Origin of the sequence: Ramlibacter cellulosilyticus (assembly GCF_014297465.1) — a bacterium.
In the GTDB taxonomy this organism is placed as follows: Bacteria; Pseudomonadota; Gammaproteobacteria; order Burkholderiales; family Burkholderiaceae_C; genus Ramlibacter; species Ramlibacter cellulosilyticus.
In genome coordinates this window covers 276593-319722 of record NZ_JACORT010000007.1, presented here as the reverse complement: position 1 = coordinate 319722, position 43130 = coordinate 276593, and the positions used below count along the sequence as shown (strand labels likewise).

Annotated in this window: 39 protein-coding genes and 1 riboswitch (1 of these 40 cut by a window edge); of the genes, 20 read left to right on the top strand and 19 right to left on the bottom strand. The window is 69.2% G+C overall.

Features of this window, described 5'->3' with window-relative positions; translation table 11 throughout:
* Nucleotides 1-237: 237 nt before the first annotated feature.
* Both H8N03_RS17640 and H8N03_RS17635 read right to left on the bottom strand, forming a co-directional pair.
* Nucleotides 238-1338, bottom strand: a complete 1101-nt coding sequence (locus H8N03_RS17640; RefSeq protein WP_187077513.1) for an ABC transporter substrate-binding protein — start codon at nt 1336-1338, stop codon at nt 238-240.
* 103 nt (nt 1339-1441) lie between these two features.
* A complete protein-coding gene (locus H8N03_RS17635; protein WP_187077512.1) occupies nt 1442-1750 on the bottom strand; it encodes a hypothetical protein in 309 nt (102 codons plus the stop codon).
* Nucleotides 1751-1922: 172 nt separating this feature from the next.
* On the opposite strand from H8N03_RS17635, the gene uvrA reads away from it, so the two are divergent.
* Nucleotides 1923-7757, top strand: a complete 5835-nt coding sequence (gene uvrA / locus H8N03_RS17630) for an excinuclease ABC subunit UvrA (RefSeq protein ID WP_187077511.1) — start codon at nt 1923-1925, stop codon at nt 7755-7757.
* Between the two features lie 149 nt (nt 7758-7906).
* Here the strand turns inward: uvrA and H8N03_RS17625 are convergent, their stop codons facing one another.
* Complete coding sequence (locus tag H8N03_RS17625) at nt 7907-8470, bottom strand: outer membrane beta-barrel protein (RefSeq protein ID WP_187077510.1); 564 nt, start codon at nt 8468-8470, stop codon at nt 7907-7909.
* Between the two features lie 178 nt (nt 8471-8648).
* Complete coding sequence (locus H8N03_RS17620) at nt 8649-9209, bottom strand: outer membrane beta-barrel protein (protein WP_187077509.1); 561 nt, start codon at nt 9207-9209, stop codon at nt 8649-8651.
* A gap of 129 nt (nt 9210-9338) precedes the next feature.
* Here H8N03_RS17620 and H8N03_RS17615 point away from each other — a divergent pair, with 129 nt between their 5' ends.
* The 4 genes from H8N03_RS17615 to H8N03_RS17600 all read left to right on the top strand — a co-directional run bounded on the left by H8N03_RS17615 (nt 9339) and on the right by H8N03_RS17600 (nt 13114).
* A complete protein-coding gene (locus tag H8N03_RS17615; protein WP_187077508.1) occupies nt 9339-10385 on the top strand; it encodes a histone deacetylase family protein in 1047 nt (348 codons plus the stop codon).
* 102 nt (nt 10386-10487) lie between these two features.
* Nucleotides 10488-11450 (top strand): Bug family tripartite tricarboxylate transporter substrate binding protein, encoded by a 963-nt coding sequence (locus H8N03_RS17610; RefSeq protein WP_187077507.1) that lies wholly within the window; start codon nt 10488-10490, stop codon nt 11448-11450.
* Nucleotides 11451-11537: 87 nt separating this feature from the next.
* Nucleotides 11538-12305, top strand: coding sequence for a gamma-glutamyl-gamma-aminobutyrate hydrolase family protein (locus H8N03_RS17605; RefSeq protein ID WP_187077506.1), 768 nt, complete (start codon nt 11538-11540; stop codon nt 12303-12305).
* Complete coding sequence (locus H8N03_RS17600) at nt 12305-13114, top strand: gamma-glutamyl-gamma-aminobutyrate hydrolase family protein (protein ID WP_187077505.1); 810 nt, start codon at nt 12305-12307, stop codon at nt 13112-13114. The genes H8N03_RS17605 and H8N03_RS17600 overlap by 1 nt, the downstream gene beginning before the upstream one ends.
* A 96-nt stretch (nt 13115-13210) precedes the next feature.
* Here H8N03_RS17600 and H8N03_RS17595 read toward each other — a convergent pair whose 3' ends face one another.
* The 3 genes from H8N03_RS17595 to H8N03_RS17585 are packed head-to-tail and all read right to left on the bottom strand — an operon-like array spanning nt 13211 to nt 16948.
* Entirely contained in the window at nt 13211-14014 is an 804-nt protein-coding gene (locus tag H8N03_RS17595; protein WP_187077504.1) for an HAD-IIB family hydrolase, read from the bottom strand.
* An 11-nt stretch (nt 14015-14025) separates the two neighbouring features.
* On the bottom strand, nt 14026-15249 hold the full coding sequence (locus tag H8N03_RS17590; protein ID WP_187077503.1) for a S41 family peptidase: 1224 nt from the start codon (nt 15247-15249) through the stop codon (nt 14026-14028).
* 58 nt (nt 15250-15307) lie between these two features.
* Complete coding sequence (locus tag H8N03_RS17585) at nt 15308-16948, bottom strand: peptide chain release factor 3 (protein ID WP_255428265.1); 1641 nt, start codon at nt 16946-16948, stop codon at nt 15308-15310.
* 142 nt (nt 16949-17090) lie between these two features.
* Here H8N03_RS17585 and H8N03_RS17580 point away from each other — a divergent pair, with 142 nt between their 5' ends.
* The 3 genes from H8N03_RS17580 (at nt 17091) to H8N03_RS17570 (ending at nt 22923) form a co-directional block, all read left to right on the top strand.
* A complete protein-coding gene (locus H8N03_RS17580) occupies nt 17091-20489 on the top strand; it encodes an NACHT domain-containing protein (RefSeq protein WP_187077501.1) in 3399 nt (1132 codons plus the stop codon).
* A 34-nt stretch (nt 20490-20523) separates the two neighbouring features.
* Entirely contained in the window at nt 20524-21744 is a 1221-nt protein-coding gene (gene ligD / locus H8N03_RS17575) for a non-homologous end-joining DNA ligase (RefSeq protein ID WP_187077500.1), read from the top strand.
* Between the two features lie 198 nt (nt 21745-21942).
* Nucleotides 21943-22923: a tripartite tricarboxylate transporter substrate binding protein gene (locus tag H8N03_RS17570; RefSeq protein ID WP_187077499.1), complete on the top strand. Its 981-nt coding sequence runs from the start codon at nt 21943-21945 to the stop codon at nt 22921-22923.
* 3 nt (nt 22924-22926) lie between these two features.
* Here H8N03_RS17570 and H8N03_RS17565 read toward each other — a convergent pair whose 3' ends face one another.
* The gene (locus H8N03_RS17565; RefSeq protein ID WP_187077498.1) at nt 22927-23874 is read right to left on the bottom strand and encodes an alpha/beta hydrolase; all 948 of its coding nucleotides are present in this window, start codon (nt 23872-23874) and stop codon (nt 22927-22929) included.
* A gap of 102 nt (nt 23875-23976) precedes the next feature.
* On the opposite strand from H8N03_RS17565, the gene H8N03_RS17560 reads away from it, so the two are divergent.
* Nucleotides 23977-24549 (top strand): DNA-3-methyladenine glycosylase I, encoded by a 573-nt coding sequence (locus H8N03_RS17560; protein ID WP_187077497.1) that lies wholly within the window; start codon nt 23977-23979, stop codon nt 24547-24549.
* Between the two features lie 106 nt (nt 24550-24655).
* Here H8N03_RS17560 and H8N03_RS17555 read toward each other — a convergent pair whose 3' ends face one another.
* From H8N03_RS17555 to pqqA, 6 genes are all read right to left on the bottom strand, one after another.
* Entirely contained in the window at nt 24656-25729 is a 1074-nt protein-coding gene (locus H8N03_RS17555) for an ATP-dependent DNA ligase (protein ID WP_187077496.1), read from the bottom strand.
* Nucleotides 25730-25774: 45 nt separating this feature from the next.
* On the bottom strand, nt 25775-26917 hold the full coding sequence (gene pqqE, locus H8N03_RS17550; RefSeq protein ID WP_354005139.1) for a pyrroloquinoline quinone biosynthesis protein PqqE: 1143 nt from the start codon (nt 26915-26917) through the stop codon (nt 25775-25777).
* Nucleotides 26914-27168, bottom strand: a complete 255-nt coding sequence (gene pqqD / locus H8N03_RS17545; protein WP_187077495.1) for a pyrroloquinoline quinone biosynthesis peptide chaperone PqqD — start codon at nt 27166-27168, stop codon at nt 26914-26916. The genes pqqE and pqqD overlap by 4 nt, the downstream gene beginning before the upstream one ends.
* Nucleotides 27165-27863, bottom strand: a complete 699-nt coding sequence (gene pqqC, locus H8N03_RS17540) for a pyrroloquinoline-quinone synthase PqqC (RefSeq protein WP_187077494.1) — start codon at nt 27861-27863, stop codon at nt 27165-27167. Before pqqC ends, pqqD begins: the two co-directional genes overlap by 4 nt.
* Before the next feature lie 64 nt (nt 27864-27927).
* Nucleotides 27928-28848, bottom strand: a complete 921-nt coding sequence (pqqB, locus tag H8N03_RS17535; protein WP_187077493.1) for a pyrroloquinoline quinone biosynthesis protein PqqB — start codon at nt 28846-28848, stop codon at nt 27928-27930.
* A gap of 57 nt (nt 28849-28905) precedes the next feature.
* Entirely contained in the window at nt 28906-28980 is a 75-nt protein-coding gene (gene pqqA / locus H8N03_RS26645) for a pyrroloquinoline quinone precursor peptide PqqA (RefSeq protein ID WP_187077530.1), read from the bottom strand.
* A 159-nt stretch (nt 28981-29139) separates the two neighbouring features.
* On the opposite strand from pqqA, the gene H8N03_RS17525 reads away from it, so the two are divergent.
* The 6 genes from H8N03_RS17525 to metF all read left to right on the top strand — a co-directional run bounded on the left by H8N03_RS17525 (nt 29140) and on the right by metF (nt 35250).
* The gene (locus H8N03_RS17525; RefSeq protein ID WP_187077492.1) at nt 29140-30099 is read left to right on the top strand and encodes an alpha/beta fold hydrolase; all 960 of its coding nucleotides are present in this window, start codon (nt 29140-29142) and stop codon (nt 30097-30099) included.
* Entirely contained in the window at nt 30096-31439 is a 1344-nt protein-coding gene (locus tag H8N03_RS17520; RefSeq protein WP_187077491.1) for an ATP-binding protein, read from the top strand. The genes H8N03_RS17525 and H8N03_RS17520 overlap by 4 nt, the downstream gene beginning before the upstream one ends.
* Nucleotides 31436-32071, top strand: a complete 636-nt coding sequence (locus H8N03_RS17515; RefSeq protein ID WP_187077490.1) for a response regulator — start codon at nt 31436-31438, stop codon at nt 32069-32071. The genes H8N03_RS17520 and H8N03_RS17515 overlap by 4 nt, the downstream gene beginning before the upstream one ends.
* A gap of 32 nt (nt 32072-32103) precedes the next feature.
* Nucleotides 32104-32174: riboswitch (S-adenosyl-L-homocysteine riboswitch) on the top strand.
* A gap of 60 nt (nt 32175-32234) precedes the next feature.
* Nucleotides 32235-33671, top strand: a complete 1437-nt coding sequence (gene ahcY / locus H8N03_RS17510; RefSeq protein WP_187077489.1) for an adenosylhomocysteinase — start codon at nt 32235-32237, stop codon at nt 33669-33671.
* 11 nt (nt 33672-33682) lie between these two features.
* Nucleotides 33683-34426 (top strand): TlyA family RNA methyltransferase, encoded by a 744-nt coding sequence (locus H8N03_RS17505; RefSeq protein ID WP_187077488.1) that lies wholly within the window; start codon nt 33683-33685, stop codon nt 34424-34426.
* Nucleotides 34423-35250: a methylenetetrahydrofolate reductase [NAD(P)H] gene (metF, locus tag H8N03_RS17500; protein ID WP_187077487.1), complete on the top strand. Its 828-nt coding sequence runs from the start codon at nt 34423-34425 to the stop codon at nt 35248-35250. The genes H8N03_RS17505 and metF overlap by 4 nt, the downstream gene beginning before the upstream one ends.
* A gap of 102 nt (nt 35251-35352) precedes the next feature.
* Here metF and H8N03_RS17495 read toward each other — a convergent pair whose 3' ends face one another.
* The 3 genes from H8N03_RS17495 to H8N03_RS17485 all read right to left on the bottom strand — a co-directional run bounded on the left by H8N03_RS17495 (nt 35353) and on the right by H8N03_RS17485 (nt 37929).
* On the bottom strand, nt 35353-35946 hold the full coding sequence (locus H8N03_RS17495) for an ATP-dependent Clp protease proteolytic subunit (RefSeq protein WP_187077486.1): 594 nt from the start codon (nt 35944-35946) through the stop codon (nt 35353-35355).
* A gap of 44 nt (nt 35947-35990) precedes the next feature.
* Complete coding sequence (locus H8N03_RS17490) at nt 35991-36881, bottom strand: fructosamine kinase family protein (protein ID WP_255428264.1); 891 nt, start codon at nt 36879-36881, stop codon at nt 35991-35993.
* A 160-nt stretch (nt 36882-37041) separates the two neighbouring features.
* Complete coding sequence (locus H8N03_RS17485) at nt 37042-37929, bottom strand: 23S rRNA (adenine(2030)-N(6))-methyltransferase RlmJ (RefSeq protein WP_187077485.1); 888 nt, start codon at nt 37927-37929, stop codon at nt 37042-37044.
* A gap of 280 nt (nt 37930-38209) precedes the next feature.
* On the opposite strand from H8N03_RS17485, the gene rplM reads away from it, so the two are divergent.
* From rplM to erpA, 5 genes are all read left to right on the top strand, one after another.
* On the top strand, nt 38210-38641 hold the full coding sequence (gene rplM / locus H8N03_RS17480) for a 50S ribosomal protein L13 (protein WP_187077484.1): 432 nt from the start codon (nt 38210-38212) through the stop codon (nt 38639-38641).
* 2 nt (nt 38642-38643) lie between these two features.
* A complete protein-coding gene (gene rpsI, locus H8N03_RS17475; protein ID WP_187077483.1) occupies nt 38644-39036 on the top strand; it encodes a 30S ribosomal protein S9 in 393 nt (130 codons plus the stop codon).
* Between the two features lie 147 nt (nt 39037-39183).
* Entirely contained in the window at nt 39184-39888 is a 705-nt protein-coding gene (locus H8N03_RS17470; protein ID WP_187077482.1) for a DUF6776 family protein, read from the top strand.
* A gap of 40 nt (nt 39889-39928) precedes the next feature.
* Entirely contained in the window at nt 39929-40336 is a 408-nt protein-coding gene (locus H8N03_RS17465) for a bactofilin family protein (protein ID WP_187077481.1), read from the top strand.
* Nucleotides 40337-40394: 58 nt separating this feature from the next.
* Nucleotides 40395-40760, top strand: coding sequence for an iron-sulfur cluster insertion protein ErpA (gene erpA, locus H8N03_RS17460; protein ID WP_187077480.1), 366 nt, complete (start codon nt 40395-40397; stop codon nt 40758-40760).
* A 74-nt stretch (nt 40761-40834) separates the two neighbouring features.
* On the opposite strand, the gene H8N03_RS17455 is transcribed toward erpA, so the two are convergent.
* Entirely contained in the window at nt 40835-41929 is a 1095-nt protein-coding gene (locus tag H8N03_RS17455) for an anhydro-N-acetylmuramic acid kinase (RefSeq protein WP_187077479.1), read from the bottom strand.
* Between the two features lie 28 nt (nt 41930-41957).
* Nucleotides 41958-43130: the 3' portion of a M23 family metallopeptidase gene (locus H8N03_RS17450; RefSeq protein WP_187077478.1), read on the bottom strand. The gene runs 183 nt beyond the window's last position; the window shows 1173 of its 1356 coding nt (coding positions 184-1356); the start codon falls outside the window, past its right edge; the stop codon is at nt 41958-41960.

Below are 43130 nucleotides of genomic sequence, written 5' to 3'. Positions count from 1 at the left end.
TTCCACCGACGCCACATTTCCGCGGCGTGCTCCGGCGCGAGTCCTCGATCCTTCTTTGCTGTCATTCCGGTCCTCTCTCTCTCAACATCCATGATGTTGCATTGACCGGTTGAGACCGCCGGGGCCCAGGGCTTCCAGAAGTGAAAAAGCGGCCGTTGGCCGCTTTCTCTGGGGAGCCCTGGGTTCCCGCCTTCGCGGGAATGACGAAAGAGGGGCGCGGGAATGACCGGAACGCGGTCAGCGCTTGAACTTCCCGTCCTGCCCGATGATCGACAGATCCGCGAAGTCCAGGCCGGTGTGGTCGTCTGGCGCGTAGCTGACTTCCAGGCCGCCGATGTCGAAGTTGCGCATGTTTTCCAGCGCGGCCTGCAGCTTGGCGCGGTTCGGGTTCGGGCCGGCGCGGCGGAGGCCTTCGACGAGGACCTTGGCGGCGGCGTAGCCTTCCAGCATGGCCGGGGTCAGTTCGGTGTTCTTCTGCTTCGCGAGCGCCATCGCTTCCTTGATGAAGCCGTAGGCGTACGAACGCTCGTACGGGAACACCTGCGTCACGACCACCCCGCGCGCGTTCTCGCCCAGGCTCTTCACGAAGCCGCTCGACGCGTTGTTGGACAGCGTGACCACCTGCGCCGCCGACTTGGCGGCGCGCAGCGCCTTCACGCCGTCGGCCACCGCGTTGCCCGACGCGATCCACACGATCGCCTGGGCTTCCTTGCTCGTGACCTCGGGGATGATCGCCGTGAAATCCGGCTTGAGGCGGTCGGCCTTGATCACCGCCAGCGGCTGGAACCCCGCCTTCTGGAAGCCCTTCTGCGCACCCTCCAGGCCGTCCTTGCCGAACGAATCGTCGGCATAGATCACCGCGATGCGCGTGACGCCCATGGTCTGCAGGTGCGTCACCGCCTTCTCGGCCTCGCGCTGGTAGGTCGCGCGCACGTTGAACACGTGCTTGCGCACCGGGTTGTGCAGCGACATGGCGCCCGTGGACGGCGCGATCAGCGGCACGCCGTGCTGTTCCAGCAGCGGGATCATGCCTTCGCTGTGCGGGGTGCCGCGCACGAGGAAGAGGGCCGTGACGTTCTTTTCCTCGACCAGCACCTTCGCGTTGGCGACGGCGAGCTTGGGATCGAACTTGTCGTCCATGGACAGCAGTTCGATCTTCTGGCCGTTCACGCCGCCCTTGGCGTTGATGGAATCGATCCAGAGCTTGGCGCCGTCGGTGGTTTCCTTCACCCCCGCGGCGACGATGCCGGTGATGCCGGCCGTCTGGCCGATGACGATCTGGGACAGCGCCCAGGCAGGCGCGAGCGCGGCAAGCGCCGCGACGACGATTCTCTTCACGACAGTCTCCTCGGAGGGGGGGGCGTGCTCGACGGCACGTTCGGCGCCAGTGTAGGTGCCTACTCAGCCTTGAGGAAAGGTGTTAGCCCGTACGTTGAAAGGGTTAAGCGGGGCCGACGAGGCGTGCCGGCAACACCTGCCGGAAGGCCGGCACCAGGCCCTGGATCCGTTCGATGGCCTGCGCCTGGCAATGCTGGCTGGCGATCACCTGGAAGACCGCATCCCGCAGCAGCCAGAGCTCCTGCGGGCGTTCGGCCATGTGCAGGCGCCAGCGCACCCGGTCGACCTCGAAACCCTGGCAGTCGTCGAGGACGGCGAGCAGCTGCTCGCGAATGCTCTCCACCCCGGCGGGAGGCGCGCGGAACTGCCATTCGAAGGGGTTGCTGTGGAGCCAGCTGGACCAGGCGGCCATGGGGGAAAGGCGTCGGGGCAGGAGGGACTTCCACGATAGGAGGCCGACCAATGCTGAGCTTGTAGGACGAAACCGATGCCCGTCGTAGGACAGGGATATGGCCCAGCCGGGCGGCACGGCAGTGCACCCCTCCCTAGAATGTTCGGCCTTGTCTCCGGAAGGCCCTCTCTCCATGTCCCAAGGCACGATCCGCATCCGCGGCGCCCGACAGCACAACCTCAAGAATCTCGACATCGACCTGCGCACGGGCGAACTGACCGTCGTGACGGGTCCGAGCGGCTCCGGCAAGTCCAGCCTGGTCTTCGACACGCTCTACGCCGAAGGCCAGCGCCGCTACGTCGAGACTTTCTCCGCCTATGCGCGCCAGTTCCTGGAGCGCATGGACAAGCCCGCCGTCGACCGCGTCGAAGGCGTGCCGCCGGCGATCGCCATCGACCAGACCAACCCGGTGCGGTCGTCGCGCTCCACGGTCGGCACGATGACGGAGCTGAACGACCACCTGAAGCTGCTGTTCGCGCGCGCGGCGCAGCTGTTCGACAAGCAGACGGCGCTGCAGGTGCGGCACGACACGCCCGAGACCATCTACGAGCAGCTGATGGAACGCACGAAGGCCGGCGACCCGCGCCTGGTCGTCACGTTCCCGGTCGAACTTCCCGGCGGCACGACCGCCGAGGAAGTGGAACAGTGGCTCGCAGCGAGCGGCTTCACGCGCGTGCAGGCGGAGCGTGAAGTTTCCACGGTGACGGGCCCGCGCAAGATCCTCGACGTGGTGGCGGACCGCTTCCGCATCCAGGGCGTGGAGAAGGTGCGCGCGATCGAGGCGATCGAGACCGCGCTGCGGCGCGGCGCGGGCCGGCTGTCGGTGTACGCGGGCGATGACGAGGACAAGGAGGTCTGGAAGTTCTCCACCGGCCTGCACTCCCCCGACTCCGACATCCGCTACACGGACCCGGTGCCGTCGATGTTCTCGTTCAACTCGCCCGTGGGCGCGTGCGAGGTGTGCCGCGGCTTCGGCCGCGTCATCGGCGTCGACTACGGGCTCGTGATCCCGAACGACAAGCTCACGCTGCGCGCGGGTGCCGTCAAGACGTTCACGACGCCGGCCTGGTCCGAATGCCAGGACGACATGATGAAGTACGCGGAATCCGCGGGTGTCCCGCGCGACACGCCGTGGTCCAAGCTCACGCCGGAACAGAAGAACTGGGTCATCCACGGCGCGCCCAACTACCGCGAGGGCAACTGGAACCGCCAGTGGTACGGCGTGAAGCGCTTCTTCGAGTATCTCGAGAGCAAGTCGTACAAGATGCACATCCGGGTGCTGCTGTCCAAGTACCGCAGCTACACCCCGTGCGAGACCTGCGGCGGCGCCCGCCTGAAGACCGAGTCGCTGCTGTGGCGCCTGGGGAGCAAGGAAGACGCCGACGCGGTGCTGGAGCCTTCGAAGCGCTTCATGCCCGTGGGCGTGCAGTGGTCGCGCGAGCAGCTCGAGTCGCTGCCCGGCCTGACCGTGCACGACCTGATGCTCATGCCGATCGATCGGCTGCGCAAGTTCTTCGACCGCGTCGAACCGGAAGCGGAGGCGCATGCGGGCGCCGGCGAGCTGCAGGCGCTGAAGCTGCTCTTCGAGGAAATCAACACGCGCCTGAAGTACCTGGTGGACGTGGGCATCGGCTACCTCACGCTGGACCGCCAGAGCCGCACGCTCTCCGGCGGCGAGGTGCAGCGGATCAACCTGACCACCGCGCTCGGCACTTCGCTGGTGAACACGCTGTTCGTGCTCGACGAGCCCAGCATCGGCCTGCACCCGCGCGACATGAACCGCATCACGCAGGCCATGCACCGCCTGCGCGACGCGGGCAACACGCTCGTGGTCGTGGAGCACGATCCCGCGGTGATGGTCGCGGCCGACCGCGTGATCGACATGGGTCCGGGCCCGGGCGAGAAGGGCGGCGAGGTCGTGTTCGACGGCACCGTGTCCGAGCTGCGCAAGGCGGAGACGCTGACCGGCGCCTATCTCGGCGCGCGCAAGCACGTGGGCATGGGCTTCAAGCGGGCGGTCACGGAGTCGACGCCGCGCCTGGTGCTGGAAGGCGCGCGCGAGCACAACCTGCAGGACCTGTCGGTGGAGTTCCCGCTGCAGCGCATGGTGGTGGTCACCGGCGTGTCGGGCTCGGGCAAGTCTTCGCTGGTGCAGGACATCCTGGCGCCGGCCTTGCTGCGCCACTTCGGGCGTGCGACGGAAACGCCCGGCGAGCATGACCGCCTGCTGGGCGCCGACCACCTCGGCGACGTGGTGTTCGTCGACCAGTCGCCGATCGGAAAGACGGCGCGGTCCAACCCCGTGAGCTATGTCGGGGCCTGGGACGCGATCCGCGAGATCTTCGCGACGTCGCCCTTGTCGAAGCAGCGCGGCTACACCGCGGCCAAGTTCTCCTTCAACTCCGGCGACGGGCGCTGCCCCACTTGCGGCGGCTCGGGCTACGAGCACGTGGAGATGCAGTTCCTCTCCGACGTGTACCTGCGCTGCCCCGACTGCGACGGCAAGCGCTACCGCCCGGAGATCCTGGAAGTGACGATCGAGCGGCAGGCGATCGGCTCCGTGGCGCCGCGCGTGCTGAACGTGGCCGACGTGCTGGAGCTCACCGTCAGCGAAGCCGCGACGCTGTTCGCGAACGACCGCGACGTGATCCGCGCGCTGCAGCCGATCGTCGACGTCGGCCTGGAGTACGTGAAGCTGGGGCAGCCGGTGCCGACGCTGTCCGGCGGCGAGTCGCAGCGCCTGAAGCTCGCGGGCTTCCTCGCGGAAGCAGCGCGTACCAGCACGCAGAGCCGCCAGGGCGTGGCGAAGAAGGGCACGCTGTTCCTCTTCGACGAACCCACGACGGGCCTGCACTTCGACGACATCGCCAAGCTGATGCGCGCGCTGCGCAAGCTGCTCGAAGCCGGCAACTCGCTCGTCGTGATCGAGCACAACCTCGACGTGATCCGCGCGGCCGACTGGCTGATCGACCTGGGCCCCGAAGGCGGCGACGGCGGCGGCCTGCTGGTCGCCGAAGGGCCGCCGGAAGAAGTGAAGCTGCATCCGACTTCGCACACCGCACTGGCGCTGCGCGAGTACGACGCGACGCTGGGCTCGGTGGCGGCGGAGCCGCGGCCGAAACTGGAAGCTGCCCCCACGCCGAGGCCGAACGCCATCCAGATCGTCAACGCCAAGGAGCACAACCTCAAGTCGCTCAGCGTCGACATCCCGCACGGCAAGTTCAGCGTGATCACCGGCGTGTCGGGTTCCGGCAAGTCGACGCTGGCCTTCGACATCCTGTTCAACGAAGGGCAGCGCCGCTACCTCGAGTCGCTCAACGCGTATGCGCGTTCCATCGTGCAGCCCGCGGGGAGGCCGGAGGTGGACGCGGTGTACGGCATTCCGCCGACGGTGGCAATCGAGCAGCGGCTGTCGCGCGGCGGGCGCAAGTCCACGGTCGGCACGACGACGGAGGTGTGGCACTTCCTGCGCCTGCTGTACGTGAAGCTGGGCATCCAGCATTGCGTGAACGAGGGCGCGGAAGTGCGGCCGCAGAACCCCGACTCCATCGTGGCGCAGCTCATGAAGCGCTACCGGGGCCAGCACATCGGCATCCTCGCGCCGCTGGTGGTGAACCGCAAGGGCGTGTACACGGAGCTCGCCGACTGGGCGCGGCCGCGCGGCTACACCCACCTGCGCGTGGACGGCAACTTCCTGCCCACCACGGGCTTCCCGCGCATCGACCGCTTCAAGGAACACACGATCGAGCTGCCGGTGTGCGACCTCGACGTGTCGCCCGCCAACGAGGCGCTGCTGCGCGAGAAGCTCAAGCTCGCCCTGGAACATGGCAAGGGCGTGGTGCACGTGCTCGCGCCGCTCGACGAGCTGCGCACGGCCTTCAGCAAGGGCGTGGCCACGCACGCCGGCATCGGCAAGCTGGAGGTCTTCTCCACGCTGCGCGCCTGCCCGGTGTGCGCCACCAGCTACCCCGAGCTGGACCCGCGCCTGTTCTCGTACAACAGCAAGCACGGCTGGTGCCCCGACTGCGTCGGCACCGGCGTGAAGCTCACGCGCGAGCAGCGCAAGGCCTTCGACGACACCATCGTCGCCGGCGGCGAGGACAAGGGCCGCGAGCAGACCTTCGCGGAAGTGGAGGTGGAAGACGTCTCGGACGAAGCCTGCCCCACCTGCCACGGCACGCGCCTCAACGCGCAGGCCCGCGCGGTGCTGTTCGACAAGACGCCGATCTCCGACATCGCGGCGCTCTCCGTGCGCGAGGTGCGCCAGTGGATCGAAGGCCTCTCCACGCGCGACGCGCTGAGCGTGCGCGAGCAGGGCATCGCCCGCGACCTGATCCCCGAGATCCGCTCGCGCCTGGAATTCCTGGAGGAGGTGGGCCTGGGCTACCTCACGCTCGACCGCGGCGCGCCCACGCTCTCGGGCGGCGAGGCGCAGCGCATCCGGCTGGCGGCGCAGCTCGGCTCCAACCTGCAAGGCGTCTGCTACGTGCTGGACGAGCCCACGATCGGCCTGCACGCGCGCGACAACCAGATCCTGCTGGACGCGCTGCACAAGCTGGGCGACAAGGGCAACACGCTGGTGGTCGTGGAGCACGACGAGGACACCATCCGGCGTGCCGACCACATCATCGACATCGGTCCCAGCGCCGGCAAGCGCGGTGGCCGCGTCATCGCGCAAGGCACGGCGGAGGAAGTGACGCAGGTGGAGGATTCGCTCACCGGGCGCTACCTGCTGCACGCGATGAAGCATCCGCTGCGCCCGCGGCGCCTCGTCGACGCGATGCATGACCGCGAGCCGATCGGCATCCCCGTCGCGGAAACACCCGCGGCCGTCGTGAAGGGCAAGAAGCCGCGCTCGCTGCTGGCGCAGATCGCCAGCGCGCTGCCGCAGCCCGAGACCGGGCCGACGGGCTTCCTGCGCCTGAAGGGCGCGGACCTGCACAACCTGGACGACGTGGACATCGACGTGCCGCTCAAGCGCCTCGTCGTCGTCACCGGCGTGTCGGGATCGGGCAAGTCCACGCTGGCGCGCGACGTCCTGCTGCAGAACGTGCAGTCGGTCGTGCAGCAGCGCTCGACCAAGGCGGGGCGCGATGCCGACGCCGCCGGCAAGCGCCCGAAGTGGGCGGGCGCGAAGTCGCTGGACGGCTACCAGTCCATCGACCGCGTGCTGGAGGTGGACCAGACCCCGATCGGCAAGACGCCGCGCTCCTGCCCGGCGACCTACATCGGCTTCTGGGACACCATCCGCAAGCTGTTCGCGGACACGCTGGAGGCGCGGGCGCGCGGCTACGGGCCGGGCCGCTTCTCCTTCAACACCGGCGAAGGCCGTTGCCCGCTGTGCGAAGGCCAGGGCGTGCGCACCATCGCCATGAGCTTCCTGCCGGACGTGAAGGTGCCTTGCGAGGCCTGCCACGGCGCGCGCTTCAACCCGGAGACGCTGGCCGTCACCTGGCGCGGCAAGAACATCGGCGAGGTGCTGCAGATGGAAGTGGACGAGGCGGTGGAGTTCTTCGCCGCCATGCCGAACATCAGCCATCCGCTGCAGTTGCTGCGCGACGTGGGCCTGGGCTACCTCACGCTGGGGCAGCCGTCACCGACGCTGTCGGGCGGCGAGGCGCAGCGGATCAAGCTGGTGACGGAGCTGTCGAAGGTGCGCGACGACGTCACGCGCCGCGGGCAGAAGGCGCCGCACACGCTGTACGTGCTGGACGAGCCCACGGTGGGCCTGCACATGGCGGACGTGGAGAAGCTGATCCGCGTGCTGCACCGCCTGGTGGACGGCGGCCACAGCGTGGTCGTGATCGAGCACGACCTCGACGTGATCGCCGAAGCGGACTGGATCATCGACCTCGGGCCGGACGGCGGCTCCGCCGGCGGCAAGGTGGTGGCGGCCGCACCGCCGGAAGAGGTGGTGCGGCTGGGCACGCATACGGGGAAGGTGCTGGCGCCGGTGCTGGCGCGGTGACGCGCGGATTCGCTGGGGTGCGCGTTCGCGCAACCCAGCCTACGGTGCGCGTTCGCGCAACCCAGCCTACGGTGCGCGTTCGCGCAACCCAGCGTACGCGCGTGGATGGGTAGGCTGGGTTTCGCGTCAGCGAACCCCAGCGTTGGCGCCTACCAGTGGTACCCGAACCCCAGCGTCAGCCCATCCACCTTGTGCCCGCTCTGGTTCGAATACCGCATCCAGTCCAGCCCCACGTACATGCGCGGGTTGAAGCGGTAGTTGGCGCCGATGCCCCAGGCGAAGTCGTTGTCGCTCTGGTCCTGGCCCTGGATGAGGTTGTTGTTCGTCGAGGCCGCGCGCACCTTCGTGTGCGCGTAGCCGAGGCGCGCGAACAGCTCCGCCTGCTGCACCAGGTAGCGCGGCTTCAGGAAGAGGCCGTACATGTTCTTCAACTCGAATTCGACGTTGGTGGGCACGCCGTTGACGGACACGCCCTTGTTGTCGTCGTTCACGCCGCCGGCCAGCATGAATTCGCCCGCGAACATGGGGTGGAACTCCCATCCGAGGATGCCGCGGATGGCGGAGGGGCGCCCGCTGGTCCCCGCGGCGTCGATCTTGAGCCAGGTGTAGCCGAGCTCGCCGTACACCTGCGAGGCGGACGGCATCATCATCTGGGCGTGGGCGCTGCCCATCGCCACGAGTGCGGCAGCTGCCGCGAGAGTCAAGCGTTTCATTTCAGGAATCCTGTGGTCGTTCGGGGAAGGGCTCGGAGGGGAGCCGGGACCAGTGTCGGACTGCCGCGCTCGCTGGGGCTATTGGACGAAAGGGCAAGCGCGTCGGCCGCGCAACACCGCACGAACGGAAACAGGAAGGCCCGCGCGCGGCGGGCCTGTGCAGGGCAGGGAGGCGTCCTCAGAAGCGATAGCGGAAGTTCACGGACCAGCCGTCGACCTTGGTGTCGCCCTTGTCGTAGTAGACGGTGTAGTCCAGCCCCACGCCCATGCGCGGGTTGAACATGTAGTTGGCGCCCAGGCCCCAGGAGAAGTCGTCGTCGCTGTCGCTGCCGCTGCTGCTCAGGCCGAGCGCGGAGACGGACGCCTTCACCTTGCTCTTCGCCCAGCCGAGGCGCGCGAACAGTTCGACCTGGTTGTTCCAGGTGTACTTCGGCTTCGCGTAGATGCCCCAGGAGTGTTCCAGCTTCACGTTCACGTTCGTCGGCACGCCGAACACCGCGACGTTGGTGTCGTCGTCGTTGACGCCGCCCATCAGCATCAGCTCGGCGCCGAGGTAAGGATGGAAGTCGTAGCCGAGGATGCCGCGGATGGCCTGCGGGCGCACCGAGAAGTCGCCGCCATCGATGTGCAGGAAGGTGTACCCGAGTTCACCGTAGGCATTGGACATCGAGAACTGCTGGGCGTGGGCGGTGCCCAGCATGGCGAGGGCGGCCGCGGCCGCGATGGCGAGTCGTTTCATTGCGTTCCCTTGGATGGTTGGTGGGCTTGTTCTGGCACCCCGGAGAGGGTTGCTCCAGTGTCCGCAGGCGGAGCCGGGAACGTCAACACGGCAGGAAGCCGCCGCGTAGCCTTGGCGCCACAATGGGGCATGCTCGTTTTCCATAACGATAGACACGCCCTGCACCACGGCCGCCACGAGATGTTCCGCGGGCAGCTGGTGCCCTGCTTCGAGGTGCCCGCCCGCGCGGACTACGTGCTGCAGGAGGTCCGCTCGCGCGGGCTCGGTCCGGTGCAGGGCGCGCCCGACGCGCCCCTGGAGGTGTTCGAGCGCATCCACGCGCCGCGCTACCTGCAGTTCCTGTCGACCGCCTGGCAGGAGTGGGTGGCGCTGGACCCGTCGAACGCGGAGCGGGATGCCCTGCCTTCCTACTGGCCGATCCGCACCTTCCGCAGCGACGTGCTGCCGGCCAGCTTTCCGGCGCGCATGGGCCTGTTCTCGTACGACGCCGGGTCGCCGATCACCGCGGGCACCTGGGAGGCGGCGCGCCAGGGCGCGTCCTGCGCGGTGGCCGGGGCGCGGTCGCTGCTGCAAGGCGAGCGCTGCGCCTTCGTCCTGACCCGGCCGCCGGGGCACCATGCGGGCCACGACTTCTTCGGCGGCTACTGCTTCCTGAACAACGGGGCCATTGCCGCGCAAGTCCTGCGCGACGGCGGCCTGCAACGCGTGGCCGTCCTGGACATCGACTACCACCACGGCAACGGCACGCAGGCGATCTTCTACGAGCGTGCCGACGTCTTCTTCGCCAGCGTGCACGGCGACCCGCACACGGAATACCCTTACTACCTCGGCTACGCGGACGAGCGCGGCGCGGGCGCGGGACTCGGGTGCAACCTCAACCTGCCGCTGCCGCGCGGGACCGGGTTCGATCGCTGGCGCCAGGCGATGGCCGACGCATTGCAGGCCATCGCCGCGTGGCGGGCCGAAGCGCTGGTCGTGTCACTCGGCCTCGACACCTTCGCGGGCGATCCCATCGCGGGCTTCACGCTGGCGGGCGACGACTACCTGCGCATCGGCGAGGACCTGGCGGCTGCGGGCCTGCCGACCCTGTTCGTGTTCGAAGGCGGGTATGCCGTGGCGGAAGTCGGGGTGAACGCGGTGAACGTCCTGGAAGGTTTCGCCCAGCGCGCGCGCTGAGTCACCATGGCGACCGGCGGCGCGGGACACTCCCGATGCGCGCCGGCACGCGCCTGCGGTGGAATGGACGGGTTTTTCGACGCTAACCCTCCAGGAGTCCCGATGCGCCGTCGCCACCTCGTCCAGCTCGCCGCCGCCACCCTCGCGGTCGCGAGCCTGGGTGTCCAAGCCCAGTCCTTTCCCGCCAAGCCGATCAAGCTCGTGATCGCCTTCCCGGCGGGCGGGCCCACCGACATCACCATGCGGCAGCTCGCCGACAACGCCGGCAAGATCCTGGGCCAGCCGGTGGTGGTCGAGAACAAGCCGGGCGCCGCCGGCTCGCTGCCCGCGCAACTGCTGCAGACTTCTGCCCCTGACGGCTACACGCTCGCGCAGATCCCGCTGGGCGTGTTCCGGCTGCCGTACACGACCAAGATCAACTGGGATCCGGTCAAGGACATCAGCTACGTCATCAACGTCACCGGCTATGCCTTCGGCATCGCGGTGCCCGCGGACAGCCCGTTCAAGAACTGGAACGACTTCGTCGCGTACGCGAAGGCGAACCCCGGCAAGCTGAGCTACGGCTCCACCGGCACGCTGACCAGCCCGCACCTCACCACCGAGCTGATCGCCCAGAAGCTCGGCATCCAGCTGAACCACATCCCGTACAAGGGCAGCGCGGACCTGGCGACGGCCATCGGCGGCGGCCACATCATGGCCATGGCCGACTCCACGGGCTTCGCGCCGCTGGTGCAGGCCGGCAAGGTGCGCGTGCTGAACACCTGGGGCGAGAAGCGCCTGGAGAAGTTCCCGGACGTGCCCACGCTCAAGGAGCTGGGCCTCGACGTCGTGCAGAACTCGCCTTTCGGCATCGGCGCGCCGCGTGGCACGCCGCCCGAGGTCGTGAAGAAGCTGCACGACGCCTTCAAGCAGGCGATGGAGGAGCCGAGCTACCAGCGCGCGCTGGCCGGCTACGACATGGTGCCGATCTACATGGACTCCGCGCAGTACACGCGCTTCGCGCAGGAAACCTTCGCGCGCGAAAAGGCGCTGATCGAGAAGCTCGGGCTGGCCAAGCCGAACTGAGCGTAGTCGCCGTCCGACGCGCGCAAGCGCCGCCGCGGCCAGCACGGCCGCGCGCGGCGCGGCACCATGGGCAGCGAGGCCACGCCCATGCCCAAGAAATTCCACAAGCCCCTGGTGTGGCTGCCAGCCTGCCACCGCAACCTGGACCTGGATGACCCCGGCGGCTACAGCGTGCTCGCGGACCGCTACGCGCTGGCCGTCACCCAGCTCGGGCTGCAGCCGGTGCTGTACCCGATGGCGCAGGCGGAGGACATCCCCTGCCTGCTGCCCCTCGTCGACGGCGTGCTGCTCACCGGCTCGCCCTCGAACGTGGAGGCGACGCACTTCGGCGCCACCGCCCTGAGCACCGACCTGCTGGACCCGCGCCGCGACCAGCTCACCATGCACCTCGTGCGCGAAGCGCTCGCCAAGGAGGTGCCGCTGTTCGGCGTCTGCCGCGGGCTGCAGGAGATCAATGTGGCCCTGGGCGGCAGCCTGTACCAGTCGGTGCACGGCGAAGAGGGCATGCTGGACCACCGCGAACCCGAGGACGAGGACCTCGCGGTGCAGTTCGCCGAGCGCCACGACGTGCTGCTGGAACCCGGCAGCGCCTTTGCCGAATGGGCCGGCGGCACCCGCGCGCGCGTGAACTCGCTGCATGGCCAGGGCATCAAGCGGCTGGGCGAAGGCCTCGTTGCCGAAGCGCGCGCGCCGGACGGCTTGGTGGAAGGCGTGCGCGTGCAGGGCGCCGGTGCTTTCGCGTACGCCGTGCAGTGGCATCCCGAGTGGCGCCACGACCAGCATCCGTTCTACCAGCGCACGCTGGAAGCCTTTGCGCAGGCCTGCCGCGACTACCGCGAACGGAAGGAGGATTGATGCCGGAGACCCACGCGGTGCCGCTGGTCTGGGTGGTGGCGAGCCACCGCGAGCTCACCAACCCGTCCGGGCACACGCAGCTGTACACCGTGGTCGACGAGGCGGGGCAGCGCACGCTGCTGAACATGGGCCTGCAGCCGGTCTGCCTTCCGCGCGTGCCGCCGGAGCGGGTCGAAGCCATGCTTGCCTCCGTGGACGGCATCCTGCTGGGCGGCTCCGACACCAACGTGAATCCGCGCCTGTTCGGCGAGGAGCCCGCGCGCGAGGAATTCGAGATCGACCACGAGCGCGATGACCTCGCCCATCCGCTCATCCGCCTCGCTGTCGCGCGCCAGGTGCCGGTCCTCGGCTTCTGCCACGGCTGCCACGACATCAACGTCGCGATGGGCGGCAGCCTGCACCAGTGGCTGCGCGACATGCCGGGCGTGGTGAAGCACTGGGAGGACCCGGACGAAACGCTGGACGAGCAGTACGTGGAGCGCCACTTCGTGACCTGCACGACCGGCGGCGCGCTGGAGCGCATCACGGGGATGCACCGATTTCCCGCGAGCTCGCTGCATTCGCAGGGCGTGAACCGCCTCGGCGATGGCCTCGTCGCCGAAGCGCACGCCGACGACGGCCTCGTGGAAGCCTTCCGCTGGCACGACGAGGCTTCCTTCTGCTGGGGCTTCCAGTTCCACCCGGAATGGGGCTGGCGCTGGCACCCGGCCTACGGACGCATCATGAATGCGTTCGTGCGCGCGTGCTGGGAGCGGCTGGCGAGGAGGACGGGGGTGAAGGAAAGGCCGTTGACGCCGATCGTGGCCTGAAACCGGGGCCCGCTCGCCGCCCGTAGGCTGGGTTGCGCGTATGCGCACCCCAGCAACCCCGCGCGATCGCTGGGGTTCGCTGGCGCGAAACCCAGCCTACGAACCGAGCCGGGAATGACGGGCCGCGAGAATCGCCCGCGCCACCTCCGCGAACCCCGCTCCCCGCTCCGACGGCGTCACGTACCGCGGCTTGTGCGCCAGCTGCGCCTCGAACCGCCGGATGTTCGCGACGCCCACGCTGTGCGGGAAGTGTTCGAACATCAGCACGTCGTTCGTCGAATCTCCCACGTACACCCAGCGCTGCAGCTCCGCATCGAGGTCGCGCCCGAGCAGCTCGCGCACGACCCAGCGCGCGCCGGCCAGTTTGTGGTGGCCGCCGTACCAGCCGTTGACGTGGATGGAGCTCACCGTCGCGTTCATGCCTTCGCTGCGCATGATCGCGACGACCTGGTCGATCGCGTCCTGGGGCAGGTGCGTGAACTCGCTGTGGTCGATGGCGATGTCGGTCTCGCGGCCGTCGCTGTCGCGCGAGAGGGTGGCGCCGGGCACCTCGCGCACGATGCGGCGGGCGACCTCCTGCATGCGCGCGTAGTTCGTGGCGCGCTCCGCCGCGTCCTGGATGTACAGCTTGCGCAGCTTGCCGCCTTCGCGCGTGAGAGCGACGGACCCGTTCTCGGCCACGATCGCATCCACCGGCCACGCCAGAGCGAAGGGTTCGCTCCAGCCCACGGGACGGCCGGTGATGGGGATGACGTGCAGCCCCGCATCCGCAAGCGCTGCGAGCGCCTGCAGCACGTCGGGCGTCACGGCGCCTTCCGTCGTGAGCGTGTCGTCGATGTCGGTCAGCACGCCGGCGATCCCGGCGCGGTCCTGCGCCGGCCAGGTGGCCAGCGGCTGCATGGGGCGCGGGCTCAACGCTGGTCCGGCCGCAGCAGGCGACCCGCCCAGGCGGGACGTCGCGGACTTTCCTGCGTCGTGATCGGCGTGGCGGCGCTCTGCAGGCCGCCCGTGGCCGTGCCGGCGGGGCATTGGCCGTTGTCGATGTAGAACTTCGCCGCGGTGAGCAGCGGGTCGGACGCGCTGCCGGCGCCTGCCGTGGCGTTGTCCTGCACCTCGCACGTCGGCCGGAAGCCGGTGGTGTAGTCGCCGAAGCCCTTCGCGTTGGTGCCCTGGAACTCGATGGGGAAGAACGCCCAGCCGCAGTTGTTCTTCTGGCGGAAGCCGTAAGGCTTGCCGCAGGTCGTGGTGCCGATGCGGACCACCTGCACGCCGATGCCCTGCAGCGCGTTGATGATCGACTCGCTCGCCGAGCAGGTCTGCCCCGTGGTGAGCACGAACACGCGCGGCAACCCGAGCTGCGGCAGCGGGCTGCCGACCGGGTGCTGGGTCTCCGCGAACTGCACGGTGCTGGAGAAGAACAGCGTGCTCGCGTTGCTTTCCGCCGTGCGCTTGTCGTTGTAGCGCAGGCGCTCGAACACCTGCCCGCTGCTGCCGGGGCCCGTGACCATGGAAGCGGCCGTCAGCGCGATGTAGAGGAAGCCGCCGGAGTTGCGGCGCAGGTCCAGCACGAGGTCCTGCGCGCCCGCGTCGCGCACCTGCTGGAAGGCGGCGATCAGCTGGTCCTGCGCGCCGACGTCGTGGTCGGTGAACTGGATGTAGCCGAAGCGGCGCCCGCTGCCGGTGCTGTCGGTGAACACCAGCGGCACGAAGGTGCCGGTGCCCGCCGAAAGCAGCTGCGTGGCATCGAACTGCAGGGCGGCCTGCGCCAGCACGTCGCTGGCCTGCGAGGCCGGCAGCACGGCGCTGAAGCGGTCCTTGGGCTGGCCGTTGGCGTCCGGCGTGCGCACCAGCAGCGCGTTGAAGTAATCCGGGATGTTGCTGTACGCGGCGGCGTTCACCTCCGGCACTTCGTTGTACCAGAGGTAGACCTCGTCGAGGTACGAGCGCACGAAGCGCTTCTGCGTCGGCAGGTCGCAGATGCCCTCGAACTGGGTGGAGGCACCGAAGCGCGCCGAAGGCGGCGGCCCCAGGGTGGAGGACCCGCCGCCGTCGCCTCCCCCGCCGCCGCAGCCGGCCAGCAGCCAGGCGGCCGTCGCGCAGGCGGCCAGGGAACGGAACAGGGCGTGCTTCTTCATGGTGTGCTTCTCCCGTCGACGGCGCATTATCGCCACGCCGCGCGCGGGGAGGGACGCCTCACGAGGCGCTTTGCAGCGCCAGGCCCGCGTGTTCGCGTAACAGGTGGAAATGGATCTTCGGGAAACGTTCCTGCGCCAGGCGCACGTCGTACGGCGAGGTGCACAGGAAGGCGAGCGCGTTCGCCGCGTCGAGCGCGAGGCGCTGGGGATAGGCGTCGGTGAAGGCCTTGAGCTCGGCCGGCGTGTCCGCCGTGATCCACCGGGCGCCCGTGTACGGGCAGCTTTCCAGCCGCACGTCGCAGTCGTACTCGGTCTTCAGCCGGTGCTGCACCACCTCGAACTGCAGCTGGCCGACGGCACCCAGCAGCATGGGGCCGCCGACCTCCGGCCGGAACACCTGGATCGCGCCTTCCTCTCCGAGCTGCTCCAGCCCCTGCTGCAGCTGCTTGGTGCGCAGGGGGTTCTTCAGCACGACGACCTGGAACAGTTCCGGCGCGAAGAAAGGCAGGCCGGTGTACTGCAGGCTCACCGAGCCGTCGGTGATGGTGTCGCCCAGCTGCACGCCGCCGTGCGTGGTGAAGCCGATGATGTCCCCCGCGTACGCCTCGTCGACCGCTTCGCGCCGCTGCGACATGAAGGTCACGACCGAGGTGGGCCGCAGTTCCTTGCCCGTGCGCTGCACCTTCAGCTTCATGCCGGGCGTGAACTTGCCGGACGCCATGCGCACGAAGGCGATGCGGTCCCGGTGCGACGGGTCCATGTTGGCCTGCACCTTGAACACCACGCCGGAGAAGGCGGTGTCGTCCGGCTGCACCGTGCGCTCCACCACCTGGCGGTTCACCGTCGCGTTGCTCTTGCGCGGCTGCGGCGGGGGGGCGAGGTCCACCAGCGCGTCCAGCACTTCCATGACGCCGAAGTTGTTGACGGCGGAACCGAAGAAGACGGGTGTCTGCTTCGCCGCGAGGAAAGCGGGGTGGTCCCATTCCGGCGAGGCGCCGGTGGCGAGCTCCATGCTCTCGGCCGCGGCGTCGTACTCGGGGCCGAAGCGCTGCTGCAGCGTGGCGGCGTCGGACAGCGGGATCGTGTCGAAGTCCTGCGGGCGGCGCTCGCTGCCGGACTCGAACACCGTCATCGCCTGCGTGCGCAGGTTCATGATGCCTCCGAACAGCTTGCCCTTGCCGACCGGCCAGGTCATGGGAACGCACGGCATCCCCAGCTCGCGCTCGACCTCGTCGAGGATGTCGAGCGGGTCGCGCACCTCGCGGTCCATCTTGTTGACGAAGGTGATGATGGGCGTGTCGCGCTGGCGGCAGACCTCGATCAGGCGCTTCGTCTGCGCTTCCACGCCGTTCGCGGCGTCGATCACCATCAGCGCCGCGTCCACGGCCGTCAACACGCGGTAGGTGTCTTCGGAGAAGTCCTTGTGGCCGGGCGTGTCGAGCAGGTTGACGACGTGGTCGCGGTACAGCATCTGCATGACGGACGAGGCCACCGAGATGCCGCGCTGCTTCTCGATCTCCATCCAGTCCGAGGTGGCGTGGCGCGAAGCCTTGCGGCCCTTCACCGCGCCCGCGATCTGGATCGCGCCGGAGAACAGCAGCAGCTTTTCCGTCAGCGTGGTCTTGCCCGCGTCGGGGTGGGAGATGATGGCGAAGGTGCGGCGGCGCCGGACTTCGGCGCCAAAGGGCGAGGCGGACAAGGGGGGCTCCGGAATTGCAAACGGCCGGGCTTGGACGCACGGCCGCACAGATCCCTCTATTGTGCCTGTCTTGCCTCCCCCAAGAGGTGGAGATCGGCGCAAGCCACTTGTGACATGCTGGGCGCGCAAAGAGGAGCTAGACATGAAGGCGTCTCGCTGCGTGCCGCCCCTGACGACGCCCGAGCAGACATATCGTCGGACGTTCGTGCTTCTCGCCATCACCGCGCTCATCGTCCCCGGCGACGCTGCCGCCATTGCATGCGTCGTCCCGACGGCTGCCTCGAGCCGGCTGGTCGCCCGTTTTCCTGCCGGTCAGGGCCCTCCCACCATTCTGCTGGAGCAGAACGGCCTCTTCAGCGTGTCTGAGACGGGCGACATCGCAAAGCGGGAGGGTAACTTCGACAAGGTGAAGGATTCCTTCTGGCTGGGCAAGCAACTCGTCTTCACAGCGAGCAACGGGCTGTACCGCCTGGATGAAGAGGGCCGGTCGTCCTTGCTCGTCTCCAGCCTGTCGACTCCAGAGATTGTCCAGGGCGGCCGATCGACCCGCGGAGTGTGGGTTGTGGTGGACGGTCAGCTGTATCGCATCAGTCCGGATGCAGGTCTGAACCGGGTCACGCTTCCGCCCGATGTGGCCCGCGTTAGCGCATTCGGTTCATTTGCAACTTCTGCCGGGATGCTGATACGCGATCTCCCCGGTACCGCCAGCTACTGGGTGGCAGAGTCTGGCAAGGTGAGCAAACTGCCTGGCTCGATCGGGCGATCGGGTTCCATGAGCAGTTCGGGAGACCTGATCCGCCAAACTGACGATCTGGGCTCCTACATCATCCTCCCCAACGGGTTGCGGTTGGCCAGTACCTTGCCCGTCGTCGGGCGGGTTCTGGATGCGGCGGTCGACCGCTTCGGGGTGCTCTTGAGCTCGGAGAACGGCGTATTTGCCGTGTCACCCGCTGGCGAAATCAAGCCTTTTCCGCTCGGCGACATCGGCGGGTTCGAAGCGTTCATCAAGAATGGAGATGAACTTCTGATTCGGGGCGCCTCCGGGCTGGCCGTCCGTACTGGCATGTTTCAGCTGGGTGCCGTCGGTGGGCCGGCCCTCGGGAAGATCCACGCTGTCGAAACCTTTCCCGGAGCGCTCCTTCTGGCCTCGCAACAGGGTGTGTTCCGGCGGGTGCCCGGTACGACGATGGAGCAAGTACTTTCCGTGGAACTTCCGGCGAATGCCCGACTGCACAGGGCCGGGTCGGACGCCTATGTCAACGCCGGCAACTTGCTCTATTCCATTTCGCAGGCGGGCAAGGTGATAAAGGTCGAGGGCGTCGAGGGAGCCTTAAAGAGCGTGTCTGCCATCCCGGGCGGCGTTCTGGCGCATGGGGAATCCGGCACGTATGTCATCCACGAGGGAAGTGCCACACGATTGCCTGCCGAAGCCGGCGATGTGATGAATGCCCATGTGTTGGGACGCGACATTCTGCTGGAGTCCAAGGTGGGCGTGGGCCTGCTTGATGGAGCCGGAACGTACCGCATCATCGGAAACCTTGAGGGATCGCTCAGCGCGGCGAGCAGAATCGGCAAGCGGATCCTGATCGGAACGAAAGAGGGGAATCTGTACCGGACGCTAGAGAACGGGCAGCTTGCGCCGGTGGCCGGAGTGCGAGGCACCCGTGTCAGCGGAATCTTCCCACTCAAGAGTCCCTTGGATTCGGCCCACGTCCTGTACGACGCCGGATTGTTCAAGTACATCGACGCGCCGTTGAACGATGGCGACCTGACCTTCACCATGCCTCCTCGGGTGCGGCACACGAGGGGCTCCGACCTACAGGTCGCGTGGCGCACGATCGCAGACCGGCACCCGTGCCTCGGCGTCGAGGGTGCATTCCGGACGGTAGCGAAGCTGTATCGCGACGGTGTCGAGGTGGGCGCAGCGTCGATCCTGCGGCCCGAGGGGGCTAATCCGGGTCAGGCATCCGCCATCGTGAACGGGGAGAAGCTGGGAGAGAGCGGTGACTACCTGGTGGAAGTCTCGCTCCAGGACCCGGCCGAGCCGAGGTTCGGCAGAGGTTTCCGGACACCCGTGTTCACGCTCGAGAGAACTTGGCAGCAAGCAGCGCAGGATCTCGTGGCCGCTGGTGCGCTATCGACCGCGTTCCTCGGTGCCTTGGCTAGCGCCGCTCTCCTCTGGGGCGCGAGAAGAAACCGCTGGTGCTTCGAGTTCCTCACCGCTCCGAACTGGGAGGCGCTGAAAGTCTGGTACAGGCCAGTCATCTTCCATGTTCGCCCGCTCAGGCTATGGCTGCTGGCCGCCTATTTCGATCGGAGGCGAGCTCTGATCATGGCGCGTGGCAACGCAGACGCACAAGGCGCCTACGTTCCAGTGCAGTTGCTGGAGCGCCGAAATCCAGTCAGCTGGTCGAACGAGATTCACAAGGAACTGGTCGAGGGGAGACCTCTCTGGATCCAGGGCGAGGCCGGAACAGGAAAGTCCGAACTGGTCTCCGCGTTCGAGCGAGCGTTCTACTCGACCGGATCATGGGAGCAGGCCATACGCGAGTACGGATTCATGCCCATCGTGGTCCGCGCACGCGATTTCCCGGACACACCGGACACGCCCGATGCGCCGTGGGCGGCGGAGATGGCGCGCCATCAGTTCTCCTCGGTCGGGTTGCAGGTGCAGGACGCGGCGTTCTTCTATCGCCTTCTCCGCACCGGCGATGTGTGTCTCGTCATCGATGGAATGAACGAAGTGGATCGCGATGCCGCACTCCAGCGGTACTGCAACGTCGTGGGATCCTCCGTCAGGCTTCTGGCGACTTCGCAGTCCCTGCCAAGAGCTTGGGACATCCGATGTCTCATGCTCCCCGTTTTCGACCGTGCACTCATTTCTTCCTTGCTCGTCAACATGCTGGGACAGGAGGCGGGCGAACGTACGATCGCGCAGCTCAACGAGCAACTCGTGGCGAGTGTTCGCTCCGGGTACGACGTCCAGCTCATCGCGCAATGTGTGCAGTCGGGAAAGCGGCTTCCACGGACCCGCCTGCAGCTCTATGACGCTGCATACGAAGAGGGGTTGCAGGGCGCCGCAGTGCCTGAGGTGGTCGACGGCGCGCTCGCGAACGTGGCTTGGGACATGTTCCTGAGCGGGGACCGCCGGTTTACGGAGTCCGCAGCACTGCCCGCAGGATTGTTGGAGCCCATGGCTGCGGCTCGCATCGTCGTGCGGCGCGCGGCCGCGTTCGAGTTCCGTCACGACCTCATGCGCGCGTACGTGGCTGCCCGGCGGGTCGTCTACGTCGCGGAGGACATCCGAAGCACCCTCGCGCTGCTGGATACCCCGAAGCTTTGGGAAGGTACGGCCGTGAGGCCCGGGGATCGTCGTGAGCTCGTTGCCTTTATCTGTGCAATGGCGCGACGCACGGACCTGCAGCTCCTCAGGGACTTCGCGGAACAGGAGATCGAGAACCGATCGGTCCTGTTCAAGGCTGCAAGGAATGCGTCGCTCCTGGATCGGCCAGCAGGAGATGCGCTTGGCGGCAGTGTCTGACCCGTCTGCGCGTGCCAGCGGTGTACGGTTTGGCATGGGTACGAGCAAGGACGAGGTCACGCTGGAGATTGGCGGCCGGGAGGTGGTGATCACCCACCCGGACAAGCTGCTCATCGCCTCCGCCAACGTGCGGAAGATCGACCTCGTGAACTATTACCTGGCTGTTGCCGAAGGCGCCTTGCGCGGCGCGGGGGGCCGGCCCTGCATCCTGGTGCGGTATCCGAACGGCGTCGACGACGAGTTCTTCTTCCAGAAGCGGGCCCCCACCAAGCGGCCGGACTGGCTGGAGGTGGCGGAGATCCGCTTCCCCTCCGGCCGCAGCGCCGAAGAGGTGGTGCCGCGGCATCCGGCCGACCTGGCGTGGATGGCCAACCTCGCCTGCCTGGAACTGCATCCCCATCCCGTGCGCGCCGAGGACCTGGACCATCCCGATGAGCTTCGCGTGGACCTGGACCCGGTGCCCGGCGTCGAGTGGCCGCAGATCGTGCAGGTGGCCGACGTCGTGCACGAGGTGCTGACGGAGCTGGGGCTCAAGGGCTGGCCCAAGACCTCCGGCTCCCGCGGCATCCACGTGCTGGTGCGCATCGAGCCGCGCTGGACTTTCGACGAGGTACGGCGCGCGGCCCTGGCGCTGGCCCGCGAGGTGGAGCGGCGGGCGCCCACCCTCGCGAGCAGCAAGTGGTGGAAGGAAGAGCGCCGCGGCGTCTTCGTCGACTACAACCAGAACGCGAAGGACCGCACCGTCACGTCCGCGTACTCGGTGCGGCCGAAGCCGGACGCGCGCGTCTCGGCGCCGGTGACGTGGAAGGAGCTGGCCGCGTGCAACCCGGCCGACTTCACGCTGCATACGATGCCGGAGCGCTTTCGCCGCATCGGCGACCCGCATGCGGACATCGATCACTGGCGCTGCTCGCTCGAGCCGCTGCTCGCGCTGGCCGACGCGCAGGGCGAGGGCGATGCGCCCTGGCCGCCGCACTACCGCAAGGCGGCCGGCGAGCCGCGGCGCGCCCCGCCTTCGACCGCGCCCCGCGTGAAGAAGCCGCTGATCGAGGTGGCGCGCAGCGAGCGCGAAGCCGAGGCGGTGGCGGCGGCGGAAGAGTGGAAGGCGAAGCATCCCAGGGCGGCTGCGCACCTGGAGCCGGCCGACGTGCTGGTGGACCGCATGCGCGGCAGGTCCTCGCTCTGGTACCGCGTGCGGATCAACCTGGAGCACGTGCCGGCGCGGCTGCGGCCGAAGTCGGACAAGCCGACGTAGGGGGGCTTGCTGGGGTGTGCTGCGCGCAACCCAGCCTACGGAATTCGCACACTGCGAGCGCCGTAGGCTGGGTTGCGCGACAGCGCACCCCAGCGATGCACAACCACCCCTCGTCCGTGTATCCCCCATCCGGGCGCACCCTGATGCACCTGCCCGGACCCGGTGCAACACTGGCCGTCCTCGCACAGGGAGGCTCGCATGCGCAGTTCTGTCCCGGGTCTGGTCTTCGCCTTCGCGCTCGCCGCGGGGGCCCTTCCTGCGGCCGCGCAGGGCCAGCCGCACGCGTACCCCACGCGCCCCGTGAAGCTGGTCGTGCCCTTCGCCCCCGGTGGCTTCACCGACGTGGTGGCGCGCATCCTGGGGCAGAAGCTGTCGCAGTCCCTGGGCCAGCAGTTCGTGATCGAGAACAAGCCCGGCGCCGGCTCCACCATCGGCAGCGACCTGGTCGCGAAGTCGCCGCCCGACGGCTACACGCTGCTGATGGTGTCCAGCACGCACGTGATCAGCCCCTGGATCTACAAGAGCCTGCCGTACGACCCCGTCAAGAGCTTCACCGTGGTCGGCAAGCTGGTCGATTCGCCCTACGTGCTCCTCGTGCACCCGAAGGTGCAGGCGAAGAACGTGCAGGAGTTCATCGCGCTCGCGAAGGCGGCGCCGGAGACGATCCACTATGCGTCCTCGGGGAACGGCAGCGCCCAGCACCTCATGGGCGGCCTGTTCGCCGCCATGACGGGCGCACCGCTCAAGCACGTGCCTTACAAGGGCAGTTCGGGCGCTGCGCAGGACCTCGTCGCCGGCACCGTGGAAAGCAGCTTCGCCGGCGTGCCGAACGCGCTCGCGCAGGTGCCGCAAGGCCGGCTCAAGGCGCTGGCCGTCACGACGGCCAGGCGCGCGCCGCAGCTGCCCGACGTGCCCACGATGCAGGAGGCCGGCGTCTCGGGCTACGCGGCCTCCGTGTGGCTCGCGCTGCTGGCGCCGGCCGGCACGCCGCCGGAAATCGTGGCGAAGTTGAACACGGAGGTCGCGCGGCTGATGGCCGCACCCGACACGCAGAAGGCCTTGTTCGACGCCGGCGTGGAGCCGACGCCGTCCAGCCCCGAGGAGATGTCCGCCTACCTGGTCGACGAACTCGCGCGCTGGGGCAAGGTGGTCAAGGAAGCCGGCATCAAGCTGGAGTGAGCTTCAGGGATACACCTGCGCCGGCTGCGTGAGGAACGCGTGCAGCAGGTGGTAGACGTTGCGGTAGTTCTTCTGCTGGAAGCTGGCATGCGAGATGCCCTTCATCACGGAGAACTGCTTGTCCTGGTGCGGCAGCTTCATGAAGAAGGCGATCAGGTCCTCCACGCTGGCGATGCCGTCCCACTCCCCGCGCAGGATCAGCGTCGGCACGTTGATCTTCTCCGGATCCACCAGCGGCAGCTTCGAGCACATGTCGACGTAGGTTCCGGTCGGCATGGAGTCGTCCAGCGTCAGGATGGCCTGCGCGAAGGCATCGATCACCCGGTCTTCCGCCGTGCCGGGATGGTCGCGGTTGAAGATGCTGTAGACGAAGTCGCGGTCGATCTTCCTGCGGTTGCCCGCCGTCCACTCCGCCATCTTCTGGCGCCGCTTCTCCAGCGTGGGGCTGCCGTCGCCGGTCCACACGAAGGCGTCGAGCGCGAGCCGCGCCACGCGTTCCGGATGCTGCTGCGCGAAGAGGGCCCCCTTCAGCGCGCCGGAGGAGATGCCGTAGACCATCAGCTTGTCGCTGCGCGCCCGCTCCAGGATGTAGGCGCTGCCGGCGGCGAGGTCTTCCGCGCCGTTGACGATGCCGAAGTTGATGGCCCGGTGCTTGCTGGACCGCCCGTAGCCCTCGTTGTCCATGGTCCACGTGTCGAAGCCGCGGGCGCGGAACCAGTCCATCGCCGAGGAGTCGGGGCGGCCGGGCACCGCCAGGTCGAAGGTCGGCTGCGAGGCCATCGACGAACCGTGCACGAACAGGATCGTGCCCTGGAACGGCACGCCCGGCGCGGCCGGCTTGTGCCAGAGGAACAGCTCCACCTCCCCGCCCAGGCGGCTGGTCCAGTGCGTCTCGCCGCCGCTCCAGCGGACGTCGTTGCCGGGGACGCCGGAGGAATGGTCGGTGGGCATGCGGGGCTCTCCTCGTGGTGGACGCGACGGCGCATCTTCCCGGCGGTGCGCGGCCGGCGCATCCCGGCGAACCCTTAGCGCGAAGCCCGTACATTGCGGGCCATGGCTGGCAAGGAACTCCACCGCTGCACCTGGGCCCAGGGCGACGACGCCCTCATGGCGCGCTACCACGACGAGGAATGGGGCGTGCCGCAGCACGACCCGCGGATGCTCTGGGAGATGCTGGTGCTGGAAGGCTTCCAGGCGGGGCTTTCGTGGCGGACCATCCTGCACAAGCGGGAGGCGTTCCGCAAGGCCTTTGCGGGGTTCGACCCGGACAAGGTGGCGCGCTTCGGCGAGAAGCAGGTCGCGAAGCTGCTGGAGGACCCGGGGATCATCCGGTCCCGGGCGAAGATCGAGGCTGCGATCGGGGCGGCGCGGATCTACTGCGGGATGCGGGACGCCGGGGAATCGTTCGACGCTTTCTGCTGGTCGTTCACCGACGGGAAGGTGATCGTCGGCGACGGCCGGCACGTGCCCGTGAGCACGCCGAAGTCCGAGGAGATCTCGAAGGAACTGAAGCGGCGCGGGTTCAAGTTCGTGGGGCCGGTGATCGTGTATGCGTGGATGCAGGCGGTGGGGATCGTGGACGATCATGCCGTCGATTGTTTTCGGCGGCGTGAAACGCTGGGGTGAGCTTCGCTCAACCCAGCCTACGGAGACGCGACGCCGTGTACATGCGGAACGGGACGCGCGCGGCCCGTAGGCTGGGTTGCGCGCACGCGCACCCCAGCGCTGCACCTCAAGCCCCGAACACCTTCGCCAGCTCGAACGGCGTCGTCACTTCCAGCTGGTCGTAGCGGCAATCCTCCGGCGGCTTGTCCGGGCGCCAGCGCAGGAACACCGCCGCGTGGCGGAAGCGGTTGCCCTGCAGGTGGTCGTACTTGACCTCGCACACGCGCTCCGGCCGCAGCGGCTCCCAGCTCAGGTCCTTGCCGCCGCTCCAGCGGCTCTGCGCGCCCGGCATGCGCTGCGCGTCGCCGGTGACCGCGCCCGCCCATTCGCGCCAGGGATGGTCCTGCAGCGCATCCTTGCGCAGCGGCTCCAGCTCCTGCGCCAGCTGCTTGCGCATGTCCATGGTGAACGAGGACGTGACGCCCACGTGCTGCAGGACGCCGGCGTCGTCGTGCAGGCCGAGCAGCAGCGAGCCGACCGCGTCGTCGCGGTCCTTGTACCAGCGGAAGCCCGCCACCACGCAGTCGGCGCTGCGCACGTGCTTGATCTTCAGCATCGCCCGCTTGCCGGGCTGGTAGGTCGCGGACTCCAGCTTGGCGATCACGCCATCGAGGCCCGCGCCTTCGAACTCCTGCAGCCAGCGCTCCGCTTCGGCGCGGTCGCGCGTCACCGGCGTGAGGTGCAGCGGCGGCCTGGCCTTTCCGAGCAGGCGCTCCAGGCGCGCGCGGCGCTCCGACTGCGGCAGCTCCATCGTCGACTTGCCGCCGGCCGCCAGCAGGTCGAAGGCCACGAAGCTCGAGGGCGTCTCCTTCGACAGCCTCGCGACGCGCGAGGCGGCGGGGTGCAGGCGCATCTGCAGCGCGTCGAAGTCCAGCCCGCGCGGCGTCGCGACCACGATCTCGCCGTCCAGCACGCAGCCCTTGGGCAGCGCGTCGTGCAGGGCTTTCTCCAGCTCGGGGAAGTAGCGGTTCAGCGGCCGCAGGTCGCGGCTCTGCAGGTAGGTCTGTTCCGCGCCGCGGAAGACCAGGGCGCGGAAGCCGTCCCACTTGGGCTCGAAGAGGAAGCCGGGCTCGGCCGGCAGGACGTCGGCGATCTTGGCCAGCATCGGTTCGATCGGGGGGGCGGGTTGGGCAATGGCCATGCCGCTTTGTACCGCGCCCGGCGCGCCGTGGGGGCGCGCGGCCGGTCAGCGTCCGCAGCCCGGCAGGGAGAGGGCGTCGCCTCGCGCGAGGAATTCGCGCGATGCCTTGGGGTCGCGAAACACCAGCGGCCGCGCCGCGACCTCGCCCGCTTCGGCACGGCGCACCGCGTCCAGCACCACGCCGTGACGCGGGCTCTTGGGACAGACGGGGTCCGCCGCGTCGGCATCCTGCGCGAGCATGTACGCCTGGCAGCGGCAGCCGCCCAGGTCTTCCTCCTTGCGCTCGCAGCTTGCGCAAGGCTCCTTCATCCAGCCGGTGCCGCGGTAGTGGTTGAAGGCTTCCGACGCGAACCAGGCCTCGGCGACGCTGCTGGTCCGCAGGCTGGGAAACTCCAGGCCCGGCAGCATGCGTGCCGTGTGGCACGGCAGGGCGGTGCCGTCCGGCGTGACCGTGAGGAACATGCTGCCCCAGCCGTTGACGCACTTCTTCGGCCGGCCTTCGTGGTAGTCGGGCGCCACGAAGAACAGGCGCATGCGGTCCTCCAGCTGCTTGCGGTAGCCATCGACGATGGCCTCGGCGGCCTGCAGTTGCGCCCGCGTCGGCAGCAGGTGCTCGCGGTTCTCCAGCGCCCAGGAGTAGTACTGCGTGTTGGCCAGTTCCAGGTATTCGGCGCCGAGCGCGTCGGCCATCTCGATGATGCGGCCCACGTGGTCCATGTTGAGCCGGTGCAGCACCACGTTCATCACCATCGGCCAGCCCTGGTCCTTGATCGTGCGGGCCACGCGGTTCTTCAATTCGAAGGTGCGCGTGTGCGAGAGGAAGTCGTTCATCTCGCGGGTCGAGTCCTGGAAGGACAGCTGCACGTGGTCCAGGCCCGCGGCCTTGAGCGCCTGCGCCCGCGCCTCGGTGAGGCCGACGCCGGAGGTGAGCAGGTTGGTGTAGTAGCCGAGGCGGTGGGCCTCGGCCACCAGCACCTCGAGATCCTCGCGCAGCATCGGTTCGCCGCCGGAGAAGCCGCACTGCACCGCGCCGAGCGCGCGCGCCTCGCGCAGCACCCGCAGCCAGCCTTCGGTGTCCAGCTCGTCGTCGTGCGCGGCGAAGTCGACCGGGTTGTAGCAGAAGGCGCAGTGCAGCGGGCAGCGGTACGTGAGCTCCGCCAGCAGCCACAGGGGCGGCCCGACGTTCACGACGGCACCACCCAGCGCTGCTTCAGCGCGATGTCGAGGAAGGCCTGCACTTCCGGCGCGAGCCCCTGCGCGTGGAACGCGCCTTCCAGTTCCGCGACGATCGCGGGCACGTCGCGCGTGCCGTCGCAGCGCTTCAGGATCTCGCCCGCGCTCTGGTTGAGCTTCACCATCCCTTCCGGGTAGAGCAGCACGTGGGCCTGCTGCACCTCTTCCCACTGCAGCCGGAAGCCGGGCGCGATGCGGGGAGTCATGTGCGCACCCCGTAGTGCTGCGCCAGGGCATCGTTCATCGCCCACAGGATGTCCAGCTTGAACTGCAGGATGTCCAGCGCCCGCTCCTGCTGCGCGCGCGTGGCGAAGTGGTCCAGCGTGAGGGCCAGCCCCTGCTCCACGTCGCGCCGCGCCTGGCTCACGCGGTTGCGGAAATACTGCAGGCCGGCGCTTTCGATCCAGGGATAGTGCTCCGGCCAGCCCGCCAGGCGCTGCTTGTGGATCTCCGGGGCGAACAGCTCGGTGAGCGACGAGCACACCGCCTCCTGCCACGGCGCGCGGCGCGCGAAGTTGACGTAGGCGTCCACTGCGAAGCGGATCGCGGGCAGCACATGGCGCAGGTCCGTGACCTCCTCGCGCGCGAGCCCCGTCGCGACGCCGAGGCGGATCCACGCCTCGATGCCGCCGGGGTCCTCGCCGGCGCCGTCGTGGTCCAGGATGCGCTGCACCCAGCCGCGCCGCACCTCGCGGTCCGGGCAGTTGGAGAGCACCGCCGCATCCTTCACCGGGATCGCGATCTGGTAGTAGAAGCGGTTCGCCACCCAGCCGCGGATCTGCTCCGGCGTCGCCTTGCCCGTGTTGAGCATGACGTTGAACGGATGGTGGATGTGGTAGCTCTTGCCGCGCTCGCGCAGCTGCGCCTCGAACGCCGCGCGGCTCCACGCCGGGGCGTCCACGGGGGCCCGCGGCGGCGCGAGCGAAACGTCGATCAGGGCGATGATGGGCTCCCGTGATGCGCGTTCACAGCGCGATCTCCATGCCGTCCCAGGCCACCTCGATGCCGTGCCGCGCCAGCTCGGCGCGCTCGGGCGAGTCCTCGTCCAGGATGGGGTTGGTGTTGTTGACGTGGATGAGCACCTTGCGCGTCGTGCGCGGCAGGGTGTCCAGCCACTCGATCATTCCGCCGGCACCGGACTGCGGCAGGTGGCCGATGCTGCGCCCGGTCTTCCTGGAGAAGCCGAGCGCGATCATCTCGTCGTCGGTCCAGAAGGTGCCGTCGACCAGCACGCAATCGGCGCTGCGCATCGCCGCGTCGACGTCGCCGTCGCGCGCGCCCAGGCCCGGCGCATAGAAGAGCCGCCGGCCGCTCGCACCATCGATCATCGTCAGGCCGATGTTGTCGCCGGGCACCGGCTGCTCGCGATGCGGGGAGTAGGGCGCCGCCTTGCTCGCCAGCGGCAGCGCCGAAAAGCGGACCCCCGGCACGCCGGCGAGCGCGAACTCGCTGCCGTCCACGGGCAGCCGGTGGCGCTCGACGCCGCAGAAATGGCCCAGGACCTGCAGGATGGGGTTGCCGCGCGTGAGGTCCTCGGCCACCGGCTCGGTGCACCAGACCGGCAGCGGGGAGCCGCGTTCACGCAACATGTAGAGGCCGGTGGTGTGGTCGACCTGGCCGTCGATGAGGATCACGCCGGCGATGCCGCTGTCGCGCGGGCCCCGGTTCGGCTGCAGCGCGGGCGTGGCGCGGATCTGCGCCAGGATGTCCGGCGAGGCATTCACCAGCGCCCAGTCGGCGCCGCCGTCGCCGCGCACGCACAGCGAGGACTGGGTGCGGGGCCGGGCGCGCAGGGTGCCGGCGCGCACGCCGGCGCACTGGCGGCAGTTGCAATTCCATTGCGGGAAGCCGCCACCCGCGGCGGAACCCAGGACGTGGACCAGCATGAGGGGACAGGCAGGGACGGCGGAACCCGCGGCTGCGGGTTCCGCCGTGGGCCGCGCTCAGCGCGCGGCCACGTACATCGTGATTTCGAAGCCGAAGCGGAAATCGCAGGCTTGCGGGGTCTGCCAGGTCATGGTCTCTCCTCGGTAGGGCGGGCCTTGCGGCCGAAGGCGCGGGTGCGTCTTCCCCTACAGGCTATGACGGGTGCCTTGCGGCGCCGTGGCGAGGCTCTGGAAAGAGCACTCATGATTTTCATGAATCGCACGACGGCCCGGCTTGCTAGCATGGCCGGGATGTCCTTCCGCGCGCCATCGTCCGAACTGTCCGCGCCGTGCCGCAGCGGCCGGCTCGCCGTGGGCGAGGGACACGCGATCGCCTGGCAGGTGTCCGGCCCGGAGCAGGCCCCCGCCTTGCTGCTGCTGCATGGCGGGCCCGGATCCGCCTGGTCGTCGCGCCTCGCGGACGCGTTCGACGCGTTCGGCCTGCGCATCGTCGGCTTCGACCAGCGCGGCTGCGGCGAGAGCACGCCGCGCGGCGAGACGCGGGCCAACGACACGCAGCGCCTGGTCGCCGACATCGAGCGGTTGCGGTCCACCTTGGAGGTCCGCCGCTGGCTGGTGGCGGGCGGTTCCTGGGGCGGCACCCTGGCGCTCGCCTATGCGGGGCAGCATCCCGCGGCGGTCGCGGGCCTGCTGCTGCGCAACCTGTTCGTGCCGGATGCCGCGTCGCTGGACTGGTTCTTCCGCGGCGCGTCCGCGCGTTTCCCGCGCGCGTGGGCGGAGTTCGTGTCGGTGTTGCCGCCCGATGCGCATCGCGCTCCCTTGCAGGGGTTCGCGCACCTGTTCGCCGACGGCAGCGACGACGAACAGGCTGCCGCCGCGCGGGCGTGGGTGGCGTGGGAGCAGGTGCTCTCCGGTGCCGCCCCGCAGCCGCTGCCGCCGGCATCGGCGCGCGCGGCCGTGGACCGCTGCCGCATCCAGGTGCACTATCTGCTGCGGCAGTGCTGGCTCGGACGCGAGGGAGTGGCGGAGGCCGCGCGGGCCGTCGCCCGCCTGCCGGTCGAATTCGTGCACGGTGCGGAGGATCTCGTCTGCCGGCCGGCCGCTGCGCGCGAGCTGCAGCAACTGCTGCCTCGCAGCCGGTTCACGGAAGTCGCGGGCGCCGGGCACGACCCCTTCCATCCGGCGATGGTCCAGGCGGCGCGCGCCGCGCTGGACCGGCTCCTGGCCGCCACGGAGGCGCGAAGGCCATGAGCCTGCGGCTGAAGATCAACCTGATCGTCGCCGGCGTCATCACGCTCGGCGTGCTGGCGATCATCGCGCTGCAGCTCGAAGGCGTGCGGCGCTCGGTGCGCGAGGAGATGCTCGCCACCAACCGCGTCACGGTGCAACTGCTCTACCGGGTCGGCCTGTTCTACGCGGGCGCCGACCAGCAGCAGCTGGTGCATTTCTTCCAGCAGCTCGGGCGCGTGCGGGCCAACGAGATCACGGTCGCCGACGAAGCCGGCGAGGTGCTGTACCGCTCCCCGCCCTCGACGTACAAGCAGGGCCGCGAGGCCCCGGAGTGGTTCTCCGCGCTCATGGTGCCCAAGGCGTCGCGGCAGGTGATCGTGCTCCCCGGCACGCGCCTCACCGTCGAGGCGGAGCCCTCGCGTGCCGTGCTCGACGGCTGGGACGACATGGTGGCGCTCGCCACCGCCGGCGCCGGCCTGCTGCTGGCGATCAACGTGCTGGTGTTCTGGGCGGTCGGCCGCGCGGTGCAGCCGTTCTCGCGCATCGTGCAGGGCCTCAACCGCCTGGAGGCCGGCGATTTCGATACCGCGCTGCCGCCGCTGTCCGGGAAGGAAGCCGGCGCGATCGGCACCGCGTTCAACCGCATGCTGGCCGTGCTGAAGGAGAACATGGACAACCGGCAGCGCGCGTTCGAAGCCGAGCGGCGGCTGTCCGACACGCGCGAACTCGCCCGCCTGATCGAAGGCCGCATCGAGGCGGAACGCCACGAGATCGCACGTGCCCTGCACGATGAACTGGGGCAGTCGGTGACCGCGATCCGCAGCCTCGCGCAATCCGTGGCCCTGCGCAGCGCGGACGACGATGGGCAGGCCGCGCAGGCGGCGCGGCTGATCAGCGAGGAGGCGGCACGCCTGTACGACCACATGCACGGGATGATCCCGCGCCTCGCGCCGATGGCGCTGGACCACCTGGGGCTGGCCGAGGCGCTGGACGACCTGGTGGAACGCGTGCAGGCGAGCCAGCCCGCGGCGCGCATCGAACTGGAGGTCGCGGCGCTCCCCGGGGACCTGCGCGAGGCCGTCGCGCTGGTCGCCTACCGCGTCGTGCAGGAGGGCCTGACGAACGCGCTGCGCCACGGCCGGGCGCACCAGGTGCGGATCCACGCGGAGACCGCGGCCGGCCGGCTGGCCGTGGGCGTGGAGGACGACGGCCTCGGCGTCCCGGACGACTGGCGCGCCCGCGGGCACTTCGGCCTGCGCTGGCTCACCGAGCGCGCGGAAGCGCTCGGCGGCTCGCTCGCGATCGCGCGCCGGCCCGGCGGCGGCACCGAACTGAGGGCGGACCTGCCGCTGGCCGCATGACGATCCGCGTGATGCTGGTGGACGACCATGCGGTGGTGCGCATGGGCTTCCGCATGCTGCTGGAGACCGCCGACGTGCAGGTGGTGGCCGAGGCCGAGACCGGCGAGGAGGCGTTGCGCGGCTATGCCGAGGCGCGGCCGGAGGTGGTGGTGATGGACCTCTCCATGCCGGGCATGGGCGGGCTGGAGGCCGTGCGCCGGCTGCTGGCGCGGGATCCCGGTGCGCGCATCCTCGCGTTGTCGGCGCTGGAGGCCACGGCCTATCCGCAGCGGGTGTTCGGTGCCGGCGCGCTCGGCTACCTGTCCAAGCGCGGCGCACCGGAAGCGCTGATCGAGGCGGTGCGCGCCGTGGCCGCCGGCCGCCGCTACCTGGACGCGCAGGTGGGCCATCGCATGGCGCTGGCGCAGATCGAGGGCGGGGCCAACCCCAGCGACGTGCTCACCGAGCGCGAGTTCGCGGTTTTCCTCCAGCTCGCGCGCGGCCTCGCGGTGGCGCAGATCGCCGACAACCTCAAGCTGGCCCCCAGCACCGTGGGCACCCACTTGTACAACGTGAAGCAGAAGCTGCATGCCGGAAACCAGGCGGAACTCACGCTCGTGGCCCTGCGGTGGGGGTTGATCCAGCCGGAGTGAGTGCGCGCCAGCGGCACCCCCCTATAATGGCGGCAACCGAGGAGCGTTGCAGCGTCCGCCATGGACGCGAGGCTCGGCAATCCTGCAACGACGCTCACCCACGCTTCCGTGCGGTGAGTCCTCCGGAAGCGTGGGTTTTCCCACATCACGTTCCGGAGCCACCATGAACGCCGTTCTCAAGACTTCCGCGCCCGCCGACTGCGCGATCACCGACATTTCCCTGGCCGACTGGGGCCGCAAGGAAATCCGCATCGCCGAGACCGAGATGCCCGGCCTGATGGCGATCCGCCAGGAATTCGCCAAGGCCCAGCCCCTGAAGGGCGCGCGCATCACCGGCTCGCTGCACATGACCATCCAGACGGCGGTGCTGATCGAGACGCTGCAGGCGCTGGGCGCGCAGGTCCGCTGGGCCTCGTGCAACATCTTCTCCACCCAGGACCACGCCGCCGCCGCCATCGCCGCGGGCGGCACGCCGGTGTTCGCCAAGAAGGGCGAGTCGCTGGAGGAGTACTGGGACTACACGCACGACATCTTCGAGTTCGGCGCCAAGGGCACCGAGGGCGAAGGCCCCAACATGATCCTGGACGACGGCGGCGATGCCACGCTGCTGATGCACCTGGGCCAGCGCTGCGAGAAGGACCTGTCGCTGATCGACACGCACTCCTCCGAGGAAGAGCGCATCCTGCACGCGGCCATCCGCAAGAAGCTGAAGGCCGACCCCACCTGGTACAGCCGCAAGTCCGCCCAGATCATCGGCGTGACCGAGGAGACCACCACCGGCGTGCACCGCCTGCAGGACATGTCGAAGAAGGGCCTGCTGAAGTTCCGCGCGATCAACGTCAACGACTCCGTCACCAAGAGCAAGTTCGACAACCTGTACGGCTGCCGTGAATCGCTGGTCGACGGCATCAAGCGCGCCACCGACGTCATGATCGCCGGCAAGGTGGCCGTGGTGTGCGGCTACGGCGACGTGGGCAAGGGCTCCGCCCAGGCGCTGCGCGCCCTGTCCGCGCAGGTGTGGGTGACCGAGATCGACCCGATCAACGCGCTGCAGGCCGCCATGGAAGGCTACCGCGTCGTCACGATGGAATACGCCGCCGACAAGGCCGACATCTTCGTGACCACGACCGGCAACAAGGACGTGATCCGCTTCGAGCACATGGCGAAGATGAAGGACCAGTCCATCGTCTGCAACATCGGCCACTTCGACAACGAGATCGACGTCGCGGCGCTCGAGAAGCAGTGCAAGTGGGAAGAGATCAAGCCGCAGGTCGACCACGTGATCTTCCCGGACGGCAAGCGCATCATCCTGCTGGCCAAGGGCCGCCTGGTGAACCTGGGCTGCGGCACGGGCCACCCCAGCTACGTGATGTCCTCGTCCTTCGCCAACCAGACGCTGGCGCAGATCGAGCTGTTCACCAAGCCCGACGCGTACGAAGCCGGCAAGGTCTACGTGCTGCCCAAGCACCTGGACGAGAAGGTCGCCCGCCTGCAGCTGTCCAAGCTGGGCGCCCAACTGACCGTGCTGACGGACGAACAGGCCGCCTACATCGGCGTGGACAAGAACGGTCCGTACAAGCCGGACACGTACCGGTACTGATAGTCGGGCACATGCGTGCCGACCAGCTCCTCGTCGAACGCGGCCTCGCCGCTTCGCGGTCGCAGGCGCAGCGCCTGATCGCGTCCGGCGTGCAGTGGTTCGACGGCGCTGCCTGGAAGCGCGTCGCCAAGAACGGCGACGAGCTTCCCGAGGCGGCGCAGCTCGAGCTGCTGGACGCGGCCGAGGCGCGCTACGTCTCGCGCGGCGGGCTGAAGCTGGAAGGCGCCTTGCGCGCCGCGGGCCTGGACGTGAAGGGCTGGAACTGCCTCGACGTGGGCCAGTCCACCGGCGGCTTCACCGACTGCCTGCTGCAGCAGGGCGCTGCGCGCGTCACCGGCATCGACGTCGGCCACGGCCAGCTGCACGAGAAGCTGCGGCGCGACCCGCGCGTGGTCGCCATCGAGAAGCTCAATGCGCGCGAGCTGCGCGCCGAGCAGGTGGCGGCGCCGTTCGACCTCGTGACCGGCGACCTGTCGTTCATTTCGTTGACGCTGGTGCTGCCCGCGCTCGCACCGTTGTTGAAACCGACGGGCCACCTGCTGATGCTCGCCAAGCCGCAGTTCGAGCTGCAGCCCGGCGACATCGGCAAGGGCGGCGTCGTGCGCGACCCCGCGCTCCACCGGCAGGTGGAGCAGCGGCTGCGCGAATGCTGCGCCACGCTCGGACTCGCCGTCATCGGCTGGTACGACAGCCCCATCGCGGGCGGCGACGGCAACCGCGAGTTCTTCCTCCACGCCCAGACCAGGAGCCATTGATGCTTCCCATCAGCCTGGAATTCTTCCCGCCCAAGACGGCGGAAGGCAGCGAGAAGCTGCGCGCCGCGCGTGCCCAGCTCTACGCGCTGCAACCCGAGTTCTGCTCGGTCACCTACGGCGCCGGCGGGTCCACCCACGCCGGCACCTTCACCACCGTCGCCGAGATCCTCGACGAAGGCGTGGAGGCGGCCTGCCACTTCTCCTGCATCGGCGCGACGCGCGCCCGCGTGCGCGACCAGCTGGCGCAGCTGCAGGCCATGGGCGTCAAGCGCCTCGTGGCCCTGCGCGGCGACCTGCCCAGCGGCTACGGCATCGGCGGCGAGTTCCAGTACGCGAGCGAGCTGGTCGAGTTCATCCGCGCCGAGACCGGCAACGCCTTCCGCATCGAGGTGGCGTGCTATCCCGAGGTGCACCCGCAGGCGAAGACGCCGCAGACGGACCTGGACGCGTTCGTGCGCAAGGTGAAGGCCGGCGCCGATTCCGCGATCACGCAGTACTTCTACAACGCGGACTCCTACTTCCGTTTCGTCGACGACGCGCGCAGGCAAGGCGTGGACGTGCCGGTGGTGCCGGGCATCATGCCGATCACCAATTCGAGCCAGCTGCTGCGCTTTTCCGACGCCTGCGGCGCCGAGGTGCCGCGCTGGATCCGCCTGCGGCTGCAAAGCTACGGCGACGACGCGCAGTCGATCAAGGCCTTCGGCCACGAGGTGGTGGCGGACCTGTGCCGGCGGCTGGTGCGCGGTGGCGCGCCGGGCATCCACTTCTACACGATGAACCAGGCGGCGGCGACGCTGGCGCTGAGCCGGGAACTCGCGGGGTGACGGGAAGCTGGGGTGCGCGTTGCGCAACCCAGCCTACAAGTCACTACCTTCGTAGCGGTTTCGTAGGCTGGGTTGCGCGAAGCGCACCCCAGCGTTCCGCGCCTACCGCTTGATATCGCTCTTGTTGCTGATGATGCGGCCCACCAGGCCGTACTCGATCGCTTCCTCCGCCGACAGCCACCGGTCGCGCTCGATGTCCTCGAGCACGCCGTCCAGCGGCCGGCCGGTCTCGCGCGCGATCGTCTGCGCGATGCGTTCGCGGGCCTTGATGATCTCCTGCGCGTGGATGGCGATGTCGCTCGCCGGGCCGCCGGCGCCGCCGGACGGCTGGTGGATCAGGAAGCGCGTGTTGGGCGTGCAGAAGCGGCGCTCCTTCGGCACGGACAGGTAGAGGTGCGTCGCGGCGCTGCCCACCCAGCCGGTGCCGATCATGTTCACCGGGGCGGCGATGAAGCGGATCATGTCGTGGATCGCGTCGCCGGACTCCAGGTGGCCGCCGGGCGAGCTCACGATCATGTCGATGGGCGCCAGCGAATCGGCGTCCAGCGCGATCAGGCGGCGGGCGATGTCGCTGGCCGACTGGTCGGAGATGGCGCCGAACAGCAGCACCGTGCGGGACTTGAATGCCTTCTCTTCGAGAAACGCGTTGCGGGGCTCGGCCGTTGCGGCCGGGGTTTCGGGATCGGGATGCTCCATGCTCACTCCTTGCATGCCGGCATCATGCACGAATCGCGAAAGCCTCAGGCGAGGGCGCGCGCCACCTGCAGCGCCTGGACCGCGTAGCCGCCCCCGAACAGCACCACGTGATTGAGCAGGTGGTACAGCTGGTACAGCTTCATGCGCTGCGGCGACGGCCAGCGGCCGCCGGCCGCCTCGTACGCGGCGCGGAAGCCCGCGGGCGGGCTGCCGAACAGCTCCATCATCGCGATCTCCGCTTCCGGGTCGGAGCAGGAGACCGCCGGGTCGAAGATCACGGGCGTGCCGTCCGCGAGCATGTCCCAGTTGCCCTGCCACAGGTCGCCGTGGATCAGCGCGGGACGGGGCTGGTAGCCGTCGGAGAAGAGATCGGGCATGCGCTCGATCACCGCGTCGACGGCTTCGCGCAATGCGCTGGCCGACGCCGGGAGGCGGTCGCGCATGGGGCACAAGCGCGAGCGGCCCCAGAACTGCAGCCAGCCGCCCCAGCTCGCGGGCTGCAACGGCGTGTTGCGCTGGGGCGTGCCGCCGATGCAGTTGTCCCCGCGCCAGCCGAAGCCCGCCGGCTCCAGCGGGCAAGGGTGCGCGTGCAGCGCCGCCATCGCCTCGCCGAAGCGTGCGCCGAATCTCGCGTCCGGCGCGCGGAAATCGAGCCACTCCATGGCGAGCGCGGCACCGCCGCCCGCGAGGTCCGTGAGCGCATGCACCTGCGGCACGCGGATGCAGCCGGTGGCGGCCAGCGCGCGCAGGCCGTCCGCTTCCGCGCGCAACTGGCCCGCGCCGGCGCGCGGCGCGCTCTTCACGAACAGGCGCAGCGTGCCCTGGCTCGCTTCCCAGGTGTCGCAGAAGCTGCTCGCGTGCAGCGGCCGCAGCGACCAGGCGCCGCCCAGCGCGCCGGACAGCGCAGGCGGCGATTCCAGGATCTCCATGTCCATGCGCGGATTCTCCCCGGCGGGCCGGACGCGGGGGGCGCGGCGGGCCGCGGCTTTGTGACAGCTTGCATGGCGCCGGCCTGCCCGGCTGTGCCATCGGGGCAGGCCGGGACGGCCGACGAGAACGACGGGGCGCCCTCGCTGGCGCGCAGGCGGGCGCGCGTCAGGACGATTCCAGCGTGTGCCCCTGGCCGCGACCGCGGCCGAGCACCTCGACGAGCGGCGGCAGCGTCTCCTGCAACGCCGCCTTCAGCGTGTGCGGCGGGTTGACGAGGAACACGCCGCTCGCGGTCAGCCCCGGGCGGCCGGCCTGCTCGCCGGGTTCGTGCGCCGGCAGCCCGATGTTGAGCGCCGCGTGCAGCCAGGGCTTGCCGGCCTGGTTGGCCAGCGTCTTCAGCCGCCGAGGCAGCTCGTGCGCCTCGGGCCGCGGGATCACCGGGTACCAGACCATGTAGGTGCCGGTGGCGAACTTCTTGAGCGACTCCTGCACGCAGTGCGCCACCTTGGCGTAGTCGTTCTTGATCTCGTAGCTGGGGTCGATGAGCACGAGGCCGCGGCGGGAGGGCGGCGGGATCAGGGCGCGCAGGCCTTCGAAGCCGTCCTCGCGCTTCACGCCCACCTGCCGCTTCGTTGCGAGCTGGTCCACGTGGCCGAGCAGCGCCTTGCTGTCGGTCGGGTGCAGTTCGAACAGCCACAGCCGGTCGCGGGGCTCCTGCCGCAGCATGGAGCCGGTGACGAAGGGGGAACCGGGGTAGACCTTGTTGCGCCCCGAGGGGTTGAAGCCCGCGACCATCGCCAGGTAGTCGGCCAGCAGGGGTGGCGGTTCGGCGGCCAGGGGGCTGGCCAGCAGCTTGACGATGCCGTCCTGCGCCTCGCCGGAGGTGCCGGCGAAGTCGGAGTCGAGGCGGTAGAGGCCGGCGCCGGCGTGGGTGTCGACGACGGTGATGGCCGTGGGCTTGGCCTGCAGGTGCTTCAGCACCGCGACCAGGACCATGTGCTTGAGGACGTCGGCGTGGTTGCCGGCGTGGAAACCGTGGCGGTAGCTGAACATGGGGGTGCGATGGTACTTTGAGCGTCGGGTCCGCTTCGGAATGTAGGCTGGGTTGCGCGCCAGCGCACCCCGGCAGGGCGTGCGGGGAAAATGCTGGGGTCCGCTTCGCGGAACCCAGCCTGCGGTGCGCGTGGGCGGGCCCGGGCATCTGCCGCTATAATGCCGGGTTCCGTAGCGCTCCTGGGCCCCGCGACGGAAAGCTTTCCCACCTCCTAAGAGGTCCCCGCCAGAGGGACACCGACCGAGGAAAAGGGCCCGCCAAACCGTACTCGAGAGTCTTATGACCACCACTGTCAGCGCCAAGCCCGCTGACGTGAAGCACGAGTGGTTTGTGATTGACGCCACCGACAAGGTGCTCGGACGGGTAGCCAGCGAAGCTGCCCTCCGACTGCGCGGCAAGCACAAGGCCATCTACACGCCTCACGTCGACACCGGCGACTTCATCGTCGTCATCAACGCATCCAAGCTGCGTGTCACCGGCACGAAGGAGACCGACAAGGTCTACTACCGCCACACCGGCTACCCCGGCGGCATCCGCCAGCAGACCTTCAAGGAAATGCAGGCCAAGCACCCCGGCCGCGCGCTGGAGAAGGCCGTGAAGGGCATGCTGCCCAAGGGCCCGCTGGGCTACGCCATGATCAAGAAGCTGAAGGTCTACGGTGGCGCCGAGCACCCGCATACCGCGCAGCAACCGAAGCCCCTGGAGATCTGAGCATGATCGGTGAATGGAACAACGGCACCGGCCGCCGCAAGAGCAGCGTGGCCCGTGTCTTCCTGAAGAAGGGCTCCGGCAAGATCACGGTCAACGGCAAGGACATCGAACAGTTCTTCGGCCGCCAGACGTCGATCATGATCGCCAAGCAGCCCCTGCTGCTGACCGGCAACGGCGAGGCGTTCGACATCCAGGTCAACGTCCACGGCGGCGGTGAATCCGGCCAGGCCGGCGCCGTGCGCCACGGCATCACCCGTGCCCTGATCGACTACGACGCGGCCCTGAAGCCCCAGCTGTCCGCTGCCGGTTTCGTGACCCGCGACGCCCGCGAAGTCGAGCGCAAGAAGGTCGGCCTGCACTCCGCACGCCGCCGCAAGCAGTTCAGCAAGCGCTAAACCGCTCCGCCCCCCGAAAAGCCCGGCCCTGCCGGGCTTTTTTCTTTACGCGCGGCTTGCGACTACGGCGTTCGGCGTCTGTTCCGACACGAAGCCACACAAGAACAGACTTGCCCGGGACGTCGGGTTTGGGCAGCATCCTCATCCATGCGTTTCAAGCTGCTCAGGCGAAGACTGACCATCAGCGCGCCTAGGATGAGGGTGCGCAGCGCCATGCCCTGGCCCGTGCAGTGGGCCGCCGCCGCCGTGGTGCTCGGTTTCTGCGGCGCGATCAGCCTCTGGGCCTTCGAGAAGGGCAAGGAGATCGCCGGCGTCGACGAGGGCGCGAAGGAAGAACTCGCCCAGCTGCGCGACGAGGTCGTGCACCTGCGGGCCGAGCGCGATCGCATCCAGTCCATCCTGAACACCTCGGGCAGCGCCATCACCGTGGAGCGCGCCACGCAGGAGCGCCTGGCCACGCAGATCCGCTCGCTCGAAGCCGAGAACCGGTCGCTGCGGGAGGACCTCGGCTTCTTCGAGAAGCTCACGCCCGTGAACGGCGGCGAGGCCGTCGCCATCCGCGGCCTGCAGGCCGAGATGCTGGGCGGCACCCAGCTCAAGTGGCAGGTGCTGGTGATCCAGCCCGTGAAGAACGCACCCGAATTCCGCGGCAGGCTCGAGCTGAGCCTGACCGGCACCCAGGACGGCAAGCCCTGGAGCATGCCCTTGCCGGGCGGCCAGCCGTTGCAATTCCGCCAATACCGGCGCCTCGAAGGCGTGATGGAGCTGCCGCCCGAGGTTGTCGTGAAAAACGTCTCGGCGCGCATCGTGGAGGGCTCGGTCAGCCGGGCCGTGCAGACGGTATCGTTGTAAGCAAGTCGTTGACAGTTGATCGTTCGTTGAGGAGCTCCCCATGTTTGGCAAGAAAGCCCAGCCGCCCATCAAGAGCCTGATCGCGCAAGGCACGCGCATCGAGGGCAACGTGAAGTTCACCGAAGGCCTGCGGGTCGACGGCGAGGTGTATGGCGACATCCAGACGGCCGCCGAGGACGCGGGCAGCCTGCTCGTGATCTCCGAGGCCTCCGTGGTGCAGGGCGCGGTGGTGGCCGACCACGTCATCATCAACGGCACGGTGCGCGGCCCCGTCCACGCCCGCGAGCTGCTGGAGCTGCAGCCCAAGGCCAGGATCGAAGGCGACGTCTCGTACGTGGCCCTGGAAATGCACCAGGGCGCCACCATCTCCGGTCAGTTGAAGCCGCTCGTTGCAGCGGCGCCCGGCGAGGAAGAAAAACCCTTGCTGAAACTGGCCAAGACGGCCTGAGCCATGGCGGCCCCCACGGGCCGCGGTACCATGGCGTCCAACCAGAGGAATGAATCCCATGAGCGCTGTTGCCGAGAACGTTTCCACCGACATGCCCGCCCCGCTGCTGTTCACGGACAGCGCCGCGGCCAAGGTCGCTGAACTGATCGCCGAGGAAGGCAATCCCGATCTCAAGCTGCGCGTCTTCGTGCAGGGTGGCGGCTGCTCCGGCTTCCAGTACGGCTTCACCTTCGACGAGATCGCCAACGACGACGACACCGTGATGACCAAGAACGGCGTCTCGCTGCTGATCGACGCGATGAGCTACCAGTACCTGGTCGGCGCCGAGATCGACTACAAGGAAGACCTGCAGGGCGCGCAGTTCGTGATCAAGAATCCGAACGCGACGACGACGTGCGGGTGCGGGTCGAGTTTTTCGACTTGAGGGCGGATTGCTGGGGTTCGCTTCGCGAAACCCAGCCTACGGTTCGCTTCGCGAAACCCAGCCTGCCGGCCCGGTCACGCCGGGTAGATTCCTCCCAATACACGGGCGCCTCGGGCGCCCGTGGTGCTTTGGAGGTCCAGTTTTTCGCCGCGCAGGCACTGCATGGCCAGCCAGGCGAAGGCGGCGGCCTCGACCTGCTGGGGCGGCAGGCCCTCGTCCGCGCTGCTCACGACGGCGGTGGAGGACAGCAGGGACTGCAGGCGGCGCATCAGCTGCCCGTTGAGGGCGCCGCCGCCGCAGACGATGAGCTTGGAGAGGCCCTTCGCGTCCGCCGCGCAGGCGCGGGCGGTCAGCTCGGTCAGGGTGGCTTGCACGTCGCCGGGCGCGGAGCCCGGGAAGCGGGCGAGATGCGCATCCAGCCAGGGGCGGTTGAACAGGTCGCGGCCCGTGCTCTTGGGCGGCGTCTGCGCGAAGTACGGCTCGCGCAGCAGCGCCGCCAGCAGGTCCGGCAGCACCTTGCCGCTCGCGGCCCAGCGGCCGTCCTCGTCGTAGGGCTTGCCGGTGTGCTGGAGGCACCAGGCGTCCATCAGCGCGTTGCCGGGGCCGCAATCGAAACCCTGCATGGAGCCGTCGGCGCGCAGGAGCGTGATGTTGGAGATTCCGCCGATGTTCATGACGCCGACGGCCTCGCCGGGCCTGGCGAACACCGCGCGGTGGAAGAAGGGCGCCAGCGGCGCGCCCTGGCCGCCCGCGGCGACGTCGCGGCTGCGGAAATCCGCGACCACGCGGATGCCGGTGAGCTCCGCCAGCAAGGCGGGCTGCGCGAGCTGGATGGTGTAGCCGGTGCCGTCGAACTGCTGCGGGCGGTGGCGCACGGTCTGGCCATGGGCGCCGATGGCGGCGATGGCGGAAGCTGCCACGCCGGACTGCGCCAGCAGGTCGGCCACCACGCGCGCGTAGACCCGCATCAAGGCATTGCCGGCCAGCCAGCCGCGGTGCAGTTCGTCGGGACCGGACGCGTTCAGCGCCATCAGCTCCGAGCGCAGCGCATCGTCGAAAGGCGCACTGGCATGCTGCAGCACGCGCACGCCGGAGGAGAAATCGGCGATGACGCCGTCCACGCCGTCCATGGACGTGCCGGACATCAGGCCGATGAAGAGATCCTGCATGGGGCGCATCCTAGCGCCCCAGGGTCGTTTACCGGGCGGAAGCGACCATGTTGGCCGTGGCGGCCACGGTCAGCTGCGCCTGCATCGCCCGCGCGACCTGCTGGAACTGCACGCGCGACTGCGCGCTCAGCTCCTGGGCGGGGGCATAGCGCTTGGCCACCTCGAGCGGGTCCTTCAGCGCGCCGCCTTCGCGGAACTCGAAGTGCAGGTGCGGGCCGGTCGCCCAGCCGGTGGAACCGACGGCGCCGATGCGCTGGCCGCGCTCCACGCGCTGGCCGCGGCGCACGTCGATGCGCGAAAGGTGCGCGTACAGCGTGCTGTTGGCGCCGCCGTGCTCGATCTTCACCACGTTGCCGTAGCCGTTCATCTGGCCGGCGAAGTCCACCACGCCGTCACCCACCGTGCGCACGGGCGCGCCGGTCGGGGCGCCGTAGTCGACGCCGGTGTGGGCGCGCCAGGTGTGGTGGATCGGGTGGAAGCGCATCTTGAACGTGCTGGTGATGCGCGTGATCTCCATCGGCGAAGCGAGGAAGGCGCGTTCCTGGCTGCGGCCCTGGGCGTCGAAGTAGCCGCCGCGCTGGCCGGCTTCCTGGAACCAGAAGGCCTGCAGCGTGCGGCCGCCGTTCTCGAACTGCGCCGACACCACGCGGCCGGTGCGCAGGGGTTCGCCGTCCGCCTCCAGCGTCTCGTAGACGACCGAGAAGCGGTCGCCCACGCGCAGGCGGTGGAAGTCGACGTCGCCGGAGAAGATGTCGACGACCTGGTTGGTCACGGCGTCGGGGATGCCGGCCTCGTCCACCGCGGCGAACAGCGTGCTGCGGATGCTGCCGGCGCCCACGCGCAGGGACGCCACCAGGGGCGCGATCTCGATGCGGCTGGCGAACTGGCCCGAAGGCTGGCGCTCCACCACGAGGCGCTGGAAGTGCTTGTCGTCGGTCGCCCAGCGCACCTGCAGGCGGCGCAGGTTGCGGTCGTCCGTGATCTCGGCGTTGATGCTGCGGCCGGGCATGCCCAGCACCTGGGCACGGGCGAGGCCGTCCTGGCGCAGGAAGGCCGCGGCGGCCGGATCGTTGACGCCCAGGCGGGCGAGCAGGCCTTCGGCCGTGTCGCTGGAGCGCACCTGCTCCGCGGCATACAGGCTGAAGCGGTGGCCGTCGAGCGCCTCGCTCTGCGCGTCCAGGGGAAGGGTGTCCACGGACTC

Coding starts and splice junctions, on each gene's coding strand:
- H8N03_RS17495 (WP_187077486.1), bottom strand. CDS start 35,946: ATGGAGCATCCCGATCCCGAAACCCCGGCCGCAACGGCCGAGCCCCGC.
- pqqB (WP_187077493.1), bottom strand. CDS start 28,848: ATGCTGGTCCACGTCCTGGGTTCCGCCGCGGGTGGCGGCTTCCCGCAA.
- pqqD (WP_187077495.1), bottom strand. CDS start 27,168: ATGACTCCCCGCATCGCGCCCGGCTTCCGGCTGCAGTGGGAAGAGGTG.
- H8N03_RS17605 (WP_187077506.1), top strand. CDS start 11,538: ATGCCCAAGAAATTCCACAAGCCCCTGGTGTGGCTGCCAGCCTGCCAC.
- H8N03_RS17565 (WP_187077498.1), bottom strand. CDS start 23,874: ATGCCCACCGACCATTCCTCCGGCGTCCCCGGCAACGACGTCCGCTGG.
- H8N03_RS17515 (WP_187077490.1), top strand. CDS start 31,436: ATGACGATCCGCGTGATGCTGGTGGACGACCATGCGGTGGTGCGCATG.
- H8N03_RS17615 (WP_187077508.1), top strand. CDS start 9,339: ATGCTCGTTTTCCATAACGATAGACACGCCCTGCACCACGGCCGCCAC.
- ligD (WP_187077500.1), top strand. CDS start 20,524: ATGGGTACGAGCAAGGACGAGGTCACGCTGGAGATTGGCGGCCGGGAG.
- H8N03_RS17590 (WP_187077503.1), bottom strand. CDS start 15,249: ATGAAGAAGCACGCCCTGTTCCGTTCCCTGGCCGCCTGCGCGACGGCC.
- H8N03_RS17520 (WP_187077491.1), top strand. CDS start 30,096: ATGAGCCTGCGGCTGAAGATCAACCTGATCGTCGCCGGCGTCATCACG.
- erpA (WP_187077480.1), top strand. CDS start 40,395: ATGAGCGCTGTTGCCGAGAACGTTTCCACCGACATGCCCGCCCCGCTG.
- H8N03_RS17560 (WP_187077497.1), top strand. CDS start 23,977: ATGGCTGGCAAGGAACTCCACCGCTGCACCTGGGCCCAGGGCGACGAC.
- H8N03_RS17595 (WP_187077504.1), bottom strand. CDS start 14,014: ATGCAGCCGCTGGCCACCTGGCCGGCGCAGGACCGCGCCGGGATCGCC.
- H8N03_RS17485 (WP_187077485.1), bottom strand. CDS start 37,929: ATGTTCAGCTACCGCCACGGTTTCCACGCCGGCAACCACGCCGACGTC.
- H8N03_RS17490 (WP_255428264.1), bottom strand. CDS start 36,881: ATGGACATGGAGATCCTGGAATCGCCGCCTGCGCTGTCCGGCGCGCTG.
- H8N03_RS17620 (WP_187077509.1), bottom strand. CDS start 9,209: ATGAAACGACTCGCCATCGCGGCCGCGGCCGCCCTCGCCATGCTGGGC.
- uvrA (WP_187077511.1), top strand. CDS start 1,923: ATGTCCCAAGGCACGATCCGCATCCGCGGCGCCCGACAGCACAACCTC.
- H8N03_RS17505 (WP_187077488.1), top strand. CDS start 33,683: ATGCGTGCCGACCAGCTCCTCGTCGAACGCGGCCTCGCCGCTTCGCGG.
- H8N03_RS17610 (WP_187077507.1), top strand. CDS start 10,488: ATGCGCCGTCGCCACCTCGTCCAGCTCGCCGCCGCCACCCTCGCGGTC.
- H8N03_RS17465 (WP_187077481.1), top strand. CDS start 39,929: ATGTTTGGCAAGAAAGCCCAGCCGCCCATCAAGAGCCTGATCGCGCAA.
- H8N03_RS17580 (WP_187077501.1), top strand. CDS start 17,091: ATGAAGGCGTCTCGCTGCGTGCCGCCCCTGACGACGCCCGAGCAGACA.
- H8N03_RS17555 (WP_187077496.1), bottom strand. CDS start 25,729: ATGGCCATTGCCCAACCCGCCCCCCCGATCGAACCGATGCTGGCCAAG.
- H8N03_RS17570 (WP_187077499.1), top strand. CDS start 21,943: ATGCGCAGTTCTGTCCCGGGTCTGGTCTTCGCCTTCGCGCTCGCCGCG.
- H8N03_RS17625 (WP_187077510.1), bottom strand. CDS start 8,470: ATGAAACGCTTGACTCTCGCGGCAGCTGCCGCACTCGTGGCGATGGGC.
- ahcY (WP_187077489.1), top strand. CDS start 32,235: ATGAACGCCGTTCTCAAGACTTCCGCGCCCGCCGACTGCGCGATCACC.
- rpsI (WP_187077483.1), top strand. CDS start 38,644: ATGATCGGTGAATGGAACAACGGCACCGGCCGCCGCAAGAGCAGCGTG.
- H8N03_RS17525 (WP_187077492.1), top strand. CDS start 29,140: ATGTCCTTCCGCGCGCCATCGTCCGAACTGTCCGCGCCGTGCCGCAGC.
- H8N03_RS17635 (WP_187077512.1), bottom strand. CDS start 1,750: ATGGCCGCCTGGTCCAGCTGGCTCCACAGCAACCCCTTCGAATGGCAG.
- H8N03_RS17455 (WP_187077479.1), bottom strand. CDS start 41,929: ATGCAGGATCTCTTCATCGGCCTGATGTCCGGCACGTCCATGGACGGC.
- H8N03_RS17600 (WP_187077505.1), top strand. CDS start 12,305: ATGCCGGAGACCCACGCGGTGCCGCTGGTCTGGGTGGTGGCGAGCCAC.
- rplM (WP_187077484.1), top strand. CDS start 38,210: ATGACCACCACTGTCAGCGCCAAGCCCGCTGACGTGAAGCACGAGTGG.
- H8N03_RS17470 (WP_187077482.1), top strand. CDS start 39,184: ATGCGTTTCAAGCTGCTCAGGCGAAGACTGACCATCAGCGCGCCTAGG.